The organism is Acinetobacter sp. 3657 (assembly GCF_031456775.1).
In the GTDB taxonomy this organism is placed as follows: Bacteria; Pseudomonadota; Gammaproteobacteria; order Pseudomonadales; family Moraxellaceae; genus Acinetobacter.
In genome coordinates, this window is the sequence record NZ_JAVDVH010000001.1 from 461374 (window position 1) to 519044 (window position 57671).

The 57671-nt window shown below is 39.4% G+C and carries 55 protein-coding genes (2 of these 55 only partly in view); 35 read left to right on the plus strand and 20 right to left on the minus strand.

Going from position 1 to position 57671, the window contains the following annotated elements:
* On the minus strand, positions 1 to 513 hold the 5' portion of the coding sequence (locus tag J2Y37_RS02120) for an ANTAR domain-containing protein (protein ID WP_004670897.1). 78 nt of this gene lie to the left of the window's left edge; the window shows 513 of its 591 coding nt (coding positions 1-513); its start codon is at positions 511 to 513; its stop codon lies beyond the left edge, outside the window.
* Between the two features lie 533 nt (positions 514 to 1046).
* On the opposite strand from J2Y37_RS02120, the gene J2Y37_RS02125 reads away from it, so the two are divergent.
* The 7 genes from J2Y37_RS02125 to J2Y37_RS02155 all read left to right on the plus strand — a co-directional run bounded on the left by J2Y37_RS02125 (position 1047) and on the right by J2Y37_RS02155 (position 11649).
* A complete protein-coding gene (locus J2Y37_RS02125; RefSeq protein WP_349031690.1) occupies positions 1047 to 2399 on the plus strand; it encodes an MFS transporter in 1353 nt (450 codons plus the stop codon).
* A 27-nt stretch (positions 2400 to 2426) separates the two neighbouring features.
* Positions 2427 to 4973 carry a nitrite reductase large subunit NirB gene (gene nirB / locus J2Y37_RS02130; protein WP_005196768.1) on the plus strand — a complete coding sequence of 849 codons (2547 nt, stop codon included), beginning with the start codon at positions 2427 to 2429 and terminating at the stop codon, positions 4971 to 4973.
* 11 nt (positions 4974 to 4984) lie between these two features.
* The gene (nirD, locus tag J2Y37_RS02135) at positions 4985 to 6607 is read left to right on the plus strand and encodes a nitrite reductase small subunit NirD (RefSeq protein ID WP_349031691.1); all 1623 of its coding nucleotides are present in this window, start codon (positions 4985 to 4987) and stop codon (positions 6605 to 6607) included.
* An 84-nt stretch (positions 6608 to 6691) separates the two neighbouring features.
* The gene (locus tag J2Y37_RS02140) at positions 6692 to 9472 is read left to right on the plus strand and encodes a molybdopterin-dependent oxidoreductase (RefSeq protein ID WP_349031692.1); all 2781 of its coding nucleotides are present in this window, start codon (positions 6692 to 6694) and stop codon (positions 9470 to 9472) included.
* Positions 9469 to 10098, plus strand: a complete 630-nt coding sequence (locus tag J2Y37_RS02145; protein ID WP_004670907.1) for an NTP transferase domain-containing protein — start codon at positions 9469 to 9471, stop codon at positions 10096 to 10098. The genes J2Y37_RS02140 and J2Y37_RS02145 overlap by 4 nt, the downstream gene beginning before the upstream one ends.
* A 264-nt stretch (positions 10099 to 10362) precedes the next feature.
* Positions 10363 to 11043 carry a DUF2057 family protein gene (locus J2Y37_RS02150; RefSeq protein WP_349031693.1) on the plus strand — a complete coding sequence of 227 codons (681 nt, stop codon included), beginning with the start codon at positions 10363 to 10365 and terminating at the stop codon, positions 11041 to 11043.
* Positions 11044 to 11091: 48 nt separating this feature from the next.
* Positions 11092 to 11649, plus strand: coding sequence for a GNAT family N-acetyltransferase (locus J2Y37_RS02155; RefSeq protein WP_349031694.1), 558 nt, complete (start codon positions 11092 to 11094; stop codon positions 11647 to 11649).
* A gap of 164 nt (positions 11650 to 11813) precedes the next feature.
* On the opposite strand, the gene J2Y37_RS02160 is transcribed toward J2Y37_RS02155, so the two are convergent.
* The 8 genes from J2Y37_RS02160 to J2Y37_RS02195 form a co-directional block, all read right to left on the minus strand.
* Positions 11814 to 12110, minus strand: coding sequence for a cyd operon YbgE family protein (locus J2Y37_RS02160; protein WP_241322513.1), 297 nt, complete (start codon positions 12108 to 12110; stop codon positions 11814 to 11816).
* 4 nt (positions 12111 to 12114) lie between these two features.
* On the minus strand, positions 12115 to 12216 hold the full coding sequence (cydX, locus tag J2Y37_RS02165; RefSeq protein WP_000270276.1) for a cytochrome bd-I oxidase subunit CydX: 102 nt from the start codon (positions 12214 to 12216) through the stop codon (positions 12115 to 12117).
* Between the two features lie 16 nt (positions 12217 to 12232).
* Entirely contained in the window at positions 12233 to 13378 is a 1146-nt protein-coding gene (gene cydB / locus J2Y37_RS02170; RefSeq protein ID WP_349031695.1) for a cytochrome d ubiquinol oxidase subunit II, read from the minus strand.
* A complete protein-coding gene (locus J2Y37_RS02175; RefSeq protein ID WP_349031696.1) occupies positions 13375 to 14952 on the minus strand; it encodes a cytochrome ubiquinol oxidase subunit I in 1578 nt (525 codons plus the stop codon). The genes cydB and J2Y37_RS02175 overlap by 4 nt, the downstream gene beginning before the upstream one ends.
* Positions 14952 to 15143: a cytochrome oxidase putative small subunit CydP gene (gene cydP / locus J2Y37_RS02180; protein WP_241322510.1), complete on the minus strand. Its 192-nt coding sequence runs from the start codon at positions 15141 to 15143 to the stop codon at positions 14952 to 14954. The genes J2Y37_RS02175 and cydP overlap by 1 nt, the downstream gene beginning before the upstream one ends.
* A 513-nt stretch (positions 15144 to 15656) precedes the next feature.
* A complete protein-coding gene (locus J2Y37_RS02185; RefSeq protein WP_004671317.1) occupies positions 15657 to 16268 on the minus strand; it encodes an OB-fold-containig protein in 612 nt (203 codons plus the stop codon).
* 21 nt (positions 16269 to 16289) lie between these two features.
* A complete protein-coding gene (locus J2Y37_RS02190) occupies positions 16290 to 16598 on the minus strand; it encodes a Rieske (2Fe-2S) protein (protein ID WP_121930323.1) in 309 nt (102 codons plus the stop codon).
* 16 nt (positions 16599 to 16614) lie between these two features.
* Entirely contained in the window at positions 16615 to 17628 is a 1014-nt protein-coding gene (locus J2Y37_RS02195) for an adenosine kinase (RefSeq protein WP_349031697.1), read from the minus strand.
* Between the two features lie 114 nt (positions 17629 to 17742).
* Between J2Y37_RS02195 and J2Y37_RS02200 the strand changes: the two genes are divergently transcribed.
* From J2Y37_RS02200 to J2Y37_RS02210, 3 genes are all read left to right on the plus strand, one after another.
* Positions 17743 to 18201 (plus strand): GNAT family N-acetyltransferase, encoded by a 459-nt coding sequence (locus J2Y37_RS02200; RefSeq protein ID WP_349031698.1) that lies wholly within the window; start codon positions 17743 to 17745, stop codon positions 18199 to 18201.
* Between the two features lie 127 nt (positions 18202 to 18328).
* The gene (locus tag J2Y37_RS02205) at positions 18329 to 21268 is read left to right on the plus strand and encodes an insulinase family protein (RefSeq protein WP_349031699.1); all 2940 of its coding nucleotides are present in this window, start codon (positions 18329 to 18331) and stop codon (positions 21266 to 21268) included.
* A gap of 22 nt (positions 21269 to 21290) precedes the next feature.
* The gene (locus tag J2Y37_RS02210; protein WP_349031700.1) at positions 21291 to 22460 is read left to right on the plus strand and encodes a phospholipase A; all 1170 of its coding nucleotides are present in this window, start codon (positions 21291 to 21293) and stop codon (positions 22458 to 22460) included.
* 48 nt (positions 22461 to 22508) lie between these two features.
* Here J2Y37_RS02210 and J2Y37_RS02215 read toward each other — a convergent pair whose 3' ends face one another.
* From J2Y37_RS02215 to ilvA, 3 genes are all read right to left on the minus strand, one after another.
* Positions 22509 to 23846: a TrkH family potassium uptake protein gene (locus J2Y37_RS02215; protein WP_004671308.1), complete on the minus strand. Its 1338-nt coding sequence runs from the start codon at positions 23844 to 23846 to the stop codon at positions 22509 to 22511.
* A 1-nt stretch (position 23847) separates the two neighbouring features.
* Complete coding sequence (locus tag J2Y37_RS02220) at positions 23848 to 24498, minus strand: TrkA family potassium uptake protein (protein WP_005196790.1); 651 nt, start codon at positions 24496 to 24498, stop codon at positions 23848 to 23850.
* Between the two features lie 166 nt (positions 24499 to 24664).
* On the minus strand, positions 24665 to 26203 hold the full coding sequence (gene ilvA, locus J2Y37_RS02225; RefSeq protein ID WP_349031701.1) for a threonine ammonia-lyase, biosynthetic: 1539 nt from the start codon (positions 26201 to 26203) through the stop codon (positions 24665 to 24667).
* A 104-nt stretch (positions 26204 to 26307) separates the two neighbouring features.
* Here ilvA and rpiA point away from each other — a divergent pair, with 104 nt between their 5' ends.
* Together rpiA and J2Y37_RS02235 are read left to right on the plus strand one after the other, a co-directional pair.
* Positions 26308 to 26979 carry a ribose-5-phosphate isomerase RpiA gene (rpiA, locus tag J2Y37_RS02230; protein ID WP_349031702.1) on the plus strand — a complete coding sequence of 224 codons (672 nt, stop codon included), beginning with the start codon at positions 26308 to 26310 and terminating at the stop codon, positions 26977 to 26979.
* Positions 26979 to 27674, plus strand: coding sequence for a SprT family zinc-dependent metalloprotease (locus tag J2Y37_RS02235; RefSeq protein WP_349031703.1), 696 nt, complete (start codon positions 26979 to 26981; stop codon positions 27672 to 27674). The genes rpiA and J2Y37_RS02235 overlap by 1 nt, the downstream gene beginning before the upstream one ends.
* A gap of 137 nt (positions 27675 to 27811) precedes the next feature.
* Here J2Y37_RS02235 and J2Y37_RS02240 read toward each other — a convergent pair whose 3' ends face one another.
* On the minus strand, positions 27812 to 29341 hold the full coding sequence (locus tag J2Y37_RS02240; RefSeq protein WP_349031704.1) for a hypothetical protein: 1530 nt from the start codon (positions 29339 to 29341) through the stop codon (positions 27812 to 27814).
* A gap of 296 nt (positions 29342 to 29637) precedes the next feature.
* On the opposite strand from J2Y37_RS02240, the gene argC reads away from it, so the two are divergent.
* From argC to J2Y37_RS02265, 5 genes are all read left to right on the plus strand, one after another.
* Entirely contained in the window at positions 29638 to 30681 is a 1044-nt protein-coding gene (gene argC / locus J2Y37_RS02245) for an N-acetyl-gamma-glutamyl-phosphate reductase (protein WP_349031705.1), read from the plus strand.
* Positions 30682 to 30759: 78 nt separating this feature from the next.
* Positions 30760 to 31512, plus strand: coding sequence for a DUF6776 family protein (locus J2Y37_RS02250; protein ID WP_349031706.1), 753 nt, complete (start codon positions 30760 to 30762; stop codon positions 31510 to 31512).
* Positions 31513 to 31534: 22 nt separating this feature from the next.
* On the plus strand, positions 31535 to 31948 hold the full coding sequence (gene clpS / locus J2Y37_RS02255) for an ATP-dependent Clp protease adapter ClpS (RefSeq protein WP_171065229.1): 414 nt from the start codon (positions 31535 to 31537) through the stop codon (positions 31946 to 31948).
* Positions 31949 to 32523: 575 nt separating this feature from the next.
* Complete coding sequence (gene clpA, locus J2Y37_RS02260; RefSeq protein WP_130161416.1) at positions 32524 to 34809, plus strand: ATP-dependent Clp protease ATP-binding subunit ClpA; 2286 nt, start codon at positions 32524 to 32526, stop codon at positions 34807 to 34809.
* Entirely contained in the window at positions 34809 to 35171 is a 363-nt protein-coding gene (locus J2Y37_RS02265; protein ID WP_241322501.1) for a YnfA family protein, read from the plus strand. Before clpA ends, J2Y37_RS02265 begins: the two co-directional genes overlap by 1 nt.
* 59 nt (positions 35172 to 35230) lie before the next feature.
* Here J2Y37_RS02265 and J2Y37_RS02270 read toward each other — a convergent pair whose 3' ends face one another.
* Positions 35231 to 36808 carry an ATP-binding cassette domain-containing protein gene (locus J2Y37_RS02270; RefSeq protein ID WP_349031707.1) on the minus strand — a complete coding sequence of 526 codons (1578 nt, stop codon included), beginning with the start codon at positions 36806 to 36808 and terminating at the stop codon, positions 35231 to 35233.
* A gap of 605 nt (positions 36809 to 37413) precedes the next feature.
* On the opposite strand from J2Y37_RS02270, the gene J2Y37_RS02275 reads away from it, so the two are divergent.
* The gene (locus J2Y37_RS02275) at positions 37414 to 38457 is read left to right on the plus strand and encodes a 3-deoxy-7-phosphoheptulonate synthase (RefSeq protein ID WP_004671287.1); all 1044 of its coding nucleotides are present in this window, start codon (positions 37414 to 37416) and stop codon (positions 38455 to 38457) included.
* 61 nt (positions 38458 to 38518) lie between these two features.
* On the opposite strand, the gene J2Y37_RS02280 is transcribed toward J2Y37_RS02275, so the two are convergent.
* Together J2Y37_RS02280 and J2Y37_RS02285 are read right to left on the minus strand one after the other, a co-directional pair.
* A complete protein-coding gene (locus J2Y37_RS02280) occupies positions 38519 to 39430 on the minus strand; it encodes an alpha/beta hydrolase (RefSeq protein ID WP_349031708.1) in 912 nt (303 codons plus the stop codon).
* The gene (locus J2Y37_RS02285; RefSeq protein WP_349031709.1) at positions 39430 to 39987 is read right to left on the minus strand and encodes a helix-turn-helix transcriptional regulator; all 558 of its coding nucleotides are present in this window, start codon (positions 39985 to 39987) and stop codon (positions 39430 to 39432) included. The genes J2Y37_RS02280 and J2Y37_RS02285 overlap by 1 nt, the downstream gene beginning before the upstream one ends.
* 125 nt (positions 39988 to 40112) lie before the next feature.
* Here J2Y37_RS02285 and J2Y37_RS02290 point away from each other — a divergent pair, with 125 nt between their 5' ends.
* The 4 genes from J2Y37_RS02290 (at position 40113) to J2Y37_RS02305 (ending at position 44477) form a co-directional block, all read left to right on the plus strand.
* Positions 40113 to 42137, plus strand: coding sequence for an NADPH-dependent 2,4-dienoyl-CoA reductase (locus J2Y37_RS02290; protein WP_241322496.1), 2025 nt, complete (start codon positions 40113 to 40115; stop codon positions 42135 to 42137).
* Positions 42138 to 42213: 76 nt separating this feature from the next.
* Complete coding sequence (locus tag J2Y37_RS02295) at positions 42214 to 42627, plus strand: nuclear transport factor 2 family protein (protein ID WP_349031710.1); 414 nt, start codon at positions 42214 to 42216, stop codon at positions 42625 to 42627.
* Positions 42628 to 42655: 28 nt separating this feature from the next.
* Positions 42656 to 43372, plus strand: a complete 717-nt coding sequence (locus J2Y37_RS02300; protein WP_349031711.1) for an SGNH/GDSL hydrolase family protein — start codon at positions 42656 to 42658, stop codon at positions 43370 to 43372.
* 19 nt (positions 43373 to 43391) lie between these two features.
* Positions 43392 to 44477 carry an alpha/beta fold hydrolase gene (locus J2Y37_RS02305; RefSeq protein ID WP_349031712.1) on the plus strand — a complete coding sequence of 362 codons (1086 nt, stop codon included), beginning with the start codon at positions 43392 to 43394 and terminating at the stop codon, positions 44475 to 44477.
* Between the two features lie 97 nt (positions 44478 to 44574).
* On the opposite strand, the gene J2Y37_RS02310 is transcribed toward J2Y37_RS02305, so the two are convergent.
* Positions 44575 to 45033 (minus strand): hypothetical protein, encoded by a 459-nt coding sequence (locus J2Y37_RS02310; protein ID WP_004671273.1) that lies wholly within the window; start codon positions 45031 to 45033, stop codon positions 44575 to 44577.
* Between the two features lie 370 nt (positions 45034 to 45403).
* On the opposite strand from J2Y37_RS02310, the gene J2Y37_RS02315 reads away from it, so the two are divergent.
* The 6 genes from J2Y37_RS02315 (at position 45404) to J2Y37_RS02340 (ending at position 51098) form a co-directional block, all read left to right on the plus strand.
* Positions 45404 to 47035 carry a CTP synthase gene (locus tag J2Y37_RS02315; protein WP_241322494.1) on the plus strand — a complete coding sequence of 544 codons (1632 nt, stop codon included), beginning with the start codon at positions 45404 to 45406 and terminating at the stop codon, positions 47033 to 47035.
* A 35-nt stretch (positions 47036 to 47070) separates the two neighbouring features.
* Entirely contained in the window at positions 47071 to 47928 is an 858-nt protein-coding gene (gene kdsA, locus J2Y37_RS02320) for a 3-deoxy-8-phosphooctulonate synthase (RefSeq protein WP_121930207.1), read from the plus strand.
* Between the two features lie 91 nt (positions 47929 to 48019).
* Positions 48020 to 49309, plus strand: coding sequence for a phosphopyruvate hydratase (gene eno, locus J2Y37_RS02325; protein WP_004671269.1), 1290 nt, complete (start codon positions 48020 to 48022; stop codon positions 49307 to 49309).
* 127 nt (positions 49310 to 49436) lie between these two features.
* On the plus strand, positions 49437 to 49802 hold the full coding sequence (gene ftsB / locus J2Y37_RS02330; protein WP_004671267.1) for a cell division protein FtsB: 366 nt from the start codon (positions 49437 to 49439) through the stop codon (positions 49800 to 49802).
* Positions 49792 to 50487: a 2-C-methyl-D-erythritol 4-phosphate cytidylyltransferase gene (gene ispD, locus J2Y37_RS02335; protein WP_349031713.1), complete on the plus strand. Its 696-nt coding sequence runs from the start codon at positions 49792 to 49794 to the stop codon at positions 50485 to 50487. The genes ftsB and ispD overlap by 11 nt, the downstream gene beginning before the upstream one ends.
* A 134-nt stretch (positions 50488 to 50621) precedes the next feature.
* Entirely contained in the window at positions 50622 to 51098 is a 477-nt protein-coding gene (locus J2Y37_RS02340) for a DUF6438 domain-containing protein (RefSeq protein WP_005196836.1), read from the plus strand.
* 59 nt (positions 51099 to 51157) lie between these two features.
* Here the strand turns inward: J2Y37_RS02340 and J2Y37_RS02345 are convergent, their stop codons facing one another.
* Positions 51158 to 51922: an RES family NAD+ phosphorylase gene (locus tag J2Y37_RS02345; protein WP_349031714.1), complete on the minus strand. Its 765-nt coding sequence runs from the start codon at positions 51920 to 51922 to the stop codon at positions 51158 to 51160.
* Positions 51919 to 52290 (minus strand): XRE family transcriptional regulator, encoded by a 372-nt coding sequence (locus tag J2Y37_RS02350; protein ID WP_004671256.1) that lies wholly within the window; start codon positions 52288 to 52290, stop codon positions 51919 to 51921. Before J2Y37_RS02350 ends, J2Y37_RS02345 begins: the two co-directional genes overlap by 4 nt.
* Before the next feature lie 235 nt (positions 52291 to 52525).
* Here J2Y37_RS02350 and J2Y37_RS02355 point away from each other — a divergent pair, with 235 nt between their 5' ends.
* The 5 genes from J2Y37_RS02355 (at position 52526) to J2Y37_RS02375 (ending at position 55556) form a co-directional block, all read left to right on the plus strand.
* Positions 52526 to 52945 carry a YeeE/YedE thiosulfate transporter family protein gene (locus J2Y37_RS02355; RefSeq protein ID WP_349031715.1) on the plus strand — a complete coding sequence of 140 codons (420 nt, stop codon included), beginning with the start codon at positions 52526 to 52528 and terminating at the stop codon, positions 52943 to 52945.
* Entirely contained in the window at positions 52942 to 53352 is a 411-nt protein-coding gene (locus tag J2Y37_RS02360; RefSeq protein ID WP_349031716.1) for a DUF6691 family protein, read from the plus strand. Before J2Y37_RS02355 ends, J2Y37_RS02360 begins: the two co-directional genes overlap by 4 nt.
* A gap of 10 nt (positions 53353 to 53362) precedes the next feature.
* Positions 53363 to 54235, plus strand: coding sequence for an MBL fold metallo-hydrolase (locus tag J2Y37_RS02365; RefSeq protein ID WP_349031717.1), 873 nt, complete (start codon positions 53363 to 53365; stop codon positions 54233 to 54235).
* A gap of 187 nt (positions 54236 to 54422) precedes the next feature.
* The gene (locus J2Y37_RS02370) at positions 54423 to 55121 is read left to right on the plus strand and encodes a histidine phosphatase family protein (protein ID WP_241322486.1); all 699 of its coding nucleotides are present in this window, start codon (positions 54423 to 54425) and stop codon (positions 55119 to 55121) included.
* 174 nt (positions 55122 to 55295) lie between these two features.
* The gene (locus J2Y37_RS02375) at positions 55296 to 55556 is read left to right on the plus strand and encodes a hypothetical protein (protein ID WP_241322485.1); all 261 of its coding nucleotides are present in this window, start codon (positions 55296 to 55298) and stop codon (positions 55554 to 55556) included.
* A gap of 175 nt (positions 55557 to 55731) precedes the next feature.
* Here J2Y37_RS02375 and J2Y37_RS02380 read toward each other — a convergent pair whose 3' ends face one another.
* Positions 55732 to 56364 carry a glutathione S-transferase gene (locus J2Y37_RS02380; RefSeq protein WP_349031718.1) on the minus strand — a complete coding sequence of 211 codons (633 nt, stop codon included), beginning with the start codon at positions 56362 to 56364 and terminating at the stop codon, positions 55732 to 55734.
* A gap of 171 nt (positions 56365 to 56535) precedes the next feature.
* Here J2Y37_RS02380 and J2Y37_RS02385 point away from each other — a divergent pair, with 171 nt between their 5' ends.
* Both J2Y37_RS02385 and J2Y37_RS02390 read left to right on the plus strand, forming a co-directional pair.
* Positions 56536 to 57126 (plus strand): uracil-DNA glycosylase family protein, encoded by a 591-nt coding sequence (locus J2Y37_RS02385; protein WP_349031719.1) that lies wholly within the window; start codon positions 56536 to 56538, stop codon positions 57124 to 57126.
* 23 nt (positions 57127 to 57149) lie between these two features.
* On the plus strand, positions 57150 to 57671 hold the 5' portion of the coding sequence (locus tag J2Y37_RS02390) for a class I SAM-dependent methyltransferase (protein ID WP_349031720.1). The gene runs 102 nt beyond the window's last position; only the first 522 of its 624 coding nucleotides appear in the window; the start codon lies at positions 57150 to 57152; its stop codon lies off the right edge, out of view.

The following is a 57671-nucleotide window of genomic DNA, read 5'->3' on the forward strand; positions in this document are numbered from 1 at the left end:
ATGACTCATGGCATTTTTTCTAAGTAATTGAAAGGCAGTGTCTTCACTCAAACCGTGCAGTTTCATCAATAATACTTTGGCTTTATCTATATCTTTACGGTCTGCAAGTTTGGTTTTTGCATCTTTAAGATCACCTTCTAGCTTTTTATGCTTTTTATATTGCTCAATGGATATCTCTAAAATGGTGTGTAAGCGAGAAGGGTCAATACCATCGACGATATAGGCTGTAATCCCCGCATCAATCGCTTGTTTTATAGTGTCTTTATCCGTGTTTTTGGTAAAAAGTACAGTAGGTAAGTCAAAACTGCTGACACAGTTCTCAATCACATCGCGATGCGGGTGATCCATATCAAGCAAAATGACATCTGCTTGAAGGTGTTCTAGATTAAAAATATTAAGGTGATCTAAGGTAAAACAAGCGACTACATCAAAGTCATGTTCTGTTAAACAGGTTTTAATGTATTCCGCCCGAGCCTGATCATCGTCAATGAGAACAATTTTGAGTTTCGGCATAAGTATAAGAGTCAAACTGTCGGTATATGCACATTCTGAATAAAGTGCTGTGAGTATTATTTTTTAAGCAATATTAGTGCCATCAGAAAACTTCCGATTCGGTGCAAATGCCCCAGAAGTAGATAGTTTATGCGCTTTATTGTATCGCCGCACGTTTATTTGAAAAAATGAAATCTTGGCTGGAACTGTTAAAAAACTGAATATGAGACTTTTTGGTGCGTAAAAAGTGTTGTTATGAAGCAAGGTGAATTGTGCTTTAAAACAGGTCATCCCACTTTTTAGGGGTAAAAGATGTGTTTCACTTATATCTATGATGTCTGTAATTTACTAATAAATACATATAAAACAGTGGTTAACCTTATTTTTACTTTTTTATTGGTTTGTTTGGCACAGCATTTGCTTGTTAAATACTGAGTCAAAGACGACTTTTCAAAAAAAATTGTAAGACGGCCAACGATGTCCGATCTGATCGGTTTGTTTACACAATGTTTGTGTCAACAACACAGTACACGTTCAGTAAAGGAGAGATGGCAATGTCTTTAGATTTATCGGCCAAAAAAGCCACATCAATTAAGTTATTCAACTTTTCCGCACCAGCGATGCGTGCATTCCACATGAGTTGGCTTGCATTCTTCGTTTGTTTCTTTGCTTGGTTTGCTTGTGCTCCTCTTATGCCTGTGATTGCAGGTGAGTTCAATTTAACCATAGATCAAATTGCCAATATCAATATTGCAGCTGTCGCGATCACGATTGTCGTTCGTCTTATCGTTGGACCACTGTGTGACAAATACGGTCCACGCAAAACCTATACCGCATTATTGCTGATCGGGAGTATTCCTGTATTTGGTGTTGCTTCTGCAAATAGCTATGAATCTTTCTTATTTTTCCGTTTATTGATTGGTGCGATCGGTGCCAGTTTTGTGATTACGCAATATCACACCAGCATTATGTTTGCACCGAATGTGGTGGGGACTGCAAATGCTGCTTCTGCTGGTTGGGGTAATGCTGGTGGCGGTGCGACTCAAGTCTTAATGCCATTGATGCTTGCAGCGTTGGTGATGTTCGGTGTCGAGCAGGCAATGGGGTGGAGAATCGCACTACTTGTTCCTGGCCTGTTGATGGTCATTGTCGGGGGATTTTACTGGAAATATACGCAAGATTGCCCACAAGGAAACTTTAAAGAGCTTCGTGCACAGGGTATCTCGGTTGGTAGCGATAAAAAAGGCGGGATGGCGATTCTGATGCATGCGGCGCGCAACTATCGTGTGTGGATATTATTTGTCTCTTATGCAGCGTGTTTTGGTATTGAGATCTTCATCCATAACATCATCGCAATGTATTACGTCACACATTTTGATTTTGGTTTAAAAGAAGCGGGTTTAGCGGCAGGTATCTTTGGTTTGTTGGCACTATTTGCCCGTGCATTAGGTGGCATGGTTTCAGACAAAGTCGCATTGAAGCGAGGTTTGGACGGACGTACTAAGATTCTATTTTTACTGATTTTGGGTGAGGGGTTGTTCTTGATCCTTTTCTCTCAAATGAACAGCGTTACGTTAGCTATTCTCAGCATGACCATCTTCGCATTGTTCACTCATATGGCATGTGGAGCAACCTACGCACTGGTTCCATTTATTGATCGTGAAGCTCTAGGTGGTGTGGCAGGCATTATTGGCGCAGGTGGTAACGTCGGTGCTGTTGCAGCAGGATTTTTATTAAAAGGCATGTTGGATATTCAAACATGTTTAATGGTTTTAGGTGGTTTAGTTGTGATCACTGCGGGTTCTGTGATGTTCATTCGATTCTCGGTAGAGCATAAAGAAAAAGAACAACGCTTATTTGAACAAGCTCTTGTAGAACGCCACGCAGAACAAAACAGCGCAGCTTAATCGAAATCAGATTTTAGGAGAAACACAATGAAATTAGTGATGATTGGTCACGGCATGGTAGGTCATAAATTCATCGAAGCCATTTTAGAGAAAGCTGATGATGAGTTGGAAATCACCATTCTTGCAGAAGAACCACGTATTGCTTATGACCGTGTACATTTGACTGAGTACTTCTCTGGTAAATCGGCAAAAGACTTGTCACTTGCACGTTTTGATTTTGCCGATGCGCACGGAATCGATTTACGCTTAAACACCAAAGCAACTGCGATTGATACGATTGAACAGACTGTTACCACGAATCATGGGGATGTGATTCACTATGACAAATTGGTGTTGGCAACAGGTTCTTATGCTTTTGTTCCGCCAATATCAGGTAATGATCGTGAAAATTGCTTTGTCTACCGTACGCTTGAAGATTTGGATGCGATTCGAGCAGCGAGTTTAAATGCCAAAACTGGTGTGGTGATTGGTGGTGGCTTACTTGGCTTGGAAGCAGCGAAAGCATTACGTGATCTAAACTTAGAAACACATGTAGTTGAATTTGCACCACGTTTGATGGCAGTGCAAATTGATGATTTGGGTGGGAAAGTATTACGTCGTAAAATTGAAAATCTTGGGGTGAAAGTTCACACCCAAAAAGCAACATCTTCTATTGAAGCAGGTGCAGAAGCAACGCATGTGATGAAGTTTGCTGATGGCAGCGAGCTTGAAACCGATATCATTTTATTTTCAGCAGGTATTCGTCCGCGCGATGAACTTGCACGTTCAAGTGGTTTAGTTCTCGGTGAGCGCGGTGGTATTAAAATTAACGATTACTGCCAAACCTCAAACGAAAATATTTATGCGATTGGTGAATGTGCGCTGTGGGATAACAAAATTTATGGTTTAGTTGCACCGGGCTATGACATGGCACGTATTGCAGCAAAACATATTTTGGTTGAGGAAACGCACAGTTTCGCAGGTGCCGATATGAGCACCAAGCTGAAATTGATGGGTGTCGATGTTGCATCAGTGGGTGATGCACATGGTATGACTCCAAACTCTCTCAGCTATTTCTATGCTGATGAAGATGCCTTGGTTTATAAAAAGATCGTGGTCGATGCCGATAAAACCAAACTGCTTGGCGCGGTTTTGGTGGGTGATGCAGCCGAATATAACGATCTATTGCAAATGATGCTGAATGGCTTGGCATTGCCTGAAACGCCTGAAAGTTTAATTATGCCAGGTTTCTCTGACACAGGCGCGAAAGCTGGTGGAAGTGGTGTTGACTTACTACCTGATAGTGCCACCATCTGTTCATGTAATAACGTGTCTAAGGCAGATATTTGCCAAGCAATTTGTGATGGTTCAACCTCACTCGGTGCTTTGAAAAAATGCACTAAAGCTGCAACCGCCTGTGGTGGTTGTGCGCCACTCGTTACTCAAGTATTGAAATCAGAGTTACAACGCCAAGGTGTTACGGTCAATAACCATATTTGCGAACACTTCCCGTACTCACGCCAAGAGTTGTATCACTTGGTCCGGGTCAATGAAATCAAAACCTTTGATGATTTGATTCATCAACATGGTCATGGTTTAGGTTGTGATATTTGCAAGCCAACGGCTGCCAATATTTTAGCTTCTTGCTGGAATGATTTTGTGCTTGAACCAAGTCATGCAGGCTTACAAGACAGTAATGATTACTACTTGGGTAATATCCAAAAAGATGGTTCTTATTCAGTTGTGCCACGTATGGCAGGCGGTGAAGTTACACCAGATGGATTGATTGCGGTCGGTCAAATTGCCAAGAAATATAATTTGTATACCAAAATCACTGGCGGTCAACGTGTCGACTTATTCGGCGCGCAAATCCATGAGCTTCCATTCATTTGGGAAGAACTCAACGCTGCTGGCTTTGAATCAGGTCACGCTTACGGTAAATCATTACGTACTGTGAAGTCTTGTGTGGGTAGCACATGGTGTCGTTATGGCGTTGATGACTCTGTAGGCTTAGCGATTGAACTTGAGAATCGTTACAAAGGTTTACGTTCACCACATAAATTGAAAATGGCGGTTTCGGGTTGTACGCGTGAGTGTGCCGAAGCGCAAGGTAAAGATGTGGGTGTCATTGCAACTGAGAAAGGCTGGAACTTATACGTCTGTGGTAACGGCGGTATGAAGCCTCGTCATGCTGAGTTGCTGGCATCAGATTTAGATACCCAAACGTTGATCCGTTATATTGACCGCTTCTTTATGTTCTATATCCAAACGGCTGACCGTTTACAACGTACTAGCGTATGGCGTGACAATATGGAAGGTGGTTTAGATTACTTGAAAGCCGTGATTGTCGATGATTCATTGGGTCTAGCAGAAGAACTTGAAAATCGTATGAGTCATGTGATTGGTACTTATCAAGATGAATGGCGTACTGCGGTGGAAAATCCTGAAATCCGCAAACGCTTCCAAACTTATATTAATGCAAGTGCAGATGAACAAGCTGATCCACACATTCAGTTTACCCAAGTACGTGATCAAATCCGCCCGTTGAATGATGCTGAGCGTTCAGTTGATCGTATTCCAATGGTTGAAGCATAAGGAGAATTAAAATGACGAACTTAAAAGATTTAAATATTCTTCCTGAAGATCAATGGATCGATGTGTGTGCTTTAAATGACATTACACCCAATACTGGTGTAGGAGCATTGGTGGGTGAGCAAACAGTGGCCTTGTTCCGAGTCGGTCATGAAAAACGTATTTATGCATTGAGTAATAAAGATCCGTTTAGCCAAGCGAATGTGATGTGTCGTGGCATTATTGGTGATTTGCAAGGCGAGCGTGTGATTGCATCGCCGATCTATAAGCAGCATTTCAGTTTAGCGACAGGGCGATGTTTAGAAGATAAAGATCAAAAGCTTTTGGTATTTCCAACTAAAATTGAAGAAGGTCGGGTATGGGTGAGTCCAGTCCCACAAAAGACTTACATCACAAATAACGGTGCTTCTCAAGAAAAATTAAAACTAGTGCTTATCGGCAATGGCTTAGCGGGCATGCGCTGTCTGGAAGACTTACTCGATATGGCGCCAGATCGTTATGAAGTGACCGTAATTGGTGAAGAGCCTTGGGGGAATTACAACCGTATTATGTTGTCGCCAGTTCTTTCAGGTGAAAAAACTATTGATGACATTATGCTGCATCCACATGCATGGTATAGCGATAAAGGCATCAAGTTCATCGCTGATGATCCTGCGGTAAAGATCGATCGTACACGCAAAACCGTACATACCCAAAAAGGTGAAAGTGTTGATTATGATCGTCTGATTATTGCGACAGGATCGTCGCCATTCATTCCGCCAGTTCAAGGTGTTGATCTCAAAGGTGTGATCAGCTTCCGTGATATTTACGATGTAAATACCATGATCAAATATGCTGAAAGCAAGAAGAATGCAGTGGTGATTGGTGGAGGCTTACTTGGTTTAGAAGCTGCTTATGGTCTGGTACAGCGTGGCATGAATGTCACGGTATTGCATTTGATGGATCGTATCATGGAGCGTCAGCTTGATAGTCGAGCAAGTGCGATGTTACGCCATAGTATCGAGCAGAAAGGCATCAATATTATTACTGAGGCAAATACAGAAGCCTTGATTGCGGATGAACATGATCATGTTAAACAAGTTCGTTTAAAAGATGGGACTGTTTTAGACGCTGATCTTGTGATCTTTGCCGTCGGTATCCGTCCAAATATCGCATTGGCACAAAGCGCAGGCTTACGTTGTAATCGTGGTATCTTGGTCAATGACACCATGCAAACCTTTGATCCAAGTATCTATGCGGTGGGTGAGTGTATCGAACACCGTAATCAAACCTTTGGTCTGGTTGAACCGCTATGGGGACAAGCATTTATCTGTGCAACTCATTTGGCAGAGCATGGTAGTTTGACTTTCAAATCACCAACGGTTCCAACGCAGCTTAAAGTCAGTGGTGTGGATGTGTTCTCAGCGGGTAACTTTGAACCGAAAGACGACTATGAAGACATCATTCTTAACGACGAGAAACGCCAAATTTACAAACGTATTATTATCCAAAAGGATCGAGTGATTGGTGCAGTTCTATTTGGTGATACCGAAGATGGCATGTGGTATGCCGAACTGATTGCGGATCAAACGCCAGTGTCGACATTTAGAAATAAACTGTTATTTGGTAAAGATTTTGCAATGAAAAAAGCTGGGTAATCCTCTTTGGCTTAGGGGGATCACCTCCTAAGCCAAAAATAGAATGTGAAATGTAGGCAGAAATGAATTAGGTAAGGGGCAGTCATGAACAGTATTCAAAATTTAGAACACATTCGCTCCGATCATGTAGAAAAAATCATTACAAAAACAACTTGTCCCTATTGTGGTGTTGGTTGTGGTGTGGATGTTGCCGTCCAGCATAAAGCACAATCCACAACTGTACAGGTAGCTGGAGATACAACACACCCAGCTAACTTTGGTCGACTTTGTATCAAAGGCAGTAATTTAGCAGATACTTTAGGTTTAGAAACACGTGTCTTGAACCCAATGTTTGGGCGTAAAAATCATCGGACAGCTACCACTTGGGATGCTGCCATTGAGAAAATTGCAGACCAATTCCAAGCCTGTATCGATCAATATGGTCGTGACAGCGTTGCATTTTACGTGTCGGGTCAGTTATTGACTGAAGATTATTATGTGGTCAATAAATTCGTGAAAGGTTATCTTGGCACGGCGAATATCGATACCAACTCGCGTCTATGTATGTCCTCTGCTGTAGCTGCACATAAACGTGCCTTTGGCGAGGATATCGTCCCTGCAAGTTATGAAGACTTTGAACATGCCGATATGGTGGTATTGGTCGGTTCAAATACGGCTTGGTGCCATCCCGTTTTATATCAACGCATCATGCAGGCAAAAACTAAAAATCCAGATTTATTTGTGGTGGTGGTTGACCCACGGTTTACTAGTACCTGTGAACAAGCTGATTTACATTTGCCAATTTTACCGGGGCAGGATGTCGCTTTATTTAATGGTTTATTGCAGCATTTATATCACAATGATTTTGTAGATCATCATTTTGTTGAATCTTATACAGAAGGTTTGCAAGCACTTTTAGAGGCGAGTCATAGCGAACAAGATTTTAATGCCTTGGTGAAGCGTACGGGTATTTCTGCGGAAAAATTACAACTTTTTTTTGATAAGTTTGCCAATACTGAAAAAGTCGTCACTTTATTCTCTATGGGCGTAAATCAATCCTCTCAAGGGGTAAATAAAGCCAATAGCATTATCAATTGCCATTTATTGACGGGAAAAATTGGTAAATTAGGTGCTGCGCCTTTTTCGATGACAGGTCAACCCAATGCAATGGGTGGGCGTGAAGTTGGAGGTTTGGCGAATATGCTGGCAGCGCATATGGATATTGATAATCCATCGCATCAAACACTTGTACAAAATTTTTGGAACAGCCCTGTGATTGCCAATCAAGCAGGCTTGAAAGCAGTTGATTTATTCCAAGCAGTCGAAAGTGGCAAGATCAAAGCGATTTGGATTATGGCGACCAATCCAGTGGTGAGCTTACCTGATGCTGATCAAGTCAAACGTGCTTTGGAAAAATGTGAGTTTGTGGTTGTTTCTGATATATGTGCAGATACAGATACCACTGCTTATGCCGATGTACTGTTACCGGCTTTAGGTTGGGGTGAGAAAGATGGCACAGTGACCAACTCTGAACGCCGCATTTCTCGTCAACGTGCTTTCCTACCCGCACCAAAACAAACCAAAGCAGATTGGTGGGCCGTGTGTGAGGTGGCGAAGAAGCTTGGTTTTAGTGGCTTTGATTTTAATAATGCCTGCGATATTTTTAATGAACATGCAGCGCTGTCCGCCTATGAAAATGCTAGCTTAGATCAGCGTGATCAGGTCGAAAATTTTCGTTATTTCAACTTGAAAGGCTTAATGGATTTAAGCGTAGATGAATATAATCACTTACAACCTATTCAATGGCCCGTTTGGGAAAAAGGCCAAAGTATTGCGGTTGAGCAACTTTTTGATCAAGGGCGCTTTAGCCATAAAAATAGCAAGGCTAAATTGATTCCTACGGTTGCGATCGATCCTGTCTATGCGACTTCTGAAGATTATCCATTGATATTGAATACAGGTCGTATCCGTGACCAATGGCATACCATGACACGGACAGGTTTATCAGAGAATTTGACTACACACCGAGCTGAACCTTTTTGTGAAATTCATCCCAATGATGCCTTGAAATTTGGTATCCGTGATAAAGGTTTAGTCGAAGTGCGTTCAGCATGGGGCAGTTGTGTATTACGTGTGACGCTGGCGCATGGTGTACGCCGTGGACAAATCTTTGCACCGATTCATTGGACTGAACAAGTGGCCTCCGATGCTCGAATTGGTAAGGTGGTCAACCCCGTGGTAGATGCTATTTCAGGAGAACCTGAATTCAAGCATACTCCTGTCGTGATTCAGCCTTTCCATACCACTTGGCAAGGTGTGTTGTATGTTCGAGAGGGGTTTGAATCTCACATCAAAAACTCACTACAAACCTGTGCTTGGTGGACCAAGATTAAGACGGCTAAAGCAATGCGTTATGAGATTGCAGACCGCCATAATTTTGATCAAACGCAACGAAATCTTAAAAACTTCTTACCTTTTGTCGATGAAACCTATGAATGGTTAAGTCTGGATGATGTTTCAGCACAATTGAGTCATAGTGTGATTTTGAAGGATGGCATTCTTATTGCTAGTTTATATATAGCACCAGCAGAGTTGTTGCCTGATCGAGACTGGGTTGCTAGGCTATTTAAACGTGAGCGATTGAGTGCATTACATCGTAAAGCTTTGTTGGCTGGTATGCCGATGTCGGCTGCGAATAACGATGGACCATTGGTGTGTAGTTGCTTTAAAGTAGGTAAAAATAAAATCATCGAAGCCATTAAAACCCAAAATATCACGCATGAAAAACAAGTGACTGCATGTTTAAAAGCAGGCGGAAATTGTGGTTCATGTTTACCCGAGATTCGTGGCCTGATCAAAACCTGTCAGTTGGAGGCAGAAGTATGAATACAGAATTTCCCGCTACAGATCTGGTGATCTTGGCGGGAGGGCAAGCACGCCGTATGAACGGTATGAACAAACTTTTACAACAATTTGATGACCAAGTTCAACTCTCAAAAATCTGTCAAAATTTTAAAGCTGAAGTGCAAAATATCTGGGTCAATAGTCACCGTGATAGTTCGATTTATAAACATATTGAACCTGATATTCAGTGCTATGCAGATGATCAAAGTGGTTTCCTTGGACCTTTGATGGGAATGAAAAGCGCTTGGTCACAGGTACAATCGGACTATGTTCTATTCATTCCTTGTGATGTGACTTATATCCCAAATCAGGTTTTGGCAAAACTTCATCGTGCTTTGCAGAAAAGTACGCTCGCTCAAGTGGCTTATGTCATGATTAATGGCGATGCTTTATATCCATTTTGCTTATTAAAAAGACAAAGTTTGCAGATTTTAGAAAAACAAATAACAGCAAATAAATTAAGTTTGCGTGCATGTTTTAAACTTTTACATGCACAAAATGTCTCATTTCAGAAGCAAAGTTTATTTTGTCATAGCATAAATTCTCTAGATGAATTACAGCAATATCAGCAGATCAAAGATTTTAAGCGGATGCTTATTTCAAATTAATGGTTTTGTTTTATATACTTTATTTGTAAAGTGATTTTGTTGTCGATGTGAGATTTTCGTAGTAGATTAAAAAATTGGCGACGAATCTATTAATAACATAGTTATAGTTAATGTGTGATGCATAGAAAAAGCTGATCATTCGCCCTACACTGACTTATTTTAATTTATTGATTTTGTTATAAAAATATTTTTGTCATAAAATAGTCACAATCTCGTAGCATAGTGCATACGATTTCATAAATAGTTTATATCGAGAAGAGTCTAATGTCTTTAAGAGTTGGTATTGCTGCTTTCGGGTTATTATTCAGTGGTTCAGTCTTTTCAGCGGTTACGATCACTGCACCTGAAGAAATTGTGATTCTGGCTGTAAATGGTCAAGAAGTGAATTCAGGATTACTTCCTTCAAGTAAAAATAACTATCAAGTTGATGCAGGTGATTTAACGGTTAATGTTCGTTACCGTGAGTATTTTGAGCATTTAACTGGCGAGCATGACATTGTCAAATCTGGTGTGGTTACGATCCAAGCTCAAAACTTAAAGGATAATCAAAGCTATCGTTTAGCTCTGGTCAATGCACCAAAAGATTTTGAAGCTGCAAAAAAATATGCTGAACAGCCGACCGTTGCACTCTATGACCAAAATAAACAACTCGTCGTACAGCAAACGGGTGCAAATAATGAAGCGAAACCCTGGTTCTCGGGTAATAATTTATTAAGTCGTACTTTGGATTTGACCCAAAAAAATAAGAATAATACGGTAAATCAACCAGCACCAGTTACGGGTAAAACACAAGCAGCCGTTGCTAGCGCACCAGTCGCTGTAACTACTGCTGCTACAGTTGGCGCAGTGAAAACGACAGATCAACAATTGGTTGAGCTATGGCAGCAAGCATCTAAAGCGGAACGTCAAAAGTTTATGGCTTGGTTAGCTGGTCAAAGCAACTAACTTATCCATTGTTTTATAAAACCGATGTTATCATCGGTTTTTTATTGAGTGCCAGAAATAGAAATGTCTTTAAATATTAGAAAAGTAAAAAATGATGACTTAGAACAGCTTGTTGTATTAATTAATATCGCTTACCGAACCCAATCAAGTCGAAGTTGGACAACTGAAAAAGATTTTATTTGTGGGCAACGCATTACCCAACAGCAATTAAGTCAGGCATTGGAACAATCTCGATTTGAATTGTTCGTCGCTGAAAATGAGCTTGGGCATATTATTGCCTGTATAGGGTTAACCTTTGATAAAACGAGAGTTGAAATTGGCACCTTTGCGATAGATCCTACGGTGCAAAACTTAGGATATGGGCGTGAGATGCTTCATTTCGTAGAGGAATACGTGGAGGAGTATTATCATGCGGTTGCGAGTTTGATGATGTATGTATTGGATGTGCGCTCTGAACTTATTGCTTATTACCAGCGACGTGGATATCAAATGACTGGGCGAAAGGAGTCTTATCCGCTAGAGGCAGGTGTCGGGCAACCCCTTGTACCAACGCAATTGATTGAAATGAGAAAATTAATAAGCAGAAATATATCGGTAAAATCTTAATGAATTGAGCAGTTTGATTAAAAGCGCCGTGTTTGTAATTTCGTTGTAATGACAAAGTGTTGATATTGCGATGTGGGTGAGATGTTAATAAAACCTCAATGGGAATTCATATCGAAAAAAAAGGAAGTGAATCCACTTCCTCTTTTCATTTGATCTGTTGGGCGTCAATTACCGATCCAGATAAAGTAACCCAAAATCATTAATGGCCATGCGATATAAGGACTGAATAACCATTTCCACAACCAGAATCTTGGTATAAACCCAACGCCATGAATGAATCCACCTGAGATACCAATCATTACCAACATGAGTAAGCTATGATTATAGTGTCCGTTCGCATCAAGCATCAGTGATGGATGTACCAATAAAATAGCAGCAAGTGGCAATGCCAACAAAAACGAAACGGTCATTGCAAGCACTTGAGCTTTACTATTCTTCGGTGTTGCCATTGCTTTCGCCATTTTATTATTCCTCATCTAAATTTTGATGATGTTCGATATACAGTGCGCTGAGCACACCTGCGAAACATGCCATCAAAATGCCTAGAATCCACGCAAAATACCACATTTCACATCTCCTTGATTTAATACAAACTATGTGAGTTTTCTTCAATGTGTTTGTTGGTGATGACACCCCACATTTTGTAATAAGACCAAGAGGTATAAATCAAAATGAGAGGAACAAAAATACATGCAGCAACAGTCATCACACCGAGTGTTTTATGACTAGATACTGCATCCCACATGGTCAAGCTTGAAACAGGATCTATGTTTGATGGCAATAAGAATGGAAATAATGCAAAGCCCGCAGTTAAGATTGCACCGACAATCATTAAGCTCGTGCCAGTGAAACTCACAGCAGCTTTATGTTTGGTTGCACTGATGATCACCAATATTGCACCTAGAATTGCAGCAATAGGCGCGGCGATCGTCATTGGAAAAGTCGTATAGTTATTTAGCCAACCGTGATTGGCATTGGTCACAACTTCTTTTGCAAGTGGGTTTAACGCAACGTTGGTATCAACTGCAGTAGCGTAGCTAAAACCTTCAATATTTCCAAACCATAACCAAGCACCAGCCGCTAAGAAGCAAATAAGGAAGATAGTAGCCATGATCTGTGTCGCTTTAGCAGAGCGTTGATAGAGCGCTTCATCTGTTCGCAACATTAACCATGCACCGCCATGAGCACAGAGCATTGTTAGGCTTACAACACCACAAATGAGCGCAAATGGGTTGAGCAGTGCAAAGAAGCTTCCCGTGTATTGCGAGCGTAACGTGTCATCCAAACCGAAAGGTAAGCCCAGAAATAAATTTCCAAATGCAACACCAAACACAAGTGCAGGAACAGCACCACCGATACAAAGACCCCAATCCCAAGCGTTACGCCACTGGGTATTTTCTAATTTGGAGCGATAGTCAAATCCGACAGGTCGTAAAAAAAGCGCAAAGAGGACCAGTAGTAGTGCCCAATACATACCAGAGAAGGCAACGGCATAGACCATTGGCCATGCCGCAAACAGTGCACCACCAGCTGTAATAAACCAAACTTGGTTACCATCCCAGTGCGGTGCGATTGTGTTAATTGCGGCGCGACGTTCAGAATCAGTTTTACCTACAAATGGCATGAGTGCCATTGAACCCATGTCAAAACCATCGGTGAGGGCAAAGCCGATCAATAAGACACCAACCAATACCCACCAAATAATTTTTAGTAATTCATATTCGATCATGGTTGAGCCTCCACTGTTTCTGCTTCTAGTCTTTCATAGTGATATTTACCAGTGTGCAAAGAGCTTGGGCCTAGACGCGCAAACTTGATCATTAGGTACATTTCAATAATAAGCAGTACGGTATAGAACGCCGCAAGCGCAATAATTGATCCCCACACATCGCCAGCACTGACACTTGAAGCAGATAAATGGGTTGGTAAAATCTCACCAATAGACCATGGTTGACGACCACCTTCAGCCACATACCAACCTGTTTGCGCTGCGATCCATGGGAGTGGGAGCGAGAATAACGCAAATTTGAGCAACCAAGGTTTGTCTTCGGCATTGCGTTTAACAACCGCCCAAGTTGCTAAAAGGAAGAGTACGAGCATCAGGAAGCCAGAGGCGACCATGGCACGGAAAGAGAAGAAAAGTGCGGCTACGTTCGGAATGGTATCTTTGGTTGCAGCTTGAATGTGTGCTTCAGTCGCATCCACTACGTTTGGAGAATATTTCTTCAATAAAAGACCATAGCCTAAGTCTTTTTGATTTTTCTCAAATGATGCGAGTAACTCCGGAGAGCGATCACCCGCACGAAGTTTTTCTAACTCACTGTATGCCACCATACCATTGCGAATACGGACTTCATGTTCTTTCATCAAGTCATGTAAGCCAGTGACTTGTTTATCTGTTGATCGAGTTGCGATCAGCCCCATTGCATAAGGAATCTTAATCGCATAATCGGTACGCATTTCTTTTTGGTTAGGAATACCAAATAAGGTAAATGCAGCAGGTGCAGGTTCAGTGTGCCATTCTGCTTCAATTGCAGCGAGTTTGGTTTTTTGCACATCACCCAACTCATAACCTGATTCATCACCTAGTAAAATGACAGACAATGTTGATGCTAAACCGAAGATTGCTGCAATCGCAAAAGAACGACGTGCAAAGGGCAAGTCACGTTTTTTTAACAAGTAATAGCTTGAGATTGCGAGAACAAAGATCGCGCCAGTAACATAGCCAGCTGAAACGGTATGCACAAATTTGACTTGCGCAACTGGGTTGAATATCAATGCTCCGAAATCCACCAATTCCATTCGCATGGTTTCATAGTTAAATGCTGCACCGACTGGGTTTTGCATCCAAGCATTGGCAATTAGAATCCACAGAGCTGACATGTTTGAACCAATTGCAACCAGCCAAGTCACGCCTAAATGCTGAAATTTAGAGAGTCGATCCCAACCAAAAAAGAACAAACCAATAAAGGTTGATTCAAGGAAGAATGCCATTAAGCCTTCAATTGCGAGGGGTGCACCGAAGATATCGCCAACATAGTGCGAGTAATAAGCCCAGTTGGTACCAAACTGAAACTCCATGGTTAAACCAGTGGTGACACCCAAAGCGAAGTTAATCCCAAAGAGTTTTCCCCAAAACTTGGTCATGTCTTTATAAATTTCTTTGCCTGAAATCACATAGGTGGTTTCCATGATGGCCAGAATAAATGCGAGACCTAAAGTCAGCGGAACGAAAAGAAAGTGATACATCGCAGTCATTGCAAACTGGAACCGCGAAAGATCGACCACGCTTTCAGAAATCATCAACGTGTCTCCTGAGTGTTAGATGGATTGCCTGTAATACGCTCGGCAACTTGATTGTTAAAATCTTTTGGAATCGTTGGTGCATCAAACCAAATGTGTTTAATGACCAAGAGAAGGATTACTTTAATAATAAGAATGATCGTGATTTCTCGAATTAATCGCCGATTTTGATCATTTGAAATTATGTTCATAGAACTGCATTTCATATTAAACGGGAGATTCTTTTATTATTAATTAAAATGCATTGAAAATAAAATTTATGAGGTTTTGATGGGTTTGTTTTCATTAATTATGTTTTAAATCAATAATTTATATTTATTTTTATAATTAATTTTATTAACCAACTAAAATACTTTGTTTTCTGTATTTTAAATCCGACTAAATTACTTATAATTAAAAAATATAAATCAAATTAAAATGGTTGGTTTTAATTTGATTTAATCTATTTTAAAGTTGATTGAAATGGTATGAATTAAATATATATAATATTTACATGCAGTTGCGAATCTATAGCTTAAAATAAAGAAGATTTAGATTAAATAGTCATTAGAACCAAGTATTTTAGTCTGGATTTGTTAATGTAAATGCAATTCATTTCGTTTTTTGTTTTTTGCTCAAACTTGAATTTTAAGCGAGTAGGCGAGAGCATTATTTTTAAGTGACTTTATTGTAATTTTTTGTAAAAATACGGTCTAAACTCGAACTTAATCTGGGGTGAACAGTTTATTTGAAATCGATATTTTTTTTGCGAGATAATATGCATTGGATTTTTGGCTGATGAGGAGCACTTGGGATTGAAGTTCTAATTCACCATATTCTGGCTCAACTTGAACATAATAAAGTTGTCCGAATTCATCACGCACACGTGCTTGTGCAGAAAACCCGGGACGTGCATTCCCTGTGGAAATTGTAGCTAAACGGCCAACAAGGTTGGCGTGGGTCTGATTGACTTTTGGCTTGATCACTTGATCTAAGCAATGGATCATAAATACCGTAAAAAAAATGTCGATGATTAATGCAGGTATAAAGAGATAGTAAGGCGAAATGAAATAATGCTGAATAGCAAAGAAAGAAAGTTCGAGAAAATAACCCGCAAAACTAAAATTAATCAGTAAAAAAACAACGATTAGATATTTAGAAAATTTAACGTCTAATAACGGTGAGTTTAAAATCCATTCAGGTGTAAATTTTTTTACTAAAGAACTTGGTCGTAAACCAATCAGAATCCCAATCGTTTCTGCAATGCTGAGCAAAATTAAAGCAACCACGCTCATGTGAAATGGCATCAGGTAGTAATTAAAAAAAAACTCAGTCATCGCAGAATTCTAGCTTAGGTATCAATCAATGATATAAATACCACCATCGGAGTGGACTTCCAAGTTTACTTTTTCAAGGAAGTCACCCAGACATGGTCCAGAAATGCATTCGCCCGTTTCTACAGAAAACAATGCACCATGGGTAGAGCATTGAATATATTCACGATCTTGATCTAAAAACTGATTTTCTAAATACTCAAGCTCTGTTTGCAAATGCGGACAAACATTTTGATAGGCATAAAAGTTGCCATCTTTTTGAGTAACGAAAATGGTTGTTCCTTTTAAAGTATCGTATGCACGAGACTCACGTTCAGGGACTTCCTCAGTCATGCAAATCTTTTCCATGTTAAGCACATTCCTGTTGCGATGTTTTAAATTGCTCAAATAGTTTAGCGTAGTTATCGACAGCTAAACGAGGTCCAAATTGGGCAACAACTTCACTTGAAATTAAGATCGCGAGTTGAGCTGCGGCTTCTAAGCTTAAACCTGCATTGATTGCATATAAAAATGCACCTGCAAATGCATCACCAGCACCATTCGCATCTACGGCATCAACATGACGACCAGCGACATGGAACTGCTGTTCAGGATCGATAATCATTGCGCCGTTTGCACCTTGGGTAATAACGATATGTTGATTATTTGATTTTAATACGTCAATTGCATCATTAAGATTTTCTGTATTGGTAAACATCAATGCTTCTTGTTCGTTACAGAACAATAAGTCAACACCATCATCCAATAGTTCTTCTAAGCCTTGACGTGCGTATTGCACCATTGCAGGATCGGAAAGCGATAGTGCGATTTTAACGCCATGTGCTTTTGCTATTTCTCGCGCTTGTTTTACTGCCTTGCGTGCAGTATCACTGGTCGATAAATAGCCTTCGATATATAGCCATTTCGCCGTTTTTAATGGTTCAAAGTCGATTTGTTTAGCCGTTAATTCAGCGGTAATGCCGAGATAGGTGTGCATGGTGCGCTCAGAATCAGGGCTAATCAGTACCATACAAGTACCTGTTACGCCTTCACTGATGGATTGTATGGCTGTTTTGATGCCAGCGTCATTTAAACCTTTTAGGTAAATTGAGCCTAATTCATCATTCCCAACACGACATCCATAAAAAGCTGTACCACCTAATGCACTAAATGCAACTGTTGTATTGGCTGCTGAACCACCACTGGCTTGACCTTTATAAGTCTGTGTGTCTTGTAATTGTTGGTATAACGCCGCTTGCGCATCACCATCAGCCAACTGCATCGTACCTTTTTGCAATGCTTGTTGTGTTAAAAACTCATTTGAAATCTTAAATTCTTGGTCAATGAGTGCATTTCCAATTGCAAAAAGATCAACAGTTGCCATGTTTGTCATCACAGTAAAAATCAAAAACTAAAGTTTACACCAATGCTCAGGATTACTGTAGTTTGTTGAAAAAAATTCAGGTGTTGAATGAATTAGGATGAAAGAGAGGAATAAATGGTTAGATTGGATAAGTTAAGGATTGAAAAGGTTTTAGATTTACCAGTACAGCTAGATGCCCTCATTGAGTCTTCTAAAATTGAAGGTTTTAGGTTTTTAGAAAGGCTAAAGTATGATTTTCAAAATGGTGAAAATTGTTTTAATCAGTTGGGTGAAGCTTTATTCACTGTATATGAACAGAATCGTTTGATTGCCATTTGTGGGCTTAATCAGAATCCATATGATGACTATGATGTAAATAAAGTGGGGCGCATACGTCGTTTTTATATCCATCCACTTTATCGTCGAAAAGGTGTAGGGCATCATTTGTTATCGTATATCGAGCGATATGCACGGGCTTATTTTAATGAGCTGCAATTGTTTACTGATACTGAAAATGCAGCTAATTTTTATCAAATGATGGGGTATGAGAAGGTTGCTTTGCCTCATACGAGTTTTAGAAAGATTTTTATGTGACGATGTTTAGATTGCTCGCTGAATTTTTCTACAAATATAGAGTAATTTACATGGATATCCATAGGTATTCTTCGGTAGACTCTGTACTATCAATCGTCGTTATTTAAATAGATAAATTGGAGATCACATGACTGTAGATGTTTCTGAAAGCATTACTCAAACTATTCACCCTGCGTTTCAGCTATTACGTCAACACCATGTAGAAGCACTCGATATTCACGTTTCAGAATACAAACATAAAGTGACAGGTGCGGTTCATTACCATTTGGCAACGGATCATGATGAAAATGTATTTTTGGTTGCTTTTAGAACACAACCAATGGATTCAAAAGGTGCGGCACATATCCTAGAGCATACTGCTTTGTGTGGCTCTGAAAAGTTTCCTGTACGTGACCCATTCTTTTTAATGATTCGCCGTTCACTCAATACCTTTATGAATGCGTTTACTGCCGCGGATTGGACTGCATATCCATTTGCGACTCAGAATAAAAAAGACTTTCAAAACTTATTGTCAGTGTATTTGGATGCTGCATTTGCCGCGAATTTGAATCCTTTAGACTTTGCTCAAGAAGGTATTCGTATAGAGCTTGAAAATGATCAAGCTGTTTATAAAGGCGTGGTCTTCAATGAAATGAAAGGGGCAATGAGTTCTCCTACAGATCAGCTTTATCATCAACTTGCACATCATTTATTTCCAAAGACCACTTATCACTACAACTCTGGTGGTGATCCAAAAGATATTCCAGATTTAAGTTACGAGCAGCTCGTTGATTTTTATAAAACGCATTATCATCCGAGCAATGCCGTATTTATGACTTTTGGCAATCAAAGTGCTTATGACCTACAAGAGCAGTTTGAAAAATTAGCACTGCATAAGTTTTCTCATGGTACGACCCTATATTCAACACCTGAGCAACGTTTAGCAGCGCCAGTTGAAGTGACTGAAAGCTATGCGGTCGATAGTGAAGATTTAAAAGATAAAACCTATCATGTTATGTCATGGTTGTTGCCTGAAACCAGTGATATCAAACTCCGTTTAGGGATGCGTTTGGTTGAAGGGATTTTATTAGAAAACTCAGCTTCTCCATTACGTCATTACTTAGAAACCTGTGGTTATGCTCAATCAACTGGCCCAATCATGGGTGTAGATGATAGTAATTTTGAAATGACCTTTTATTGCGGCATTCAAGGTTCAAATGCTGAACATGCTGATACCTTTAAAAATGGCGTATTAGATATTCTAAAAGATGTTGCATCTAAACCGATAGATACAGATTTGGTTGATGCTATTCTTCATCAAATTGAATTGCATCAACGTGAAATCAATGGTGATGGTACACCTTATGGCTTAAGTTTGATCTTGAATGGTTTGGGTTGTGCGATTCATCACACGGATCCAATTCATGTTTGGGATGTAGATGCAGCGATTGAACAAGTGAAAGAAGAGTTGAAAGACCCAATGTGGTTATCCAACTTGATTCAAACGCATTTGTTAGATAATCCTCATCGTGTCCAAATGACACTAGTGCCTGATGCAACTAAATCTGTAAAAGAGCAAGAGGCTGAACAAGCACGTTTAGCTGAAATCACTGCAAATCTTACTGATGCTCAGAAAATTGAAATTCAAGAGAAAACTGAAGCGCTGAAAAAACGCCAAGATACGCCTGATAACTTAGAATTGCTGCCAAAAGTTGGTCTGGAAGATGTACCAGCAGATTTGCAGATCGTGCAGGGCCAATTGCGTGAAATTATCATTAATCGTTCAGATGTACCATTGAATCTATATCATGCTGGAACGAACGGGATTTATTATCAACAGGTACTCATTCAAGTGCCTGATGAAATCGTACAGTCACCTTATTTCAACTTGCTCTCTATTTTGATGGGTGAAGTTGGTGCTGGCGAATACGATTATCTCGAGTTCCAACAAATCCAAACCGCGGTGAGTGGCGGCTTAGGCATGGGTGCATCTTTGCGCAGTAAAGTCGATGATAAAGATCGTATCAGCGCTTGGTTGACTTTAACCACCAAATCACTCACGCAAAAATTAGATACGATCCAGCTATTAAAGTTAGCTTTTGAAAAACTACGTTTCGATGAGAAAGATCGTATAATTGAGTTATTGCAGCAACGCAAAACACGTTGGCAATCACGCTTGTCTGGTTCTGGTCACAGTTATGCAATGCAAGCTGCTTCACGTCAAATGAGTGCTTTGGCACGCCGTGATTATCATAATACAGGATTAGGTGCGTTAAATTGGCTCAGTGATTTAGTGGTGAAAATTGATCAAGATGACACAGCTTATCAAGCGTTGATTGAAGAATTAAAAGCCATTCATCGCCAACTTTTACAAGCGCCTAAGCAGTTCTTATTGGTATGTGAGGAACATCAGTCTGATCGTTTGGTTGAAGAAATCCAAAATGTTTGGGATAAATTAGAAGTTGATCAGACCCCTGTAACTTTAACCCAAGTTGAACAGGTGAATACCAATACGGACGAAGCATGGTTGATTCAAACCAATGTTCAGTTCTGTGCATCAGCTTATCAAGCTGTAGATGTGGCACACCCTGATGCTGCACCCTTAATGGTCTTGGCAGCGTACCTACGTAATGGATTCCTGCACAGCGCAATCCGTGAAAAAGGTGGGGCATACGGTGGTGGAGCGAGTTACGATGGCAATGCTTGTTCATTCCGTTTCTACAGCTATCGGGATCCACGTTTAGTTGAAACTTTTAATGATTTTGAAGCAAGCGTACAATGGTTATTCAATACGGAACAGCAATCATACCAACTCGAAGAAGCGATTTTAGGATTGGTTTCGAGTATGGATAAACCAGGTTCACCTGCTGGTGAAGCGATTACCGCTTGTTATTCATGGTTGCATGCTCGGACACCTACATTCCGTAAATTGTTACGTGAACGTCTACTCAATGTAACTTTCGATGATTTACAACGTGTAGCGAAACAATATTTGCTAGAGCAAACCCCAGTGAAAGCGGTGGTGGCGCCATTCTCTAAACGCGAAGAATTGCAGAAACTTGGTTTTGAGATTCAACAGGTCAATTAAAAAATAAAAACTGGAGATATGTATGGCGTTCAAATCTTTTGAGCGTCGTTATTTGGAGCTAGGTGTCCTTACGATACTTGGCTCTTTAACGACATCGTTGGCAAATGCTGAGGCGACAGCACCAACAAGCCCTGCGTCAGCAGAAGCGTGTGTGGCGTTGGCTTCAAATGCGGATCGACTCGCTTGTTATGATCGTCTGTTCAAAGCGCCAACGATTATTCAGCCACAAACACCAGTCGTTGAGCCTGTTCTTGCGGCAAGTCCAGTGATGGTTGAGCGTGAAAATGAACAGACTCAGCTTGAATCATTAAAAGATAAAGTGGTTCAAAAAGTCAGTGACTTGCATATCTTAGGTGCTGCGCCAAAGTTTGACCCGACTGTTTCTTTATTGGATCGTCGTTGGGAGCTTTCTGAAGAAAGTAAATTAGGCGTTTGGAATATTCGTGCTTATCAACCTGTTTATTTGCTGCCCGTGTTTTGGACCAGTAATAAAAACGAGTTTCCGAATAGCCCAAATCCACAAAACACGGTGGAAGATAAACAGGACTTAACGTCGGCAGAGGCGAAGTTCCAGATCTCATTAAAGACCAAAGCTTGGGAAAATATTTTCGGCAACAATGGTGATCTTTGGGTCGGTTATACCCAATCTTCACGTTGGCAGGTTTATAACTCGGAAGAGTCTAGACCATTTCGGGAGACCAATTATGAACCTGAAGCAAGCCTCATGTTTAGAACCAATTACAATGTGTTGGGTTTAAACGCACGCTTACTTGGTGTGACTTTAAATCATCAATCAAATGGTCGTTCTGATCCATTATCTCGTAGTTGGAATCGCGTGATTTTTAACTTCGGATTTGAAAAAGATAACTTTGCATTGATGCTACGTCCTTGGTACCGCGTCGAAGAAGATGCGAAAGACGATAATAATCCAGATATTAAGGATTATATTGGTCGTGGTGATTTAACTGCTTTTTATCGACATAAGCAAAATGATTTTTCTTTGATGTTACGCCATTCACTCAAGGGTGGAGATCGTTCAAATGGAGCTGTGCAGTTTGACTGGGCTTTTCCGATCAAAGATAAACTGCGTGGACATTTTCAGATTTTTGATGGTTATGGTGAGAGCTTGATTGATTATAATCATCGTGCAACTTATGTCGGATTGGGTGTGTCTTTGATGAACTTGTATTAAGTTAATTTAAGTCCATAAAAAAGCAGATGAAATCATCTGCTTTTTTTATTATCCAATTTGAATGTTGGCTGGAGGATGTTTTAAACGGCTCTTCTTCGGTGTTGCAATTAAATAGGCCAAAGTCAGTGGCCCAAGCCGCCCTGTAAACATGAGTAAGCACAGCATTAAAAGGCTACCGTCATGTAGTTCGCCCGTCACGCCTCTGGAAAGTCCTACAGTACACGCGGCAGATAATACCTCAAACATTAGATCTAGAACATCTAACTCAGGTTCTAAGATGAGTATAGTAAAGCCACCTATAAAAATTAACATGCCTGTAATCGATGCCACAGCAAGTGCTTTATAAGTACTTTCATGTGAAATTGCGTGATTAAAGATGCGGATTTCGTCATTCCGCCTCAGGAAAGCGACAACACATAACACCAAGATGACAAACGTTCCAACTTTGATACCGCCTGCGGTACTGAGTGAACCGCCACCAATGAACATAAGTAACATGGTCAATAGTGTTGTGCTGTTATTCATCGAGCCTGTATCAAGTGTATTGAAGCCTGAAGAACGTGGGACAGTGGCTTGAAACCAAGAGTTGACGGCTTGCTCTCCCAAGCTCATATGGCCCAAAGTCATAGGGTTACGTGCTTCAAGTAACCAAATGGCGATAAAAGCAATAATATTAATAATGACGATTGTACTGATTACCAATTTACTGTTTGGACTGAGTTTGCGCCATTTTTTATTCTGTTTAATATCCATCAATACCAAAAAGCCAATCCCGCCTAAGATATAGAGAATACTAATGGTGATACAAATGAAATAGTTGCCGTAAAAGTTAGTAAGACCGTTATCGAATAAAGAAAAACCAGCATTGTTAAAGGCCGATATACTATAAAAAATAGAGTAATAAATACCTTTGGGAATACCATAAAGTGGAATAAATGTCGTGGCCAATAATATCGCGCCAATCAATTCAAAGAAAAGCGTATACGCAACAACGCCTTTCGCAATAAACGTCACTTTAGATAAGCTAGTTTGTCCCAGACTTTCTTGGGCCATCATTTGTTGTCGCAATCCGACTTTGGGAGATAAACTAAGTGCAGCCAATATCGCAAAAGTCATAAACCCAAGCCCACCAGACTGGATCATGAGTAGAATAATCATTTGCCCAAAATGAGTATAGGACTCGCCAATATTGACAACAGATAACCCTGTAATGGTCACAGCGGAAGTTGCTGTAAAAAACGCATCCATCCAAGAAACTTGTCCTGTATGCGCGAAAGGAAGTTTGAGTAGAATCGTCCCAATCACAATAAAGCTTAAGAAACCAATCGCGAGTAAGGAGGGAGGACTCAGATTAAAAATCTTTTGTGCCTTAGTGTTCGTTGTCATATTATTGGAAGCACTCAGACAGTTTTTTCAGGTTTGGCAATAACCCCTCAAGGATAAGTACATCGCCTCTATGTAAGGTAAAATTACAATCTGTCTCGTAAAAAATTTGCTGATCACGTTTGACCAATAAGAGTTTGACATGGGGCGCGAGCTGCATCAGTCCTGATAAGTTAATGCCATGCAATTTATCTATTATTGGAACTTTAATAATAAAGTGATCATCATCCAATGCCATATAGCGGCTCACCATTGGGTAATTAAGTGCTTGTGCGACACGTACCCCCATATCTTCTTCAGGGTGGATGATTTTGTTGATGTTGAGATGGGATAGAATTGTATGATGCGCTTTGGTTTTTGCTTTTACCCAAATTTTATCAATACCTAAATTTTTTAGACTCAACACACAAAGTATACTGGCTTCAATATCTTCACCGATTGCCACCACGACAGCATCACAATTTTGTACGTTTAGTTCATCAAGGACGTGCTCGTCAGTTGCATCTGCGATAACGGCATGCGTAATTTGGTTGGCTAGATTCTCGACATTACGCTTTTGGGTATCGATACCAATAACATCATGATTTAGTTTTGTAAGCTCTAGCGCAACTGTTGCACCAAAACTACCTAAGCCAATGATTGCAAACTGTGCCATGTGTACCCCTGAACCAAAGATCAAAAAATATTTTTATTCATTTTATTGAGAATTGACGAGATCGTGTGTAACTTTTTTTAGGAAAAACAGTCTTCGAGATGCAGAAAACAATAAAAAAAGGATTGAGTTCTGTCATTAGAACTCAATCCTCCTCGTTATGTTCACTTTATTTTAAGAAACGTTTATATCCAATGTTGTCGCTGATCTCTGCATATGGATAGGTGATCTGCTCCAATGTTTCAATCAGCCCATCCGGATTTTGCTTCGCATCAGTGGCTTGTAAACCAACCAGTACTCGTCCTTCGGCAGCGCCGTGATTACGATAGTGGAACAGGGTAATATTGTGTGTTGGGCCCAAACGTTCTAAGAAGGTGAGTAGAGCACCTGGACGTTCGGGAAATTCGACACGGAATAAACGTTCATTTTCAAGATTTGCATGTCCACCGATCAGATAACGAATATGTAGTTTCGCGACTTCATCATCAGACAAATCATCGACTTCATATTGTTGTTTGAGCAATTCATGAATCTCATGGCGTTCGATTTCACCGCCTTTTAAGCTAATCCCAACAAATACCTGAGCTAGGCCGCTATTGCTGGCACGATAGTTAAATTCAGTAATATTACGGCCTTGTAAGGCACGGCAGAATTGTAAAAATGCGCCTTTTTGTTCAGGAATCGTCACTGCATAAATAGCTTCTTTACGCTCACCTAATTCGGTGCGCTCAGCAATATAACGTAGACGGTCAAAATTCATGTTGGCACCGCATACAATCGATACCATATTTTTATCGGTCAATTGATGTTGAGCCACGTATTTCTTAATGCCTGCCAATGCCATAGCACCAGAGGGTTCAACGATACTACGGTTTTCATCATAGGTATCTTTAATAGCGGCACAGATTTCATCTGTATCGACAGTCACTACATCGGGTTCAACAATCGGTCCTGAGTTGTCAGATTTACGTAGTTTAACCATTTCAAAAGGCAACTCACCAATCTGTGCAACGGCAGTGCCATCTGCAAATAAACCGACATGCGGTAAAATCACACGTTCATTTGATTCAAGTGCAGCTTTCAAACAAGCCGATTCTTCGTATTCGACTCCAATCACTTTGACGTGTGGTGCGACTTCACCGAGGTAAGCAGCAACGCCCGCAATTAAACCACCACCACCAACAGCAACAAACACATATTCAACATCACGCCATTGACGAAGTAATTCATTTGCAATGGTGCCTTGTCCCGCAATAACGAGTTCATCATCATAGGGTGGAATAAAAACTAGACCTTCAGTTTCAGCACGTTGTTTTGCGTATTTATTGGCAACATCAAAGCTATCGCCATGCAGAACAACTTGACCACCTAAGTTTCTAACGGCTTGGACTTTAATATCTGGTGTGGTAATTGGCATCACAATAATCGCTGGAATGCCGAGTTTTTTACCCGACAAAGCAACGCCTTGGGCATGGTTACCAGCAGAAGCGCAGATTACACCTCGATCTAATTGATCTTTTGGGAGTTGGCTAATGCGGTTATACGCACCGCGGAGTTTAAACGAGAAAACAGGTTGTAAGTCTTCGCGTTTAAAGCGAATGTTATTATTGATTTTTTGACTAATTCGGGGAGCTGCTTCAAGCGGTGTTTCAATCGCAACATCGTAAACCGTTGCTTGTAAAATTTGTCGTACCACACGAGACAGCATGTTCATCTTCCCTATAACAGTTTAAAATAGGGAGTCATTGTAGCAAACCCCTGTACATTTGCGCTGTTTTCTTGAAGCAAATGTCAAAATAGTTGAGTGAAGTCATGAGTCTATATGCAACCCAAGATGAAAAAAAACAAGCAGCAGCAAAAGCCGCTTTAAAACATTTACCTAAAGGCGGCATTTTAGGCGTAGGAACGGGAAGTACGGTTAATTTCCTTATCGATTTGCTGCCTGAGCTGCAACTTGAAGCGGCGGTTGCAAGTTCCAATGCAACAGCGGAGCGATTAAAAAAACTCGGTATCGAAGTTGTTGATATGAACTCAGTGGGTGGTTTAGATGCTTATGTCGATGGTGCAGATGAAATCGACCGTCACATGCATATGATCAAAGGTGGTGGTGCTGCATTGACGCGTGAAAAGATTGTTGCCTCAATTGCAAAGAAATTTGTGTGTATTGTCGATGACTCTAAATGGGTGGATCAATTGGGACGTGATTTCCCATTGCCGATCGAAGTTATTCCAATGGCACGTTCGGCGGTCGCTCGTAAAATCGTCGCTTTAGGCGGTGATCCTGCTTATCGTGAAGGTGTTGTGACGGACAATGGAAACGTGATTTTGGATGTATTTAATCTCAATATCTTAAATGCCATTGATTTAGAAAAAACCATTAATAACATTCCAGGTGTCGTAACAAATGGTATTTTTGCCTTAAATGCAGCGAGTATCGCAATCGTTGCAACAGACAATGGTATTGAAGAACGTACCGCACAATAATGCCATCAGTTTCATTGCAAGCGTTATTACCTGAAGTTAAAGTTGTTCGACATGCAAGGGCGAGAAATTTGCGCTTGCGTGTTGAGCCAACGGGTATACGTCTCACTGTTCCTCCGTTTTGTACTAAAATTCAAATTCAACAATTTTTGAAACAGTCAGAACAATGGCTAATCGACACTTGGTCAAAACAGCAGCAACAATTAAATCAAGGGCGTGATTTTCCCGAAGCGTTATGTTTGTTTTTCCATTCACAACCCTTTCATATTATTCAGCAACAGCAGCGCTATATTTTTAAGTTCAATTGGGAGCAACACCAATTATTTATACGGAACCAACAACCTGAAGCTGCTTTACAAGCGGCTGTATTGGCTTACGCAAAACAATTCTTACCTGAATATTTAAATCAAGTCAGCCGAGAAATTGGCTTGCCTTACCACGCATGTGCAGTCCGAAAACCAAAAACACGCTGGGGAAGTTGCAGTTCAAAACATGACATCATGTTAAATGCAGCGTTGGTATTGATGCCTAAATCTAACGTGCGAGCAGTATGTGTACACGAATTAGCGCATACTAAACATTTCGATCATAGTGCTGCATTTTGGAGTGAGGTGGCTAAACACGATCACAACTATCTAGAGCATCGCAGGCAGTTAAAGCAGATACAGCTACCGTATTGGTATTATAAAAAAATTTAAGTTACTGATTGAAGATTAATCCATATGAAAACACCAAGATTGTTTTAAATTTGGCACATCGTTACTACTTAAATAATTAAGATCATCCCGCAGGCAATTGAATATTTATTCTGTTGCCTGCTGGATGAGGGTTTTTGCTAATTAAAATTACATTGCAGCTGCGTGCTTTGCAATTGATCGGGTGCTTTACGAGCATCAAAACCAGCGCTGGCGCTCAGTACTTGATTGGCTTTGATATTAACTTGCACAAATTGATATTGTGAATTGCTATTAGTTGGCTCTGGTGAACCACTATTTAATAGATATTCATGATTTTCTTTATCAACTTGTAATAGGTTATCTGTACTGTCACCATCCAATTTTGATCGAAATGTCTGATTGTTTTTGGTTAGTTCCAGCCAGCCATCGGCACGAATATTAAGTTGGCAGCCTTGACTATTCTCTTGATAGTGGCCAATCAAATATTCAATAGAAGGTGAGCTATGATTAATGATATTTATACCTGTAATGCCTTGTTTACAGGGATAAATTGAACCATTACAAGTTGCGATTGTATCTGAAAAACCGACCGCTCGACGGTAATCCCCCGCACCAGTGATACGAACATTGTGCGGTGCAGATGGATTGACTCTTGGTATAATACCCGCGTAGCTTTTTTGTTCCAATTGCGCATAATGAGTCGGGTTGGAGATTTTCTGTTGATATTCGTCTGCGAGTTGCAATACTGCTTTTTTTAAAGTCGTTGCAAAATGCTCTCTTGTATTTTGTTGATTAGTTGCAATAGAGATAATATTATTTTTAGCTGGATCAATATTATCGGGAGTTATTGCTACAAGAGATGTTAATTCTTCCTGATCACCACGAAGTTTTTTTGCATCCAAATAACCATCTCTTAAATCAATTGCCAAATTTTCAGAGAACTTAGCAAACGATGTATCTGGATTAGCATTTATCCATTGTTTTAAATGCCCAAAACTCAAATAGGTATCTAAATATAAACTAGAATTTAGATTGGGATTTTGCGGTGAGAATATGGTGAGTGTATTCAATGGATGTAAGTTGGCAATATTTAGATATTTAAAGGCACTCAGTAATGCCGCTTCAACATCTGTTGTGGCGAGTTGAAGCTGGTCAACTGTGATCTTGATTGCATAATTGCTATCGTCACTTGGTAACTGTCCTGAACGAACTAAAGCACGTTGATAAATTGCCTCAGTTCTTGGGTTAATAAATATAATTTGTGTTAAATCACTGACATCTACTTTTACCAAAGTTCGTAATGTAAGATCGACTTTTTTATATTGGCCATTAATGAAGTCATATATTAAGGAGTTGGGAGTAGTGGTTAATTCAACTCGATATAAACGGTTTTTATTCAGAACCTCTGGCAAGATGATAGTTAAATCCGTTGTTGTGCTATAGTCTCGTTCTAAAACCACTCTATCGTCAGTATTGTCAATAACTTTGATAACAATATCGCGCATTTCTAAGGGTACTTTAATGCTGAGATTTTTCGGTTTTTGGGTAACAACCTCATCAGGTGGAGTATCCTTACGTACTTCACTCTCACCACTACCACAACCAATCAAAGCTGAACTAAGTAAAAGTGTACTCAACGCTAAGCAAATATGATGATGTAATCTTTGTTCTGACATCAAAGAAGGCATTCCAGCTCTCCAAAAAATTTTGCATCCATGAAATTTTTATTACCGCATCGTTTTATTCTATGCGAATCTTATACTGATTCAATAGTCTTTCTTGACCAATGGTAAAATCAGCTCAAAATAAAAGAATACCTTTTCCCTTTCTATATATCTGATTTTTGAAATATAAGCCAATTTATTCATGTTAATTTGATGATGACTACTCATTTTATTTTCTTATAAGTTAGAGACTTGAAGATTGTGTAAAACAAGCCAAACTGCCATACTATTTGTCTAAATGAACGCTAGAGGTGCGACACGTGATTTCTGTTGGTATTGTTGGTGGAACTGGATACACAGGGGTTGAACTACTACGTCTATTGTTAAGACATTCACAAGTTCAGGTCAGTATTCTCACTTCGCGTACTGAAGCTGGAAAGCGTGTTGCAGATATGTTCCCAAGCCTACGAGGACATACTGAGCTCAAGTTTTCTGATCTTGATTTGGATCAGCTTAAACAGTGTGATGTTGTTTTTTTTGCAACGCCGCATGGTGTTGCGATGCAACATGCTGAGGCATTGGTTGCTGCTGGTACGAAAGTAATTGATCTGGCGGCAGATTTTCGTCTACAGAATTTAGCCCAGTTTGAGAAATGGTATGGTATGCAACATCATTGCCCAACTGTACTCAAAGATTCAGTTTACGGTTTAACTGAATTGAATCGTGAAAAAATCAAACAAGCGAATGTAATTGGTAACCCAGGCTGCTATCCGACCACGGTTCAGCTTGGTTTAGCACCATTATTAAAGAATCGTTTGATCAATACTCAGAGTATCATTGTTGATGCAAAATCAGGTGTGTCGGGTGCAGGACGTAAAGCCAGTCTTGGTATGATTTACAGTGAAAATGCGGATAACTTCAAAGCTTATGGCGTGGCAGGACATCGTCATCATCCAGAGATTGTTGAAGCCCTTGAGAATATTTCAGGACAAAAAGGTCAGTTTGATCAACTGATTTTTGTACCGCATTTGGTTCCAATGATTCGTGGTATGTTAAGCACGATTTATGTTGATTTAACTGAACAGGGTCAACAAACAGATATACAAACATTGTATGAAAGCTTCTATCAAAATGAACGTTTTGTAGATGTGATGCCTGCCAACAGTTCCCCTGAAACACGTAGTGTTCGTGGTGCAAATGAATTACGTATCGCGATACATCAGCCTCAACCGAATAAGTTAATTGTGCTTGTTGCACAGGATAACTTGGTGAAAGGCGCGGCAGGTCAAGCAGTTCAAAATATGAACTTAATGTTCGATTTTGATGAGGCTGCAGGTTTGGAAGGTATTGGTTTATTACCATAAAAAACGCTTTTTTACTTCACACACATTTAAAATTGGATTTAAATGTGTGCTTTGATGTAGATCGTAACGATAGAGATAATGATGGATAACGTTGAACCAACGACTTCACCAGAAAGTTCGGTTGAGAAAAACAAATTCTTAAAAACGAATTTACCTTTACTTATTGCTGCAACCATTCTTATTGGTAGTAGTTTTATGATTGGTTATACAGTTGGACACCGTCAAGGATTAACGGTTGTTGGTTATGATGCCGATGCTGAGCAGCTAGTAGATGTTGTTCAAAAACAGAAGACAGCATTAGACTCTATTAACAAAAGTTTGAATGCTGCTGTTCAAGAGCGGGATATGGCTGTGGGTAATGCTGATGATCTATTCAAAGCGGTCAATCAAGCCAATGCTGATAAGATTCAGTTTGAGGGCATGAATGCCATTTATCGAGATATTTTGAGACAGCGCGGTGGTGTCAGTTTGACGATTCAGAATTTGGCGATCAAGTCTTTACCTGAAAATGCGTTTGAGTATCAAATTGATCTTGTTCAAGTGAGCCCGAATAAACGCCGTGCAGCAGGGTCTGTTGAGTTGCGTTTGATTCGAAATACTGAAATTTTAGATGTACCACTAGAAGATAAAAGCTTTAATTTTGATGATTTTGAGCGTTTAACTGGACGTTGGACCATGCCAAAAGGATTTACGCCACAATTTATCGAAGTGCGTTTATCTGGCGCAGGTACACCTGTGATTAAGCGTTTTAGCTGGCAACGTGGTCAACCCGTTGATTTAAATTCTGCTTTTGTATCAGAAATTCCTCAAGCTGAAGCAAATGCTCAGTAAATTTATAGATTAAGAACCGAATATGCGAAGATATCGACGTCAAATGAATTTAAGTGAAGTGAAAAACTCTTTTCATCAATCGGGTTATGTTGACTGGCACTTAAATCCTCGTTTAAGTGATTCGCAAGAGGATCATGATGGTGAGCTGGTTGTGCAAACAGCTCCACCAGCAGTGCAGCGACCACCATTGTATGCAGTTGTTTTATTAAACGATGATTACACGCCAATGGATTTTGTGATTGATGTATTGCAAAGCTATTTCTCTATGGACTTGGATCAAGCAAGTCAAGTAATGCTAACAGTCCATTATGAAGGCAAAGGCACTGCGGGTATTTATCCTCGAGATATTGCTGAAACTAAAGCAAATCAAGTTAATAATTATGCGCGTGCACAAGGACACCCGTTGCTTTGTCAGATCGAACCTGAGCGAGGATAAAACAAAGCAACGCTTTGTCCGAGTGCAAGACGAGAGCTAAGCTCGAGTGGCGGATAAAACAAACTTAAAGTATTGTTTTGGGCGCAAGACCTTGCGCCATATATGGCTCATATGCCCGAGTGGCGGAAAAACAAACTTAAAGCATCGCTTAAGGCTTTGTCTTGAGAAGCCTTTAAAGCTTCGTAAGAAGACCTTACGCCATAGCCATACATGTGTCTCGTATGCTCGAGTGGCAGGTGTAGCAAAGTTTTAACCTCGAGTAAAAAGATACACAAACGTTCAAGTAAAATTTGAATGGATGATGAAGGAAAGTAACGGTTAAACAACAAGTATGTTTGTTTTTTAAACAATTGAATGGTTCATATTCTCTTTGTAATTAAATTTTTACAACAATACTTTGTTTTGAATCTTGACCAATACACTCAACTAATGCTAACAGTAGACTATGAAGCAAAGAGACTTGTAAGCGTATGTTAGATAACGATTGCAGATACTCAAGCGGATTAGTCCATAATTGGCTTTTTCAGTTAAAGATGCGTCTTTTTTTGATCTAGCCCAAAATATAAGGGGGTTACATGCTCAGTCGTCAATTAGAAGTATCGTTACGTTTGGCTGTAAGCATGGCTCGTCAAAAGAGGCATGAGTTTCTGACAGTTGAACATCTATTGCTCGCTTTACTTGATAATGATTCAGCTGTGAACGCACTAAAAGCATGTGGTGCTGATATCGTTACTTTACGTAAAGAGTTAGAGGAATATGTAGAGCAACACACCCCAAAGCTTGGTGATAATAGCGAACAAGCACCACACCCAACGGAAAGTTTTGACCGAATTTTGCAACGAGCAATTTTTCATGTTCAATCAAGCGGTGGAGATCGTACCGTTGAAGGGGCAGATGTTTTAGTTGCCATGTATTCTGAAAGAGATTCTTTCGCTGTTTATTTATTGAAACGCCATCAAATTAATCGTTTAACTTTGACTCAGTACTTATCTCATGGAACACGTAAAGAAGAGATTCAAGTTGAAGAAGAAGTTGAAGATATTGATGGTGAAAGCGCAGCATCTGCAAATGCAGGGCCTTTAGAGCAATACACGTTAAATCTAAATACTGAAGCGCAAAAGGGTAAAACTGACCCTTTAATTGGTCGTGAGAAAGAAATTGAGCGTGCGGCACAAATTTTATGTCGCCGTCGTAAAAATAACCCACTCTTAGTCGGAGATCCAGGTGTCGGAAAAACTTCGATTGCTGAAGGTTTGGCATGGTTGATTGTCAATGGTAAAGCACCGAAACCTTTAGCAAATGCTGAAGTTTATAGCTTAGACATTGGTGCGTTGGTTGCAGGGACTAAATATCGCGGTGACTTTGAAAAACGTTTGAAACAATTGCTAAATGCGTTAAAAAAGAATCCGAATGCAATCCTATTTATTGATGAAATACACATGATTATTGGTGCTGGCTCAAGTATGGGCAGCACAATGGATGCATCAAATCTTATTAAACCTGCTTTGGCAAACGGAAGTTTACGTTGTATTGGTTCAACAACTTTCCAAGAATATCGTCAAGTATTTGAAAAGGATCATGCATTATCACGCCGTTTCCAAAAGGTTGACGTTAGTGAGCCTAGTATTGGGGAAACGATCGAGATCTTACGTGGTCTGAAAAGCAAATTTGAAGATTTCCATCATGTTGAATACGACGACAAAGCACTTGTGGCTGCTGTAGAGCTCTCTGCAAAATTCATCAATGACCGTTTTTTACCAGATAAGGCGATTGATGTTATCGATGAAGCAGGTGCGGGACGTCGCCTAAAAGCGGAAGTTGATGGTTCACTGATTTCTGTCGAAAATATTGAGGATATCGTGTCTAAGATTGCGCGTATTCCACCTAAAACAGTCTCGAAAGATGACAAGACTGTATTGGAAAATCTTGAGCGCGATTTAAAACGTGTGGTCTTTGGTCAAGATGAAGCAATTACAGCTTTATCGTCAGCAATTAAGCTTTCTCGTGCAGGTTTAAAAGCACCAGACAAACCTGTTGGAAGTTTTGTATTTGCTGGGCCTACAGGGGTTGGTAAAACTGAAGTCACTAAGCAATTGGCAAAATTGTTAGGTGTTGAGTTTGTCCGCTTCGATATGTCTGAATATATGGAGCGTCATGCAGTTTCACGCTTGATTGGTGCACCTCCAGGTTATGTTGGTTATGATCAAGGCGGTTTGTTGACCGATGCGATTCACAAAAACCCACATTGTGTCTTGTTACTTGATGAAATTGAAAAAGCACATCCAGATGTATTCAATTTATTATTACAAGTCATGGATCATGGGGCTTTAACCGATAATAATGGTCGTAAGTCTGATTTTAGAAATGTGATTATTGTATTAACAACCAATGTCGGTGCGGAAAGTATTTCTCGTGCAAGTATTGGTTTTACAGAACAAGATCACAGTGCTGATAACCAAGATGCGATGAAACGTGCATTCTCACCTGAATTCCGTAACCGTTTGGATGGTGTGATTCAATTTAAATCATTACCAACAACAGTCATTGAATCTGTGGTTGATAAGTTCTTAACAGAGCTTCAAGCACAGCTAGATGAGAAACAAGTGGTACTTGAAGTTGATCAAAGTGCACGTGACTGGTTATCTACCAATGGCTATGATCGCCTCATGGGGGCTCGTCCAATGCAACGTTTGATTCAAGAGCATTTGAAAAAACCACTTGCTGAGATGATTTTATTTGGTGAGTTAGCTGAACATGGTGGTAATGTTGCTGTTTCTGTCAAACATGAAGATGGCAAAGACGTCGGTTTGAAATTGGAAGTATTTGAAGACCATATCAATCCGAGTGCTGAACCCGCTTAATGTTTGAATTCTCTTTTTCTATAACCCGAATACTAAGTGTATTCGGGTTATTTTTATTAACTGCAATTGCTGAAATCTTAGGTTGCTATTTTCCTTATTTGATTTTGAATCATGGCAAGTCTCATTGGTTGTGGATACCGACAGCATTGAGTCTAGCTGTATTTGTGTGGTTACTCACATTACATCCAGCTGCATCAGGTCGTATTTATGCGGCTTATGGTGGTGTTTATATTTTCACTGCGTTGATGTGGCTACGTTACGTTGATCAAGTAATGTTGACGCGCTGGGATGTCTTGGGTGGGATCATTGTGCTTTGTGGTGCAAGCTTGATTATCTTACAACCGCAAGGGTTGGTGCGTTAAGCGCTTAAGCATAACAATAATCATGTTGTCACGCTTATTTAGAAATATGAGAAAAAATACTACATCAATACATAATCTTCTGAAATTCCGCATTCTTCTACGAAAGATTCATCATGTGATACTAATATCACCGCACCATTAAAAGAGCGAATTGCCTGAGCGAGTAATTCGCGTGATTCGATGTCGAGATGATTTTCTGGTTCATCCAAAAGTAATAGCTCTACAGTTTGTTGTTTCAACGCAAGCAATGACACTTTTAAGCGTTCGCCACCACTCAAAGTTGCTAAAGGAGTAAGTGCTTTATCTCTACGGATTTGTAAATTTCCAAGCAAAGTTCGCGCTTGTTGCTCGGTCAGATTTGAATCAAAACTACATAAATAATCAACGGCAGAAATATTTTCATCAAGCAATGAAAGATTCTGATCCAGATAAATAGAATCTACTTTGCAATAAATTTCTCCTGAAGCTGGAGGAATTTGACCGTGGATGGTTTTTAGTAAAGTTGATTTACCAATGCCATTTGCACCGCTTAAATGCAATTTTTCTCCAGCAGAGACTGCAAGATTAATGGGAGCGGTATTCGCAAAAGCCAATTTAACCTGATGGCAGCGTAAGATTTCTTCTGATAACTTTCCTGAGATTTGGGTAAATTCAAAAGATTGTGGTTTCAAATGTTCCAGTTGAGTTTGCTTATGCAGTAACTCGTCTTTTGCATCCGCTAATTGTTTGGTCTGTTGTTTACATAAGTAAGAAAGCGATTTCTCGGCTTGCTCTTTTTTTGCATCCAAGATGATTGAAGCTTGCGAACTAGATGTCCTTAACTTCTCACCTATTTTTTTACGCTTTTGAGCTTTCATTTGACTGAGATGTTGCTGTTCCTTAAGATGCTTCAACTCTCTTTTTTCTTGCTGAACAGCTTGCGATAAGGCTTCTACTTGGGAGTGATGCTGTTGCTGATACAGTGCATAGTTCCCACCATAATAATTTAAACCAAATTGATTTAATGCAAAAATACTTTCTACATGCGCTAATAGCTGTCGATCATGACTAATGATGAGTCCACCTGTAGTATGTTGAGCCATTTGATTGATTAGCCATTGACGACCCTGAGTATCCAAATGATTACTGGGTTCATCTAGTAGCAGATAATGATCTTTAAGTAGAAATAAACGACAAAGTGCAAGTTTGGTTTTTTGACCTTCACTTAAATGTTGAATGGGTGTGCTGAGCTCTGTAGGTAAGCCAGCGCTTTCTAAGAGCTGCTGCCATTGCCTAGGCAAATGCCAAAGATTTTCCACCTGTTCATAGTCTGTAAATGAAGCGCAACCTTGTTGAATATGTTGAAAACTTAAATATAAATTTTCAATCTCTAAGGCTTGTGCAATGGTCTGTGCTTGCACACGCTGAAGTTGCGCCAAATATTGATGTGGGCATTGCCATGAAATTTGACCTGAATAAGATAGGTTACTGGCTGCTTGCCCATGCAGAATCGACATCAATACTGATTTACCTTGGCCGTTACGACCAATCAATCCAGAAAACTGTTTTAAAGGGAGTTGGAAAGATAGGCTCTCAAAAAGCTTAAGCTGAGAGAATTCAAGTGTTAGCTTTGTAACGATACATGCCTGTTGAGTCATAAGAACCTCATAAACAGGATGTGCAAAATAGATTGAGAGGGGTTTTAGAATACGAATCGCTAAATGATAGATAAGTCTATTTTGCACATCAAAAAGGGAAGTGAACTTTGATGATAAAAAATAGAACTTACTTCATCGGCGTGATCTCAAATGGGTTTATTTTTGCATCATTCTATTGGTGAAAAAGTCAAAGGTCAAATTTCACCTTTTTACAGTCGCAGTTAAAAAAGAGAAAAAAAACTTGTCAAATGCCCTAATAGTGCGTAGTTTAGTAAGGAAGAACAGTTTTTTAGATATTTGAAATAATGATGTTAAAGCATACTGTAAACACAAACGCTTACTTTTATTTTTGGCAATATATTTAGTTGCCTGAAGCGTTTCGGGCGACAAAAGGTTGCCCAACCAGTTAATACCTGATCGGCAACCCCGATCAGGTTTTTTTATGCTTTAATATTCATCACTTTAGGAGAAATAGTATGTACATATTTAACGTTTCATATTTTAGCAAGACTTCTTGGTTTTACTTTGCGAAGAAATCAACATCGCTTAGATCACACTTGCTCAAATAAATATTCGGACTGTGCGACAGTCCAAAGGAATTGCTAATGAACGCTTTAAATACTGCTTTAACACAATCAAAAAGTCATACAAAAGAAACAATGCTCAGCTTACCTTCGCAACTTAAAGCGCAGTATCCCTTGTCTGCTACTTTAGCGCAGCAAATCTCAAAACATCGTCAAACGATTCAGAATATTTTATCAGGGCAAGATCACCGTTTAATGGTGATTACAGGGCCTTGTTCGATTCATGATCCTATCGCCGTTCTAGAATATGCTGATCGTCTACAGCAACTACAAGAACAAGTAAAAGATCAGATATTTCTTGTTATGCGCGCATATATTGAAAAACCACGGACAACAGTGGGTTGGAAAGGTTTTTTGTATGATCCAAATTTAGATGGATCATCAGATTTACAGTTGGGTTTAGAAAAATCGCGCGCGCTTTACTTACAACTTGTTGAAAAGGGTTTGCCAATTGCAAGTGAAATTCTAAGCCCAATGGCAACAGGTTATTTTGATGATTTACTCGCTTGGGGGGCAATTGGTGCGCGTACCAGCGAATCTCAAATTCACCGTGAGATTGCTAGCCATATGCCCTACAGTATTGGCTTCAAGAATGGTACCGATGGTTCGATTCAAATTGCGTTAGATGCAATCCAATCTGCGCTGCATGGTCATCAATTTTTAGGCATGACACAACAAGGTTTACCTGCAATTTTGCATAGTGAAGGTAATCCATTGCCACATTTGATTTTACGTGGTTCAAATCAAGGGACAAACTATGATTTGGCAGCGATTCAGGCGATGCATTTTAAACATAAGCATTTACCAGCATTGGTGATTGATTGCAGTCATGGCAATAGTGGTAAAGATCCTTTGTTACAACCACAGGTTTTGCAGCAAATTATTGTTGAGCGAGCTGAATCAAACGTACGTGGTGTTATGCTTGAAAGCCATTTAGTTGATGGGAGTCAGAAGATTTCTTGTGATATGACTTATGGTCAATCAGTAACAGATGGTTGTTTAGGTTGGGATAAAACGGAACAAGTTTTGTTAGATATTGCTGAACAAATGAGACATAAGAAATAATCTTCCTTAAAAAAGCCAATCTAGATCAGATTGGCTTTTTTATTCAATTCCGTAAAACCGCTTATATGGACTGTGCGCTAAGAAAACGACCAATCTCTTGGCTAAACTTTCTGGGTTCTGTAATCAATGGTGTATGTCCAGAGCGTTCAAAATAAACAGTTTTAGCATTTGTTAGACTCTTTGCAATCAGTGTCTGACCAGTTTCAGGGTAAAGGCTAGATTCACGACCGATAAAGAACGTGGTTGGGCAGTTCACTTGGCGAATCGCTTCTCTATAGTCTTCATTGTGATTTAAATAATTTTCAACATACCAAAGCAAATAATCTAAACGTTGAATCGGCAGTAAATATTTTTGTAGGAAGGGGCGATTTAGTGCGAGTTTAACGATTTTAGGGCTATAGGTATTGCTACTTTGTAGTTCAATAAAAGCGGCCCATAAACTTACTAGCTTATAACGGATATCATTTGGTAGGTCTTCAAGCTTTTGTGCATGCTTATAATCTAATAAAAGTGTTTGAATATCGAGAAGCAGATTTTTGAATTGAGCATGCTTTTGTCCAAACAAGCCATAATGCCAAGAGTCGTCTACCGAAATCTTAGGGGTTTGGTCAATATGAAGATAGGCTTTGAGTTTTTCTGCCAAACCACCATGTTTCATGCCGTGCATCGCTGTAGTTGCGCCCATGGAGTAGCTCATCAAGATAAACTGATCTAATTTTAATTGTTTAATCAGATGATCAATGTCATTCCAATGACTAGAAATTGCATCAGTCTCAGGAATTGCGCAGTGTTTTGAACCGCCAAAGCCACGCCAATCCGGAATAATAAATTCATATTGCTTACGATTTGCAAATAAAAAAGGAAGCCATTGCCAGCTTTGCATACCCAGCCCGGATAAAACAAGTACAGGTTCACCTTCACCCACACGTCGTACAAATAATTTTTGTTGATCGGGCATGGTATAAAACGGCATTATTTTTCTCCTTTGTTTAGTTCATCAAACTTCTTAAGTTGAGGAATCATCTGTTCTAACCATTTTATCCATTCGTTTTCTTTAATGATACCAAGTTCAAGAATCATTTTATGGATAAACAAAACGCGATTGGTCGGTTCGGTATTTTTAAAATCTTTATCATGAATAGCTTGATAAAGGCTTAATTTCTCCCTATGTAATATTAAATGCCGTTCTAATTCGGGCAAAATTTTATTGCCGCCTAGCTGTGCTTCAGCTCTTAATCTAACCATGAGGTCATCACGTAGTTGAGCTGGTTCACTTTGCTGCTCAATCCATGCAGCCAGTTGTATTCTTCCGAGCTGTTCGATTTGATAGGTTTTTTTTCGACTATTGGCTGTTTGCTCTTCTATGGTAGAGATCCATTCTTTTTTCAGCATACCATTGAGTTCACGATAAATTTGCTGATGAGTGGCATTCCAAAAAAAGCCCATGGAGCGATCAAAACGACGAGCTAATTCAAAACCTGTGCTTGGTTTTTCCAATAAGCTGGTCAATAAAACATGGGCGAGTGACATAACCATCCAAGAAATAAAAAGTGACTCTTTAGATTATGCAAAATGTTGCATAAAAATCAAATCTTGTTTATAAGTTTGTGCAACAAGTTGCATTAGCAAGCAGATTGCTAGCCAAAGGAGAACACATGTCAGCTTATCCAAATTTATTAGCACCACTTGATTTAGGCTTCACTACATTGAAAAACCGTGTACTGATGGGCTCTATGCATATTGGTCTAGAAGAAGCACCGCAAGGTTATGAACGTATGGCAGCGTTTTATGCTGAACGTGCGAAGGGTGATGTTGGATTAATTGTTACTGGTGGTGTTTCTCCAAACGATGATGGCGTGGTATTTGCGCATGGAACTAAATTAGATACACGTGAAGAAGCTGAAAAGCATAAAGTCATTACCCAAGCTGTGCATGATGCTGGTGGTAAAATTGCGATGCAAATTTTGCATACAGGGCGTTATTCGTATCAAGCCGATAACGTTGCACCGTCTGCCATTCAAGCACCGATCAATCCAATTAAACCGAAAGCATTGTCTTCTGCTGAAGTGCAGCAAACCATTGATGACTTTGCCAACTGCGCCAAGCTAGCCCAATATGCGGGTTATGATGGTGTTGAGATCATGGGGTCTGAGGGTTACCTCATTAATGAGTTTATTGCAGCTCGTACCAATCATCGTGATGATGAGTGGGGCGGAAGTTATGAAAATCGTATTCGTTTTCCAATCGAAATCGTAAAACGTACTCGAGCTTCTGTTGGTGAGAATTTCATTATTATCTATCGTTTATCCATGCTTGATTTGGTTGAAGGTGGTTCAACGTTAGAAGAAGTGGTACAACTCGCCAAAGAAATTGAAAAAGCAGGTGCAACGATTATTAATACGGGTATTGGCTGGCATGAAGCACGTATTCCAACGATTGCAACCAAAGTACCTCGCGCTGCGTTTACATGGGTGACTGAAAAGCTAAAAGGTACAGTATCGATTCCATTGATTACCTCTAACCGTATCAATACACCAGAAATGGCGGAGTACGTGTTAGCTTCTGGTCATGCAGATATGGTGTCCATGGCGCGTCCGATGCTTGCAGATGCTGAATTTGTATTGAAGGCGAGTGAAGGTCGTAGTGATGAAATTAATACCTGTATTGGTTGTAACCAAGCGTGTTTAGATCATATTTTCTCAATGAGTATTGCAACATGCTTAGTTAACCCACGTGCATGTTATGAAACTGAGTTAATTTTCAAAGAAACCAATGCGACCAAAAAAATTGCAGTCATTGGGGCAGGGCCAGCAGGTTTAAGTTTTGCGGTATATGCTGCAAGTCGTGGTCATAAGGTAAAAGTGTTTGATGCAAGTAATCAAATTGGTGGTCAGTTCAATATTGCCAAAACCATTCCGGGTAAAGAAGAATTCTATGAAACCTTGCGTTACTTCAAACGCCAAATTGAATTACAACCCAATATTGAATTAGTCCTGAATCATACCGTGACCTATGACGAGCTGAGCCAAGCGGATTACGATGATATCGTGATTGCAACAGGGGTTACGCCACGTCAATTACAGATCGAAGGGATTGATCATCCAAAAGTATTAAGCTACCTCCAAGTTTTAAGAGAGCGTATGCCTGTTGGTAAACGTGTCGCGATCATTGGTGCGGGTGGTATTGGCTTTGATACCGCAGAGTATTTAACTCATGAAGGTGAAAGTGGTAGCTTAAATCCTGAAAAATTCTATGCAGAATGGGGCATTGATACCACGTATGAGCATGTTGGCGGTTTAAAACAACCTGAACTTGAAAAATCTGAGCGCGAAATTTACTTATTACAACGTAAGAGTGCTGCTGTTGGTTCTAGTTTAGGTAAAACCACGGGATGGATTCACCGTACAGGCTTAAAACATCGTGATGTCAAAATGATTGCAGGTGCAAGCTACGATAAAGTTGATGATCAGGGTCTACATATTACTTTGAATGGTCACAGCACTGTTCTTGAAGTCGACAATGTTGTGATCTGTGCGGGTCAAGAGTCTTATACAGCAATGTTTGATCAGCTTAAAGCAGATGGTAAGAATGTCCATCTGATTGGCGGAGCGAAAGAAGCAGGTGAATTAGATGCGAAACGTGCGATTCGTCAAGGTGCTGAATTGGCTGCGGTGCTGTAAATAAATTTTATGGACATTTTCTCTTAGGAGGAAATGTCCATTCCGTTGAAGATTAAAATCCAAAGGAAATATAACAATGACGATTGAAATAACAAAACAAGCGGTACAACTTTGGCATCAAATGATTAAAACAGGCGATTTGTCCATTTTAAATGACTTGCTCTCTGATGATGTGGTTTTCCGCTCGCCAGTTGCTCATAAGCCTTATGGCGGGAAACAAGTTGTTTTCTTTATTTTGAGTAATGTCATTCAGGTTTTTCAAGATTTTACCTATCATCGTGAGTTTTATACCGACGATGGTGAAAGTGTCGTACTCGAATTTAGCGCCAATGTAAGCGGTAAATCATTAAAAGGTATTGATATGATCCGTTTCGATGAACAAGGTAAAATTACTGATTTCGAGGTGATGATTCGCCCAATGAGTGGTTTAGCAGCGTTGGCAGAACAAATGGGCGCTCGATTGGCACAGTACCAGACTGCTCAATCATAAATAGCCTAAGTATATCGAGACTATTAAAATGTGGCTAAAACTTTCAACAATTGCTTTGTTACCTGTGCTGCTTGTACAAGGAACACGCGTTCGTAAGAATACGCCACGTTTATCTGAGCCGAGTGGTGAGCGTGAGGGGTGCGTTGGTCAAGGTCAACCCCTTTCGATCTTAATTTTAGGCGACTCCGCTGCGGCAGGTGTAGGTGTTGAAACACAACAAGATGCCTTATCTGGAGTGATTATCTCTGAATTAAAAACAGAGTATGCCTTGCAATGGAAGCTTCACGCGAAAACGGGTGATACAACCAAACAAGTTTTCCAGGCGATACTGGGTTTAGATCAACAACAATATGATGTTGTGGTGACGTCTATTGGTGTCAATGATGTGACTAAACTTATTTCAGCAAAGTCTTGGATAAAACAACAAAAACAATTATTTACCCAAATACAGCAGCACTTTCAACCAAAATTGGTTATTGTATCAGGAGTACCACCGATGCAGCATTTTCCAGCACTGCCTCAGCCACTAGCTTGGTTGTTCGGAAAATATGCAGAGCAAATGAATAAAACATTACAACAATGGCTCACTTCACAAGATCAATTTAGATTTATTGCATACGATATCGAAGCTTTGCAGGCGCTAAATCTGCCGATGGCAAGGGATGGCTTTCATCCTAGTAAAGAAGTTTATGCAATTTGGGGGAAACAAGTCGCAGATTTAGTGCGACAGTCGTTTAGACCCTAAGTAGAGGGAGGAATGAAGTATGGGTATATTCACTCTAAATAAACTGAAAGTTTTAGGTTTAAATCTATTTGATTTGGCACTCGGTGCCGAACCACCAAAAATGTATTATCACCCAAAAGGCAAAATCAAAGATGTTCTGGAGAAGTTACCCCAATTAAAGCAAAAGTATCGCCCAACACCTTGGTTGAGTAATACACATGTCCATCTCTTATATTTTGATATCATTAGAAAGAAAACAATCAAGCTGGAATATGATCGTATAGATCAACTTACTATGCAAGATGGTGGTGTGACCGCAATTGCTTGGTATGGATATGATCTTCCTGTCACTACACCCACTGTTGTGATCATGCATACCATCACAGGTACACTTGAAAGCATGCGAGAGTTGGTCAAAGATTTACATCAATATACGGGTTGGCGAATCGCACTTTGTTTACGCCGTGGTCATGCTGGTTTACCTATGCCAGTGCCACAAATTTCTTTATTTGGTTCTACTCGCGATTTAAAAGAACAGCTCGATCATATTCAACAATTATTCCCAAGTTCTGATTTATATGCAGTGGGATCTTCTGCGGGTACAGGACTATTGGTACGTTATTTGGGGGAGCAAGGTGAAGATACGCCATTTAAGGCAGCTTTCGCGATGTGTCCGGGTTATGACACAGAAATAGGCTTTAAAAATGTTCATCCTTTTTATAGTAAATTGATGACCAAAAAATTATTCAAACATTTTATTTACCCTTATCAAACTATCTGGAGTCGGGTTGCTTCTATTGAAAAGGTATTGGCGACAACAAGCTTAGAGGAGTTTGAAAAAGCATATTTTGAAATGGCAGGTTATGAGGATTATCAATCTTATTGCAAAGCGATAAACCCAATTTACGTGTTTGAAAATATCAAAATCCCACTGATGATTTTAAATGCTGAAGATGATCCCGTTTGTTCAATCAAGAATTTCGAGCCTTATAAGGACAAGATACAACAGATGGATAATATGGTCGTGATTACTACGAAAAAAGGGAGTCATTGTGGCTTCTATGAAAGCCTAGCGGTGAAATCTTGGGCATCACGATTGATGGCAGATTTTTTTAAGAGTTATTAGGGTTTGTTAATATTCCAGCTATAAAAAAGCCAGCTCCCTTAAACCGTGATGAAAGCGGCGCAAAGGAACTGGCTTTTTAAATACTTTTTTAAGCAGATTAGTTGCTTAATGCAGGTGTTGCAGCAGCGATCGCAGCAGCGACAGCATCTTCTTCACTTTGACCAGAAGTATTCGATTTAGATGGTTTTGGCTGTTCAACTCTTGGCGCGCTAGGTTGAGTTTGAGTTGCTCTAGGTTGCTCTGTACGAGGAGCTTCAGATTGAGCAGTGGTATTTTGGGTTTGAGCAGGTCGAGTTTCACGACGAATTTCGGTTGTCGTATTCTCAGTTTCTTCAAGAGTCGTTTCAACTACAGGCGCGGGAGCTTCTTCTGTATTGATACTTTCTAAAGACTCAAACACTTCAGTTTTCGCAGCTTCAGGCTGTTGCTCTGTCATTTGTGTTTCAGTAGCCTGTTCAGGCTGCTCTTCGTTTTTAGGTTCTTCTTTTTTCACACAAGCTGTAAGTAAAAGACCAGTCGCAAGTGCTGCACAAATTAAAAGTTTATTATTCGCCATCGCTAAAACAACATATCAAATAAGGACGACGAGGATTATAACAGCAAAATTAACTGAAAAAAGCACTCGGATTTATCGAGTTTGTTGATAATTTATAAATGTTTGCATGGATGCATGTGTTATGAAGTGGATCGATGTTGGGGTTCTAAGGGAATTTTTCTCATCGGAGCTGTGTTTTTGATTTGTTAAAAGCAATTTTTATATGAAATCTCCATAAATCCCATAAAATTTTATTGAAAATGCTGATAGAATAACCAGTTGTTTATAGTTCTTTGAATTGAAGCGGTTTGACTTTGCTTTATAGGGGCAGAGTACAGTAAAATTGCCCAACATTGTAGGCCGATTTCGGCTTGATTGTACGAGAAACTTAATGACCCATTTTATTTTTGTCACTGGTGGTGTGGTTTCATCACTAGGTAAAGGTATTTCTGCTGCTTCTGTTGCCGCACTTTTGGAAGCTCGTGGCTTAAATGTCACGATGGTAAAAATGGATCCATATATCAATGTCGATCCAGGTACCATGAGCCCATTTCAGCACGGTGAAGTTTTTGTCACAGAGGATGGTGCTGAAACTGACTTAGATTTGGGATATTACGAACGTTTCCTACGTCGTGCAAAAATGACGAAGTTGAATAACTTCACCAGTGGACGTGTCTACCAAGACGTTTTAAACAAAGAACGCCGTGGTGATTACCTCGGTGGTACAGTCCAAGTTATTCCGCATATTACAGATAATATTAAAGAACGTGTATTACGTGCCGGTGAAGGTTACGATGTCGCGATCGTCGAGATCGGCGGTACAGTAGGTGATATCGAATCACTTCCATTTATGGAGTCAGTGCGTCAGCTTATGGTTGAACTGGGTCATAAACGGACCATGTTGATGCATTTAACTTTATTGCCATACATCAAGTCGGCTGCTGAACTTAAAACCAAACCAACTCAGCACTCTGTGAAAGAGTTGCTTTCAATTGGTATTCAACCCGATATTCTTATTTGCCGTACTGAATATGATGTTGATGCAGATACTAAACGTAAAATTGCATTGTTTACCAATGTGGAAGCACGTGCAGTTGTTGTATGTAAAGATGCAAAAACAATTTATCAAATTCCACGTAATTTCTCTGAGCAAAACGTAGATGATTTAATCTGTGAACGTTTTGGCTATAACGATCTTCCAGAAGCAAATCTTGAAGATTGGGATAATGTGGTTGATGCACTATTAAACCCAGAATATATCGTACGTGTTGCGATGGTGGGTAAATATGTCGAATTACCAGATGCTTATAAATCTGTAAATGAAGCACTTTTACATGCAGGTATCCAAAACCGCGTTAAAGTACAAATCGATTATGTTGATGCTGAATCTTTGGAAGGTCAGGACATTTCTGTACTTGAAACTGCGGATGCGATCTTAGTACCTGGTGGCTTTGGTGAGCGTGGTACTGAAGGTAAAATGCGTGCAATTCAATATGCGCGTGAAAATGGTGTTCCATTTTTAGGTATCTGTTTGGGTATGCAGTTGGCTGTGATTGAGTACGCGCGTAATGTAGCAGGACTGCCTGAAGCGACCTCAACTGAATTTAATCGTTCAACCAAGTATCCACTTATTGGCTTAATTACAGAATGGCTGGATGAACGTGGCGAATTACAACATCGTAGTCTTGAGTCAGACTTAGGCGGTACGATGCGTTTAGGTGCACAAAAATCAGAATTGGTTGAGGGTGCAAAAATTCGTAGCATCTATGGTCAAGCTGAAATTGTTGAGCGCCATCGCCATCGTTATGAAATGAATGACCGTTTTATTCCAACACTTGAACAAGCTGGAATGAAGGTTTCTGGTTATTCATCAGTACAACACTTAGTTGAAACTGTAGAAATTCCTGAACATCCTTGGTTTATTGCTGTACAATTCCATCCGGAATTTACAAGTTCACCACGTGATGGACATCCATTATTTGCTAGTTTTATTGAGGCTGCAAAAAAACAGCATCAGAAGTAAATAATGTAGGCTTTAAATAAACTGGGAAAGTTTAGATGTCACAATTAAAAGCACAAGAAGTTGTACGTTTAGGCGATATACAAATGGCAAATCATTTGCCATTTGTATTATTTGGCGGAATGAACGTACTCGAATCAAAAGATTTAGCCTTTGAAATCGCTGAAACTTACGTTGATATTTGCAAGCGCTTAGATATTCCTTACGTTTTCAAAGCAAGCTTTGATAAAGCGAATCGCTCTAGCTTAAATTCATTCCGTGGTCCAGGTTTGGAAAAAGGAATTGAATGGCTTGCAGACATTAAAAAACAGTTCAATGTTCCAATTATTACCGATGTGCATGAACCGTATCAGGCAGCGGAAGTTGCAGAAGTTGCAGATATTATCCAACTTCCAGCTTTTTTGAGTCGTCAGACTGATCTTGTTGAAGCAATGGCAAAGACTCAGGCGATTATCAATATCAAGAAAGCACAATTTCTAGCGCCACATGAAATGCGTCATATCTTGCATAAATGTTTGGAAGCTGGGAACGACAAACTTATTCTTTGTGAACGTGGTTCAGCATTTGGTTACAACAACTTGGTTGTTGATATGCTGGGTTTTGACACGATGAAAGAAATGAATGTTCCGGTTTTCTTTGATGTGACCCATGCATTGCAAACACCGGGCGGTCGTTCAGATTCTGCTGGTGGTCGCCGTGCGCAAATAACCACATTAGCACGTGCTGGTATGGCAACTGGTTTAGCTGGTTTGTTCTTAGAAGCACATCCAGACCCTGAAAATGCAAAATGTGATGGACCTTGTGCATTGCGTTTGTCTCAGCTTGAGCCATTCTTGGCACAATTAAAAGAATTGGATACTTTGATCAAAGGATTCAAAAAGTTAGATACACATTAAACCAATCTTTCCCCTTTGAGTTCCTCTATAAAAGGGGAACGCTAAGGAAATATGGGTTTAATTTATTATTCATTCAACAGAGGAATTGTTCATGAGCCAAATCGTTGATATTCGTGCGCGCGAAATTTTGGACTCTCGTGGTAACCCAACCATCGAAGCAGACGTAATTTTAGAATCTGGGATTGTTGGTCGTGCATGTGCACCATCTGGTGCTTCAACTGGTTCTCGTGAAGCTTTAGAACTTCGTGACGGTGATAAAGCACGTTACTTAGGTAAAGGTGTTCGTACAGCAGTTAATAACGTTAACACACTGATTCGCGATGCTTTGTTGGGTAAATCAGTTTTTGAGCAAAAAGACATTGATAATACAATGATCGCGCTTGACGGTACTGAAAACAAAGAAAAATTAGGTGCAAACGCAACACTAGCAGTATCTTTAGCTGTTGCACGTGCTGCTGCTGATGAAAAGAAAACCCCGCTTTTCCAATACATCGCAGATCTTCGTGGTCAAACGATTTTGACTATGCCTGTTCCAATGATGAACATCATCAATGGTGGTTCACATGCGGATAATAATGTAGATATTCAAGAGTTCATGATTGAACCAGTCGGTTTCACTTCATTCTCTGAAGCATTACGTGCAGGTGCTGAAATTTTCCATTCTTTAAAATCAGTTTTAAAGAAACAAGGTCTAAATACAGCAGTTGGTGATGAAGGTGGTTTTGCACCGAACCTTCGTTCTAATGAAGAAGCAATCACCGTTATTCTTGAGTCAATTGAAAAAACTGGCTATAAAGCAGGTTCTGATATTATGCTTGCGCTTGATTGTGCATCATCAGAATTCTACAAAAATGGTCAATACATTCTTGCAGGTGAAGGCAACAAAGCATTTACTAGCAATCAATTTGCTGACTACTTAGCGGGCCTTGTGAACCAGTATCCAATTATCTCAATTGAAGATGGTTTGGATGAGTCTGACTGGGAAGGTTGGAGCTACCTCACTTCAATCCTTGGCGATAAAATCCAATTGGTTGGTGATGATTTATTTGTAACCAATCCTAAGATTTTACAACGTGGTATTGATGAAAAAGTAGGTAACTCTATTCTGATCAAATATAACCAAATCGGTACTTTGACTGAAACTTTAGATGCAATTTACCTAGCTAAAGCAAATGGTTATAGCACTGTTATTTCACACCGTTCAGGTGAAACAGAAGATTCAACTATTGCTGATTTAGCAGTTGGTACAGCAGCAGGTCAAATCAAGACTGGTTCATTGTGTCGTTCTGACCGTGTTGCAAAATATAACCAATTGCTTCGTATTGAAGAGTTAACTCAAGCAGCTTACCGCGGTAAAGCTGAGTTTAAAGGTCTAAATTAAGGTCAATCTCAGCTATGTTGAATCCTCCTGACCCTCTTTCTTTACAAAAGAGAGAAACTTCACGAATTCAGAATCCTATAGAATTCGTGACTGATCTTCCTTTAAAGAGGGATATAGGGAGTTATTCATGTTAGAGATTTTTCGATCTACTTCAAGTAAGTTGATTCTGTTGCTTGCAATCGTTTTGATTGCAAGTTTACAGTATCGGTTTTGGCTAGGTGAGGGCGGATATGTTCCTCATCAGGCTTTAACCCATCAAATTCAACAACAAGCTGAAATCAATACTGAGTTAAAAGAGCGTAACCGTATTTTGGCCGCTGAAGTTTTTGATTTAAAAAACGGAAGTGAAGCAATTGAGGAACATGCACGCTTAGATTTAGGTTTAGTTAAACCTAACGAAACTTTTGTGCAAATGAGTACTATTAGTACCCATTACAAACCAATTTATATTGATCCAAATGCAAAAGTAGATACTGCCACCAATGAAAACTAAGCTTTGGGCGATTGTACCCGCAGCAGGTTCGGGCAGTCGTTTTTCCAAAACCGAATTAAAACAATATCAATACATTCAAAGTCAAACTGTACTTGAACATACTGTCAACCGTTTAAATACATTGGATTTGGCGGGGTGTGTGCTAGCGATCGGTGAGCAAGATAACTTTGCCAAAACACTCTCTTTTCAACATCTAGATAAATTGCACTACTGTATAGGTGGTGTCGAGCGTGTTCATTCTGTTCTTAATGCTTTAATTTATTTATCCGATATTGCAGATGAAAATGATTGGGTTTTGGTACATGATGCTGCACGCCCATGTGTAACAGCGAACTGTTTAGAGAAATTAGTGCTATCGTCAGTTCAATCGAATCAAAGTTCGATTCTAGCGATACCAGTGCGCGATACTTTAAAACACGTACAAGCTAATGATCAGATTGAAAGAACAGTAAGTCGTGAGCATTTATGGCAAGCGCAAACACCACAAATGGCAAAATTAAAAACGCTAAAACATGCGATTGAGGCTGCATTAGCTGCCCAAATCAATATCACCGATGAAGCAAGCGCCTTGGAATATATCGGTGAAGCTGTGCAAGTCGTACAAGGGCGTTCAGATAATATTAAAATTACTTATACCGATGATTTAGAACTTGCACGCTTAGTTCTTCTGTCTCAAACAAACTAGATTTAGATATATTTTTCTTAATATAAAATAGCCTAAGTAAATTAGATGAAATTTATAATTTTCCTGTTAACATAAATGACAAGTATTTCACAATTTGTTAAATTTAAACAACATTCTTGATAATGGATCAATAAATGAAAAAATTATTACTTGCAGGTCTTTTTAGTTTTTCTTTAGTGGGTTGTGCAACAACAACTCAACAGCCTCAAGATACCGTACAGGAAACAATTCGCTACTCGACCAGCCCTTGTTTTGGTGCATGCCCGATTTATTCTGTTGAAATTTCTCCTTCAGGGAAGGTTCATTTTGATGGGAAGCAATATACCAAAGTTGTTGGGACGCAAGATCTTACCGTTGATCCTTCTGTTTATAGCAAACTTCAACAAGAGCTGAAAACGTATCGCCCAGAAACAGGTATGAGTGTAAAAACTACAGCTTGTGAAGAGACCGCAACTGACCAGCAGAATGCCTATTTTTCTTGGTCACGTCCAGATGGTACGGTAACTAAACTAAGTCACTACATGGGCTGTATTTCGCCAGCAAATGCTGAGCTCAATAAACTGATTGAAAAGTTGCCAAAAATGATTGGGGTTGATGGTTTAGTGAGTTAAATAGAATATTATTTATTTGCCCCGATATATCGGGGCATTTTTATATGAAGATTGCCATCTTATGCTGGCATTGGAAATTCACCTTGTTGTAAAAACTGTGATAATTCAAAACGAACAATGCTTGAATCTTCGACTGCTTTAAATATAACTTCATCAGCACCAATATCGCAAAACCATTGCGCTCGATCTATCGGGCTATTTTGGCTAAAGTGATCTGCTGTAAATAGTCCAACACAAGCCGCATGATCTTTTTCACGAGCGGATGGATATTCAAATATTTCTATGCCTGCATTTCTCATGGATGTACCCAACTGTTGAGCATAATTGTAGTTTGTCGGGTGAGCGATAAGATCAAGATACTGTTCAAATGGCGGAGATTGTAAACGAATTCCTTTATCACAATGATAGCCGACCGAGAATAAGGTGTGCTCGGTGCGTATCGTATTTTTCTTTGGTTGGCCATTCATTGAATGCCAGAATATAAAGCGATAATAAGCTGATTCTGCTAGCGTAACAGCGATGCTACATCCGCCATAAAAAATACTTGGTTCAAAGGTGCGACCAAAACGAGAACCCCATTTTAGTGGGGGGTAGCGAAAAGGTGTTTTAAGTAGATAATGTAAATGATCTGAGTTTGGAGGATATGGTGGTTTAACCAATTCCAGCATATCCTCCAGTAAAGCTTGTTCTTCTAAGGTGTCAACTAATTGTCGTGTCGCAATTTGTTCTTGGCTCTCAACTAAACGATATAAAGTACCAGATAGAGGCGTTATTTGTTGGTTTCCTTCACATTGTAGCCATAGATTTTTTTCAATGGCGGTCATACTTTACCTCGAATTGCATCAACAAATTGCAGAACAGACACCAGTCCACTCACACTCTCGATTTGTTCAACAGGAACACCACCAGTCACACGATTTGGTGTATTCATAAAGTGACGCATCCAGTCGGTGTCTCCACCAGTCAAAGCATATAATGCCCGTGATAGACGAATAAGCAATAGCGCCAATTCACCTTGTTTAGACGCAGGATCTAACTCAGGATTGTTTTTCAATCGGCTGATCGCTGTACGGTGTACACCTAAAATGGCGGCTAATTGTACTTGTTTTAGGTCAAGTTGTTCTGCTGCATTGAGTACCGCTTTAGCGAGAACTACTTTTTTGTCTGCGGGTTGTTTTAGTAATGCACTCATGATGAAACCCTCATGTTGTATATGCACTTATTATATGTTAATTGTGCAATATGCACAACTTTGTGTTGGAGTAATGATTTTGTATGCGTATGATATAAGTAGAATCTGATTGGCGAAAATAGATATAGTTGAATAAAGGTAGATAAAATAACGCATTAAATCAAATGTAGAAAAATAGCTTATATTATTATTTAAAATAATATATTATAAAAACACATAATGTTTGGAGCGGAATATGCATAGCATTTTGTTGGCACTGATGGGCGGTGTGCTTATTGGGTTAGCAGTTATTGGTTACTTATATGTGAATGGTCGTATCGCAGGTATTAGTGGTCTGATCGCCCAGCTACTCCAACCAAAATCATTATTTAAAAGCCCAGCTTTTTGGTTTTTGTTGGGCCTACTTATCACACCATTTATTTATCAATTATTTGTTAAGCCTGAGATCATCTTAGAGTCATCTCCGATCGCCTTGATTGCGGCGGGGGTATTGGTTGGCTTTGGTACGCGCTTAGGTTCGGGATGTACCAGTGGACATGGTATTTGTGGAATAAGTCGTTTGTCTATGCGTTCAATAGTTGCAACGATGATATTCATGTCTGCTGGGATCGTGACGGTATATATTGCACGTCATCTGTTAGGGGCGTTGTTATGAAAAATATTTTCGCTTTTTTATTTGGTAGCTTATTTGCTTTAGGTTTAATGCTTTCAGGGATGTCAAATCCAGCAAAAGTTTTAGGTTTCTTAGATATCTTTGGCCAATGGGATATTAGCTTAATGTTTGTGATGATTGGTGCAATTGCCGTTGCAATTATTCCTTTCCAAAAAGCAATTCGTCACCCAAAAACTTTATTTGGAGAAAAAATTACTTTACCAACGAATACTCAGATTGATAAAAAACTGGTGATCGGAGCAATATTATTCGGTGTTGGTTGGGGTATTGCGGGTGTTTGTCCTGCACCTGCGATTACATTGATTGGCTTGGGTTATTCTCAAATTTGGTATTTTATTACGGCCATGCTGTTTGGAATGTTTATTCATCATTTATGGGCTAAGCGCTAGGAGAAATACCATGCAATATCCTCAAGTTAAAGCTTTTTTTGATCAAGATACCAATACATTTAGTTATGTAGTGAGCGATCCACAGACGAACTGTTGTGCTGTAATTGATAGCGTATTGAACTATGACTCTGCATCGGCTTCAACTTCGACTGAAAGTGCGGATCAAATCATTCAATATGTTGAAGATCATCAATTAAAAGTTGAATGGATATTGGAAACACATGTACATGCAGATCATCTAACGGCTTCTCAATACTTAAAATCAAAACTGGGTGGCAAAGTTGCCATGAGTCAGAAGATCAGTATTGTTCAACAAACTTTCAGTGCAATATATGGCATTGATATAAGGTATTTTAACACCCATCAAAGCTTTGATTATTTATTCAAAGATAACGAGCATTTTAGTATCGGTGAATTGGACGCATTCAACCTCCCAACGCCAGGACATACACCTGCATGCTTAAGTTATGTGATCGGTGATGCTGTGTTCGTAGGGGATACACTATTTATGCCAGACTATGGCACGGCACGTTGTGACTTTCCTAAAGGTAGTGCAGATACTTTATTTGATTCGGTACAAAAACTATATCAACTTCCTGATCAAACACGAGTTTTTCTCTGCCATGATTATAAGCCTGAAGGAAGAAATGAATACCTTTATGAAACAACTATCAATGCACAAAAGCAAACCAATATTCATATAGATGCTAAAACCCACAAACAAGATTTTGTGAATATGCGACAAGCACGAGATGCAACTTTGGCTATGCCGAAACTGATTCTGCCATCTATTCAAATCAACATGGATGCTGGGCGTTTTCCTGAACCTGAGTCCAATGGCATACGTTATTTAAAGCTGCCTTTAAACTATTTTAAGCAGTGAATCAGCTGGGCTGAGATTAGTAAATATCGATGTTATCGCATGTGCTCAAAATAGCCTAAGTAATATTGAACATCTATTTTATTAACTTAGTCACATGCAATATCCAAACATAAATTTTTGTACATTCAGTCAACGCTATGATAAAAATACAATTCATTTTAAAACTTGCTGAAATTAAGGTGTTTAAATGACCACCATTTATTTAGTCAGACATGGTCAGGCTTCATTTGGTAAAAGTAATTACGATGAGCTATCTGAAAATGGTGAAGCACAAGCAAAGCTCTTAGGGCAATATTTTAAGCATCTTTTTACTGAACCGCCTTATATCGTTTCAGGTAGCATGAAGCGACATCAACAAACCACTCAAATTTCATTGAATGAGTGTTTTCCTCAAGCGGATTATAAAACTGATGGGTTATGGAATGAGTTTAATCATCAGCAAGTATTTTCTTTATATGAGCCGAGGTTTGCTCAACCAGAAGTATTGCAACAAGACGTTTTTCAAGAAGTAGACCCGAGAGCTTATTTATTTCAGATTTTCGATCAAGCGATTGCTCGTTGGACAAATGAAGAATTTCATCATGAGTATGATGAATCTTGGATCACCTTTAAAATGCGTGTAGAAAGTGCATTAGAGAATTTATGTGCAGAGTTAGCACATAAACAACCCCAAGAAGCTGTTGTTTTTACTTCTGGTGGCGTGATCTCCGTTGTGGTCGGTAAATTACTTGAGTTAAGTGTGCAACGTACTTTCGCGCTCAGCTGGTCGATTGCAAACACAAGTGTTACCACCTTGAAGTTAGTCAATGGTGAGCCACAGCTATTGAGTGTGAACGAGCATCAATTTATTAAATCTAAAAATCCAGATTTGCTAACTTGGTTGTAACTGGGAGAACTCGTCTATTAAATCATCTGAAAAGTGATGTTCGCTTACTCAGACTTCAATTCTTGTGAGCCTATGGAGATGTGACAAAAAATAGGCAGGCGCACGTGTTTTGAGTGGGTTTTTTAAGTTTCTATGGTATAAAAATATCTCAACAATCCAACTTGAGAATAAGAAATGTCTGAACAAAAATATCATTGGTATTTAATTGGTTATACTTTTAATGATAAGAATGATAGTGGTAATACTCGAAACTTTAGTATTCAACTGCCATTGGAAACCTTTTTACCACCCGTTTCCCAATCAAAATTAAATGAGCTTGGTGTAATTGGATTGGAGTGGATCAGAAAGAATGATCCATCAGCAGATCCTGAGAACTTGTTTACGTTATCTATTTGTTATTTAGGTGAGATGACCACGAAGGAATTTCGCGCTTAAAATAACTAGATCGGAAAGCCCTTAGCTGGGCTTTCCATTTCTGTATTGTATAAAAATTCTTGTTTTAGTAACTTAGAAGGAAAAGAAGAACGATAAAAACAGTATAAATCTGTAATTCAGCATTCAGTTCAACAATTATCTTTTCCTATTCAGTGATTTAATAATATTTTCCGTTTTAGCTTTTCATTCCGTCTTGTTCAATTTTTATTGCTGCTTTCCAGCTAGGTAATAAACTTAATCCCTCGACATATTTTTGAATATTTGGGTATTTCTCACCTTGTGCCATTTGATGAATTAAGGCATGAAGTCCAAATCCCATCATAAAGTCTGCACCAGTTAAACGATCCTCCACCAAGTATGATTTATTTTCTAAATACTCATTTAGATAACCAAAAACCTTATCAAATTCAACTTGAGTATAGTTTTCTAGAAATATTAACTGCGTACCTTGCTTGGTCTCTATCTCATTAAAAACTTTTAATAAAAATGGCAACATGGCAGAGCTTTCAGAGAAATGAATCCATTGTAGATAGTCTACATAAGTAGCATCATTGATGTCTGGTGCTAAGTGAGGTGCAAATTTCTGAATTAATAACTCTACTATGGCACCTGATTCCGCAATGATTTTACCTTGCCACTCAATCACAGGAGACTTACCTAAAGGATGAATATTTTTTAAAGACTCAGGCGCTAAATGGGTAGTTAAATCACGATAATAGCGTTGCAGTTGATAAGGCTGTTTGATTTCTTCAAGTAGCCACAAAATTCGAAAAGAACGTGATTGATCTAAATGGTGTAATGTAATCATGATAATTCCTGCTAAAGAGTTTTACGGTAATTTTCACACACTTTTCGAATTTCAATAAACGATTAAACACGTTGAAATGTTGCTATACGAAAAGGTACAAGCAAAAAGCTAGAAATATCTATAAAATGATCAAAATTATTCACTCAATTTTAAACTTGGTTTTTTATATAAATGACTGATATAGAAATAGAAACACATCCGCTAACTCCTTTTCTACCTGCTCATGCAAAATTACTCATGTTAGGAAGTTTTCCACCGCCTCAAAGTAGATGGAAAATGGATTTCTATTATCCGAACTATCAAAACGATATGTGGCGTATCTTTGGTTTGATTTTCTTTAAAGACAAAGACTATTTTTTAGACTTGCCGAATAAAAACTTTAAAGAACAGCTTATACGTGATTTCTTAACACAAATTGGTGTTGGAATATTTGATACGGCCTATCAAGTTAAACGGCTGCAAGGCAATGCTTCGGACAAGTTTTTGGAAATTGTCACACCAACTGATTTATCAGAATTGCTAGAGCAAATCCCAATGTGCCATACCATTATGACCACAGGGGACAAGGCCACAGATACTTTGATGCAGCATTTTCCAGAGCAAGCAAATAAGCCAATGATTGGTCAATCTGTACAAGTAAATTATGCTAATCGTAAGCTTAATTTATACCGTTTACCATCATCGTCTCGGGCATATCCTTTAGCCTTAGAAAAAAAAGCGGATGCTTATCGACAATTCTTTGAAACAATTGGTTTGGTTTAATTATAACAAAATAGGGGAATTTGATGAATGATGTACCAAGTCCAATCGACTTAAGAAATTATGATGATGCTTTAGAATGGCAAATAACCGCGAATGTGAAACGCCCGTGGAGACAAGATTTCTTTGGCTATTATACAAAATTAATTAGAACCCAAACCGTGGATAAATGCCAAGTATTGGAGCTAGGGTCTGGACCTGGATTTTTAGCGCAACATATATTGTCGCAATTATTCCATGTCGAATATACAGCTTTTGATTTTTCTGACGCAATGCATAGGCTTGCTCAACAAAAATTAAATTCTGCTGAGCGATCAAGAGCTCGCTATTTAATTGGAAATTTTAAAGAAGCTAATTGGAAAAATGCTTTAGCTCAGAAATATGATTACATTATTATTCATCAAGCGTTGCATGAACTTAGACATAAGAAATATGCTACCGATTTTCATAAAGCCGTCAAAACTTTATTGAATCCTAAAGGACATTATTTAGTTTGTGATCATTTATGTGCACCCGATGCCATGAAAAATGATCAACTTTATATGAAT

Excerpts from the sequence above, each read along its gene's own strand:
- J2Y37_RS02305 (WP_349031712.1), top strand. The coding sequence starts at position 43,392 with ATGGGTATATTCACTCTAAATAAACTGAAAGTTTTAGGTTTAAATCTA.
- J2Y37_RS02140 (WP_349031692.1), top strand. The coding sequence starts at position 6,692 with ATGAACAGTATTCAAAATTTAGAACACATTCGCTCCGATCATGTAGAA.
- cydB (WP_349031695.1), bottom strand. The coding sequence starts at position 13,378 with ATGATCGAATATGAATTACTAAAAATTATTTGGTGGGTATTGGTTGGT.
- cydX (WP_000270276.1), bottom strand. The coding sequence starts at position 12,216 with ATGTGGTATTTTGCGTGGATTCTAGGCATTTTGATGGCATGTTTCGCA.
- clpA (WP_130161416.1), top strand. The coding sequence starts at position 32,524 with ATGCTCAGTCGTCAATTAGAAGTATCGTTACGTTTGGCTGTAAGCATG.
- J2Y37_RS02380 (WP_349031718.1), bottom strand. The coding sequence starts at position 56,364 with ATGATTACATTACACCATTTAGATCAATCACGTTCTTTTCGAATTTTG.
- J2Y37_RS02215 (WP_004671308.1), bottom strand. The coding sequence starts at position 23,846 with ATGACAACGAACACTAAGGCACAAAAGATTTTTAATCTGAGTCCTCCC.
- J2Y37_RS02160 (WP_241322513.1), bottom strand. The coding sequence starts at position 12,110 with ATGGCGAAAGCAATGGCAACACCGAAGAATAGTAAAGCTCAAGTGCTT.
- J2Y37_RS02315 (WP_241322494.1), top strand. The coding sequence starts at position 45,404 with ATGACCCATTTTATTTTTGTCACTGGTGGTGTGGTTTCATCACTAGGT.
- J2Y37_RS02365 (WP_349031717.1), top strand. The coding sequence starts at position 53,363 with ATGCAATATCCTCAAGTTAAAGCTTTTTTTGATCAAGATACCAATACA.
- J2Y37_RS02295 (WP_349031710.1), top strand. The coding sequence starts at position 42,214 with ATGACGATTGAAATAACAAAACAAGCGGTACAACTTTGGCATCAAATG.
- J2Y37_RS02310 (WP_004671273.1), bottom strand. The coding sequence starts at position 45,033 with ATGGCGAATAATAAACTTTTAATTTGTGCAGCACTTGCGACTGGTCTT.
- nirD (WP_349031691.1), top strand. The coding sequence starts at position 4,985 with ATGACGAACTTAAAAGATTTAAATATTCTTCCTGAAGATCAATGGATC.
- J2Y37_RS02355 (WP_349031715.1), top strand. The coding sequence starts at position 52,526 with ATGCATAGCATTTTGTTGGCACTGATGGGCGGTGTGCTTATTGGGTTA.
- J2Y37_RS02350 (WP_004671256.1), bottom strand. The coding sequence starts at position 52,290 with ATGAGTGCATTACTAAAACAACCCGCAGACAAAAAAGTAGTTCTCGCT.
- ilvA (WP_349031701.1), bottom strand. The coding sequence starts at position 26,203 with ATGCTGTCTCGTGTGGTACGACAAATTTTACAAGCAACGGTTTACGAT.
- J2Y37_RS02375 (WP_241322485.1), top strand. The coding sequence starts at position 55,296 with ATGTCTGAACAAAAATATCATTGGTATTTAATTGGTTATACTTTTAAT.
- J2Y37_RS02265 (WP_241322501.1), top strand. The coding sequence starts at position 34,809 with ATGTTTGAATTCTCTTTTTCTATAACCCGAATACTAAGTGTATTCGGG.
- J2Y37_RS02345 (WP_349031714.1), bottom strand. The coding sequence starts at position 51,922 with ATGACCGCCATTGAAAAAAATCTATGGCTACAATGTGAAGGAAACCAA.
- J2Y37_RS02190 (WP_121930323.1), bottom strand. The coding sequence starts at position 16,598 with ATGACTGAGGAAGTCCCTGAACGTGAGTCTCGTGCATACGATACTTTA.
- J2Y37_RS02235 (WP_349031703.1), top strand. The coding sequence starts at position 26,979 with ATGCCATCAGTTTCATTGCAAGCGTTATTACCTGAAGTTAAAGTTGTT.
- eno (WP_004671269.1), top strand. The coding sequence starts at position 48,020 with ATGAGCCAAATCGTTGATATTCGTGCGCGCGAAATTTTGGACTCTCGT.
- J2Y37_RS02290 (WP_241322496.1), top strand. The coding sequence starts at position 40,113 with ATGTCAGCTTATCCAAATTTATTAGCACCACTTGATTTAGGCTTCACT.
- ftsB (WP_004671267.1), top strand. The coding sequence starts at position 49,437 with ATGTTAGAGATTTTTCGATCTACTTCAAGTAAGTTGATTCTGTTGCTT.
- J2Y37_RS02370 (WP_241322486.1), top strand. The coding sequence starts at position 54,423 with ATGACCACCATTTATTTAGTCAGACATGGTCAGGCTTCATTTGGTAAA.
- ispD (WP_349031713.1), top strand. The coding sequence starts at position 49,792 with ATGAAAACTAAGCTTTGGGCGATTGTACCCGCAGCAGGTTCGGGCAGT.
- J2Y37_RS02280 (WP_349031708.1), bottom strand. The coding sequence starts at position 39,430 with ATGCCGTTTTATACCATGCCCGATCAACAAAAATTATTTGTACGACGT.
- clpS (WP_171065229.1), top strand. The coding sequence starts at position 31,535 with ATGCGAAGATATCGACGTCAAATGAATTTAAGTGAAGTGAAAAACTCT.
- J2Y37_RS02275 (WP_004671287.1), top strand. The coding sequence starts at position 37,414 with ATGAACGCTTTAAATACTGCTTTAACACAATCAAAAAGTCATACAAAA.
- kdsA (WP_121930207.1), top strand. The coding sequence starts at position 47,071 with ATGTCACAATTAAAAGCACAAGAAGTTGTACGTTTAGGCGATATACAA.
- J2Y37_RS02220 (WP_005196790.1), bottom strand. The coding sequence starts at position 24,498 with ATGGCACAGTTTGCAATCATTGGCTTAGGTAGTTTTGGTGCAACAGTT.
- J2Y37_RS02250 (WP_349031706.1), top strand. The coding sequence starts at position 30,760 with ATGATGGATAACGTTGAACCAACGACTTCACCAGAAAGTTCGGTTGAG.
- cydP (WP_241322510.1), bottom strand. The coding sequence starts at position 15,143 with ATGAACATAATTTCAAATGATCAAAATCGGCGATTAATTCGAGAAATC.
- J2Y37_RS02300 (WP_349031711.1), top strand. The coding sequence starts at position 42,656 with ATGTGGCTAAAACTTTCAACAATTGCTTTGTTACCTGTGCTGCTTGTA.
- J2Y37_RS02185 (WP_004671317.1), bottom strand. The coding sequence starts at position 16,268 with ATGACTGAGTTTTTTTTTAATTACTACCTGATGCCATTTCACATGAGC.
- J2Y37_RS02175 (WP_349031696.1), bottom strand. The coding sequence starts at position 14,952 with ATGATTTCTGAAAGCGTGGTCGATCTTTCGCGGTTCCAGTTTGCAATG.
- J2Y37_RS02145 (WP_004670907.1), top strand. The coding sequence starts at position 9,469 with ATGAATACAGAATTTCCCGCTACAGATCTGGTGATCTTGGCGGGAGGG.
- nirB (WP_005196768.1), top strand. The coding sequence starts at position 2,427 with ATGAAATTAGTGATGATTGGTCACGGCATGGTAGGTCATAAATTCATC.
- J2Y37_RS02270 (WP_349031707.1), bottom strand. The coding sequence starts at position 36,808 with ATGACTCAACAGGCATGTATCGTTACAAAGCTAACACTTGAATTCTCT.
- J2Y37_RS02285 (WP_349031709.1), bottom strand. The coding sequence starts at position 39,987 with ATGTCACTCGCCCATGTTTTATTGACCAGCTTATTGGAAAAACCAAGC.
- J2Y37_RS02340 (WP_005196836.1), top strand. The coding sequence starts at position 50,622 with ATGAAAAAATTATTACTTGCAGGTCTTTTTAGTTTTTCTTTAGTGGGT.
- J2Y37_RS02125 (WP_349031690.1), top strand. The coding sequence starts at position 1,047 with ATGTCTTTAGATTTATCGGCCAAAAAAGCCACATCAATTAAGTTATTC.
- J2Y37_RS02150 (WP_349031693.1), top strand. The coding sequence starts at position 10,363 with ATGTCTTTAAGAGTTGGTATTGCTGCTTTCGGGTTATTATTCAGTGGT.
- J2Y37_RS02200 (WP_349031698.1), top strand. The coding sequence starts at position 17,743 with ATGGTTAGATTGGATAAGTTAAGGATTGAAAAGGTTTTAGATTTACCA.
- J2Y37_RS02205 (WP_349031699.1), top strand. The coding sequence starts at position 18,329 with ATGACTGTAGATGTTTCTGAAAGCATTACTCAAACTATTCACCCTGCG.
- J2Y37_RS02240 (WP_349031704.1), bottom strand. The coding sequence starts at position 29,341 with ATGCCTTCTTTGATGTCAGAACAAAGATTACATCATCATATTTGCTTA.
- J2Y37_RS02385 (WP_349031719.1), top strand. The coding sequence starts at position 56,536 with ATGACTGATATAGAAATAGAAACACATCCGCTAACTCCTTTTCTACCT.
- rpiA (WP_349031702.1), top strand. The coding sequence starts at position 26,308 with ATGAGTCTATATGCAACCCAAGATGAAAAAAAACAAGCAGCAGCAAAA.
- J2Y37_RS02195 (WP_349031697.1), bottom strand. The coding sequence starts at position 17,628 with ATGGCAACTGTTGATCTTTTTGCAATTGGAAATGCACTCATTGACCAA.
- J2Y37_RS02360 (WP_349031716.1), top strand. The coding sequence starts at position 52,942 with ATGAAAAATATTTTCGCTTTTTTATTTGGTAGCTTATTTGCTTTAGGT.
- J2Y37_RS02210 (WP_349031700.1), top strand. The coding sequence starts at position 21,291 with ATGGCGTTCAAATCTTTTGAGCGTCGTTATTTGGAGCTAGGTGTCCTT.